Genomic DNA, 57,671 nt, shown 5'->3' with positions numbered 1-57,671 from the left:
CCGTGTTCCTGAGGCGGGACGGGCAAGTGGAAACGAAGATGGAGATTGCCGTTTCCCCGGAAGCCGATGCCGAGGTGCGGCGGATTACTCTGGTTAACCACAGCGAGGAAAAAAAGGTGCTGGAGGTCACCACCTTCATGGAGCTGGCCATGTCCAGCCCGATTGCGGATGATGCCCACCTTGCCTTCAGCAAGCTGTTTGTCCGCACCGCCTATGATGAGGAGTCGGGCTGCCTGGTGGCCGGCAGGCGGCCGCGGACGGTGAAGGATCATTCTCTCTGGTCCGCCCATCTGCTGGCGGCGGACGGGCAGTCTTTAGGCCCGGTGGAGTTTGAAACGGACCGGGCGGCGTTTGTGGGTCGGGGCTATACCCTGGCCGAGCCTCAATGCGCCAAGAGCCGGCTGAAGGCCAAAACCGGCTCGGTGGCGGACCCGGCCTTCATTATGCGGCGCAGGGTAGAGCTTGAGCCCGGCGGCAAGACGGTGCTGTATGCGGTGACGGCGGTGGCGGCGGAGCGCCAGGATGCAGTGGAAACCGCCGCCAGGCTGGCCAGTGCCCAGCAGGCGGACCGGGCCTTCCGGCTGGCCTGGAACCGCAGCCGGATCGAGCTGAAGAGCCTCCAGCTGGACGGCCGGGAGGCGGCTTTGTTCCAGCGGCTGGCAGGGCTTATGCTCTACACCCCGCCGCTTCGCAAGGAACGCCGGGAGGCGATTGCGGCCAATGTGAAAGGCCAGTCCGGCCTCTGGTCCTTCGGCATATCCGGCGACCGCCCGATTATGGTAGTGCAGATCGGCGACAAGAGCCATCTGCCGTTTGTGATCAAGCTTCTGGTCGGCCATGAATATGCCCGGCGGCTGGGGCTGGTTTATGATCTGGTGATCCTGAACCTGTCCCGGGACGGATACCAGCAGGATCTGCAGGAGGCGCTGCAGCGGGCGGCAGAGCATGGCGTGGACCGCTTCGGGCAGGGTCTATCCGGGATTCATGTGATTCCCGTCCACCGCCTGACGGAGGAAGACCGGCGGCTGCTGACGGCTGCGGCACGGGTGAATCTCCACGCCGGCGGCCCCAGCCTGGCCTCCCAGCTGCGCGCTCTGCGGGGCGACGCTCCGGCGCTGGCGCTGGTCTATCCGGCAGGCGACGGTACGAACAGCCAAGGCGGCGCGGCAGATAAGGCGGCAGGCCATCGTTTCCCAGCGGGCGCCGGAGACGCCGCCGGCTGCGGCATGACGCCTCCCCTGGCGATACCGGACCCGAAAGAGCTTCTGTTCTTTAACTGCTGGGGCGGCTTCACCCCCGACGGCCGGGAATACCGGCTTACCATTGCAGACGGACGCCACCTGCCGGGGCCGTGGACCAACGTGCTGGCCAATCCCATCTTCGGAGCCCTGGTTACCGAGTTGGGCACCGGCTACACCTTCTGGCGCAACAGCCGGGAATGCAAGCTCACCCCGTGGTCCAATGACCCGGTGCTGGACCCTCCCGGCGAACAGGGATATTTGAAGGATGAGGATTCGGGAGTGCTGTGGACGCTGACCCCATCGCCAGGCAAACATCCAGAGCCGTATACAGTCGTCCATGGACAAGGCTATTCCATGTTCCGCCATGAGCGGGAGGGCATCCGCCATGAGCTGACCTTGTTTGTGCCGGTGAAGGACCCGGTGAAAATTATGCGCCTGCGTCTGGCCAATACCTCCTCCCGGCAGCGGCGGCTGTCTCTGGCCTATTACGCGGAGTGGGTATTGGGAGTGGGACGGCAGCAGACAGCTTCCCACATCGCCGTCCGCCGGGATGAAGCGGCAGCTATCTTAACCGCACAAAACAAGTACCAGGAGCATTTCCGGGAGGCTACCGCTTTTCTGGGCATTTTTCCGGAGGGGACCCAAACCTGGACTTCGGATCAACTGGAATTTGTCGGCCGCAACGGCCGCCTGGAAGCTCCGGCAGGACTGGCCGGGGAGCGCTTGTCCAACCGGACCGGCATCCAGGCCGCTTCCTGCGGCGCCATCCGGCAGGAGCTGGCCCTTGCTCCCGGTGAAGAACGGGAGATTGTGATTCTCTTGGGCTGCGCCTCTTCGGAAGCGGAAGCGGCGGCACTGGCCCGCCAGTACGCCGGCGGCGCTGGCTGCGATGCTGCGTGGGCGGAGATGGAGCAGCACTGGAACAGCATGCTGCGCCAGGTGCAGGTGTCCACTCCCGCCAGGGAGATGGATCTGCTTCTGAACGGCTGGCTGCTGTACCAGACCCTGGCCTGCCGGATCTGGGCCCGCAGCGGCTTCTTCCAGGCCGGCGGGGCCTTCGGCTTCCGGGACCAGCTTCAGGATACGCTGGCGCTGCTGCATACGGCGCCGGAATTTGCCCGCAGGCAGGTACTGCTGCACGCCGCCCACCAATACGAGGAGGGCGATGTGCAGCACTGGTGGCATGAGGAGACGGAGCGGGGCATTCGTACCCTGTTCTCCGATGATCTCTTATGGCTGCCCTATGTGGCTTCCCGCTACACGGAGCATACGGGAGATCAGACCCTGTGGGAGGAGCATGCTCCTTACCTGATCAGCGAGCCCCTTAAGGAAGGGGAGCATGAGCGTTACGAGCCCACTGTCCTCTCCGGGCGGACAGGCACCGTCTACGAGCACTGCCTTCAGGCTATCGAAAAGGCATTGTCGCGCATCGGCGAGCACGGTCTGCCGCTGATCGGCGTAGGCGACTGGAACGACGGCCTGAATCTGGCCGGAGACAAGGGCCGGGGCGAAAGCGTCTGGCTGGCCTGGTTCCTGGCGGAGATTCTGGAGCGCTTCGAGGGCATCTGCACGGAGCGGGGAGATGCGGAGCGGACCGCCCGCTACCGGGAACAGCGGGAGAGCTTGTTTAAGGCGGCCAATGAGCATGCCTGGGACGGCCAGTGGTACCGGCGGGCCTTCACTGACTCCGGGGCCTGGCTGGGCTCCATCCGCAATGACGAGTGCCGGATCGATGCCATTGCCCAATCCTGGTCGGTCCTCTCCGGAGGCGCCCCCGAGGAGCGGGCCTGGCAGGCCATGCGCTCCTTCGACCGGGAGCTGGTGGACCGGGAGCTGGCCCTGGCGCGGCTCTTAACCCCCGCCTTCGACAAAACGGAGCCCAGCCCCGGCTATATCCAGGGTTATCCCCCGGGCATCCGGGAGAACGGGGCCCAGTATACCCACGGGGTCATCTGGAGCATCGCCGCCTGGAGCAAGCTGGGGCAGGGCAATAAGGCCTTTGAGCTGTTCCATCTGCTCAATCCGGTAAACCACACCCGGACGGACCAGGAGGTCCGGCAGTATACAGGCGAGCCGTATGTGATGGCCGCCGATGTCTACACCTCCGAGCCCCACCGGGGCCACGCGGGTTGGACCTGGTACACCGGCGCCGCGGGATGGATGTACCAGGTGGGGCTGGAGTGGATTCTCGGCATCCGCCGCCGCGGCAACCGGCTGCTGCTGGACCCGTGCGTTCCCGACGGCTGGCCGGGCTTCCAGGCGGACTACCGGTTCGGCGGCACAGTGTATACGCTGGTGTTCACCCGGGAGCAGCCGGGAGAGGGGTTCCGGGACATCCTGACTGCCGGACCCGGCACCTTCCTGGAGCTGGCGGATGACAAGCAGGCCCACAGGATTGCAGTGATCCTGCCCGGAAAGCCGAAGGAAACTGTTTAACGGCATATCAAACAGATAAACGCCTGCTGGCGGCCAACTCCATGCATCATGCATGGGTCGGCTGGCCAGCAGGCGTTTTTTGATGGCGCGGATTGATGGGCAGATGACCTAACAGAAGTGAGTGTACTCTGCAACAACCGGCCTGTTTCACAGCTGTATAGTTCCAGCTTCCCTGCCTTCCCCTTCTCCCTCATCTTGACGCAACAGGTACAGCGCCTCCGCGGCGGCGGACAACCGGCTCTTCAGCAGGATTGCCTCCCGGTAACGCTCCGGGATTCCCGCGTAGCCGTAATAGATGCCGGCCAAACCGCCGGCAATGGCTCCGATGGTGTCGGAATCGCCGCCCAGATTGGCGGCCCGCTGGATGGTTTCCTCGAAGGTGGCAGAATCGAGAAGCAGATACAGCACCCAGCGGAAGGTGTCCGCCACAAACCCGCTGGGGGAACAGATGGGCTCCGCGCCCAGACCCGCCGCATAGTCCGTTCCCGCGGCCGTCTGCCGGATGACCGCATGAAGCTCCTCTCCCTGCAGAAGCCGCCACGCCATCCGGTTATACAGGATGCAGGCTTCGTCGCAGCGCTCATCATAGTGGGTCATCCGCGACTGGATGCGGGAAACCTTCTCCACCCGCTCCCGCGCCCCATACCCCAACGCCGCAGGCAAACAGCGCATCAGGGAGCCGTTGCCGGCGCTTTGCCCCAAATCCAGATGGGCCACAAAAGCCGCCTCATACCAATTGCCCTCGAATCGCTCCAGCACATGCCGGATAATATTGCCCACATCCTTGGGCCCGGCGGCATACCATTCCCGGAACCGGCGGCCGATGGCCTCCATAGGCTCCGCCGGATTCTCCAGAATCCCCTCCGCCACGCAGAGGGTCATCATGGTGTCATCCGTCACCTCGCCGGGGGCCAGCCCCCACACGCCGCCGCCGATAATCTCCGTGAGAAAGCCGTAGGCGTCCTTCACCTGAGAGGCGCCCATAAATTCCGTCGTACCTCCCAGGGCATCCCCGGCGGCAACGCCGAACAGCCCGCCTTTGATTTTGTCCAGCAGCTCTGCGCTCATTTCTCCCGCCTCCACTCTTCCGTGTTCTTCCCCCACTCAGCTGTAAATGGACAGCTGCGGCGTCAAATCCGTAAACCGGTAAAGCTGGGCCGCCCGCTGGGAATAGCGGTTGGAGAAGCGGGGGCGTCCATCCCCGTCCGCAGCTTCCTCGAGAATCCCCCGGCGGCTTTGGGTGGAGGTAATCTTGCGGATGAAATTGGGCTCCGCAAACTCCGGCACCACCGTCTGGATCACCTGGTACAGCTCGCTTAGGGTGAACTCCTCCGGCAGAAATTCCCGGGCGATGGTAGTGGTGAGCATCTTCTCCTTCACCTTGCCAAGAGCATCCTCCAGAATCTGCCGATGGTCAAAAGCCAGCTCCAGCTCCAAGGCCTCCCGGACCGGAATCAGCCGCACATCCTCCGCATCCGAAGCCGCCTGCCGGTTGGCCAGCGCCTCCTCCCGCACCAGCGCGAAGAACGCATGGGAAATCATCCAGCCCCGGGGATCTCTTCCCGGCTTGCTGTACACGTTGAAATATTCCATATGGACATCCGCCACGCCGGTTTCCTCCTGCAGCTCCCGCAGCGCGCATTCGTACATGCTCTCCGTCTCCATGCAAAAGCCCCCGGGCAGCGCCCATTGTCCTTCATACGGCCATTTTTTCCGGCGGATCATCAGCACCTGAAGCTCCCGCACCGGCAGCGCTTTTTTGACCGTCTCCTTTTCTCTGGAGGAAATGGTGAAAATCACAATATCCGCCGGAGCGCCGTCCGGAGTCCGGTAGTTGGCGGAGGTGTAGTTCCGGGCGTTCTCGTCTGCATTCTCCTCTTCGATTCCATCACGCTTGAGGGTATCCATGGCTATTCCATCCTTTTGATATCATAATATTGATATAGTCATTATGACATTATTAATTCCGGAATGTCAACCCCTTCCATACGCAAAAAAACACCGCCCCCTGCCCAAAAGAGCAGGAAGCGGCTTCCAAAGTACGGATAGAGTTAATTATGCCACCGTTATAGCCGCTGGAGTTCTGTATAGACTGCGCCTGATCCATATCCTACCAATACTATCATGTAAAAGTGCAGTTATTTTTAGCCGCGAGCCTCTTTTTCGTTCCCTTCATGCAAAAAGTGCATCTATTTTTCGCTGAAACCTCCAAACGGGTGGAATTGGCGGGAAATAACTGCACTTTTGCATTTTGGCCCCCCGTATAAACGGCTGGTCCCATAAATAAATGCACTTTTGCATTATCGACATACCATATCCCTCCATCCACCCATCCATACTAATTTTTGACCAAAAATGACTGGTATGCTGTCAGCAAATCCTGAAGCGCCGTGCGGATTTCCTCTGCTTGTCCGGCCTCCAGCGCCTTGCTCACGGCAGCCTGTGCGTTCACAATGCCTTCATCCAAGGGGAACACCTTCACCTCAGTTGGAAGGGCCGCAGGTTCCTGTCCCTCTATTGCGCCGCCCGCTATTGCCACGGCCTCCCGAACGTCTACGGTAAACGCCTTCACAACTGCTCCATCCTCAAGGGTTCCCGCTTCCGTGTCCAGCTTCACGGCAGGCATAGCCTGGATAGCAATTTTCACCGGCAGAGTCACATTCCCTGCCTCTTCCCCTTCAGGAGCGGCGGCCATCTGCACCCGGTACATCTGGGGCTTCCACTTTTCCTTGAGTTGCTCCAGAGTTTGGGTCCATTCCTCCACCGTTTCGGGAGCATAGGTTTGGGCCAGCTCCAGCGGATCGGGAATCACGGCCACCGAAGTCCGGAGCGCATTCTGTCCGTCGAAGGCTTCGCCCTCACCTACGGAAATGGTAAAGCCTGCGTCCTGCCCTTCCCCGAAGGACCGGATCACGTGTACACTTTCGGCCGGCGCAGCGCCCGAGTTTCCAATCTCCGCGGAAGCGGTAACGGCGGCTCCCCCGGCGGGGAGGGCGGCGGACAGCAGAGACAGGGACAGCAGGCTTTTGGCTAAAACAATGGGAAATGTCATGGTTGAAACAGCTCCTTATCATGGTTTGTCTTACAGGTTCAGTCTACCGAAGGACCATGGCAGGAGATTGGTGAATTTGTGGAAAAACAATGGCAGAGCGTTTGCCCGCCCCCCGGCTTGTTATAATGGAACCAACCTGCAAAACGGGAGTTGTGATATGAACCGTCCTTTTTTCATCGCTGTTGTGGATGACGATCCCCATATCCGGGAGCTGGTGGAGGCCTGCCTGGCCAAGGAGCAATACCGGACTGCCGGACTGGCTTCGGCGGAGGAGGCTATTGAGCTGTGGCGCAACGACCCGCCGGACCTGTGGGTGCTGGATATTATGCTGCCGGGTATGGACGGCTACGCCTTCTGCCAATTGATCCGCCGGGAAGCGGAGGTGCCCATCATTATGATTTCCGCCCGGGACCATGAGGTGGACAAGGTGCTGGGCCTGGAGCTGGGCAGCGACGATTATTTGACCAAACCCTTCAGTCTCCGGGAGCTCACCGCCCGCATCAAGCGGCTGCTGCACCGTTGGTACCAGGCGCGGGAGAGCGGCGCCGCTTTGCTGCAAGTTCCGGTCCCCTCCGCCTCAGCCCGCCGTTTTGTCTGGGGGGCCCTTCAAGTGCTGCCGGAGGAACGCAGAGTGCTGTGGAATCACCAGGAAGTGGACTTGACCATGAAGGAATTTGAGCTTCTGCAGGTATTCACGCTGCATCCCAACCGGGCTTTTACCCGGGAGGAGCTGCTGTCTTTGGTCTGGGGCGAGGACTATTTCGGCAGTGACCGGGCCGTGGACCATCTGATTAAACGGGTGCGCAAAAAAATGGCGGAGCTGCCCATTGAAGCCGTCTGGGGCCACGGGTACAGACTCCGCGTGAACGAGGGGGCCGAGCAGCTTGAAGCTGGTATACCAGATTAATATTGCCTTTGCCGTATCGCTGATTCTGGTGCTGTCCGTGACCGGAGCCGTTATCCATTTTGTGCTGATGGATCATTTTATCGGGGCCCAGAAGGAGGATCTGAAAAATATGGGGGCCGCTATGACGGCCAGACTGGGAGTAGCTGCCGTGTCCGGAACTGTAGAAGTTCGCGCAGGGGAGGAGACAGGCGGCGAGAATCCGGAAGCTCCCTTCCTTGTCGAAGGAGGCTCCGATGTACCTTCCGTTGGCCAAGCGGAGCCTTCCGCTTCCCCTCTTCCCGCCGCTGACCTTGGGGCCGCAGATCATCTGCTGTCTTTCTCGGCCTTTACGGTTGCCGGCAATGATACCACTGCCAGCGGCGTGCCTATGAGCATCAGCATTCCTTACTCTGAGGTAAGAGCCATTCTAACCGACCGGGAGGGCAAGGTGGTCACAGCCAACTGGGAGGAAGCCGCTGCGCCCTTGACCACCATCGCAACCTCGCCTTCCACCTCGATTCCGCCGGTAAATCTGGAGAAAATCTGGAACGGCACCGATACGGCCTACGTTTCCCGGGTGGAGGCTCTGCCCACGGGGACCCTGACCCTACTGACGCCGGTAAGCCGGATCAAAGCCATTGAGCAGGAGCTGCTTCGCCGGCTTTTGATCATTTTTGCCGCAGGCGGAGTGACGATGGCGGGGCTTAGTCTCGTTTTTACCCGGAAGCTGATCCGCCCTCTTATGCTGCTGAAGCAGGAATTGGAGAAAATTAAGGAGCGGCATTTCGCCCAGGTGCGGCCGGTGGGGGGCAGCGGGGAAATTGGCGCCGTGTCCAAGGCCGTTTATGAAATGGCCGGAGAGCTGAACCGGTTTATCCGGGTGCAAAAGGAGTTTTTCCAGAATGCCTCCCACGAATTGAAGACGCCTCTTATGTCCATTTCCGGGTATGCCGAGGGAATCCGGGAGGGAATTTTTGAGGGGGCGCAGGTAGAACGGGGGCTGGACATCATTGTCAGCGAATGCGCTCGGGTGAAAAAGCTGGTGATGGAGATGACCCTCCTGGCCAAGCTGGACAGCGCGGAGGACATTTTTCGGGTAGCTCCTGTTTCGCTGGCGGAGCTGGTTCAGGAGGTAGTGGAACGGATCAATCCCATGCTGGCCGCCAAAGGGCTGTCCGTCCGCGTAGCGCTGCCGGAGGAGGGGGCTCCTGTTATCCGGGCTGATGGGGAGAAGCTGCTCCAAGCGCTTCTGAACGTGGCCGCCAATGCGGTGCGTTACGCCCAAACAGGCATTTTGATCCGGGTATCCATGGTGCAGGGAGAGGTGCGGCTGTCGGTGTCCGATGACGGCTGCGGATTCCCGGAGGAGCTGCTGCCAGTGCTGTTCCACCGGTTTGTGAAGGGCAAGGATGGGGAATCCGGGCTGGGGCTGGCTATCTCCCGGGCGATTGTGGAGGGCTGCGGGGGTGCGATCACAGCAGGCAACCGGCCGGAAGGAGGGGCGGTCATCTCCATGACTCTGCCTGCCGCCGCGTAGCCATTAACAAGCAAAAAGCGGGGCAAACATGCGCCAATTGCACATGTCGCCCCGCTGCTGTACAGGCTGCAAGATCCGACCTCTATAGAAGCTAGAACATTGGGAACACATACCGGACCAGGAAGTAAAGAATCCCGAAGAAAATAATCAGATACGCCGCGTACTTGATAAAGGTGGACATCACTTCGCTGCTGTCCGTCTTTTTTTCAATGCGCGTTTCCTTGATTTCGCGGTCATTTACGGGCTCCATGGCCATCCGCCTCCTCTTGTTGGGATAGGCTTTTTTACCCGCTTGGGAGAAGATCAAACAAACGCGGACGATCCGGTATTACCGGCCGATCCATTTTTTGCGGTATTGGTAGGGGGTTGTCCCCATATGGGTTTTGAACAATCTGCAAAAATATGACCCGTTCATCAGCCCGATTTCCTCCGCAATCAAAGAAACCGGCTTGTGGGTTGTGGTCAGCAGTTGAACCGCCTGGTGAATCCTGCGGGTTGCAATGTAATCGGAAATGGTGATTCCGGTGGCGGCCTTAAACAAGTGGGCGATATGGTACGGAGACAGATGGAGAGCCTGGGCCATCTCCTCCAGACTGTATGGCGCCGTATAGTTAGCCTCGATCCAGCTTAAAATATGCTCCACCTGATGATTTTTCCGCCTGCTTTCCATATCCGTGTCCATTAGCTTCCGGTTGTCCCATAATTGCTTCAGCTTGCGGAACAGAATCACCAGAAACAATGAGATTTCCTCCGTACGGTCTTTTTCCGGAAGAACAGGCAGCCGCTTCTGCATACTGACGAACAATTGCTCCAGATCATCCCCGTCCTCCACCCCGTAGATGCACGGAAAGGGAAGCTTCCCCAAATGGATAAACTGAAAAAAGCTGTGCAAAACCGGCCATTTCTGAAAATAGCTCTCGAACATCGTCGGCTCAAAGATGATTAGCGAACGTTCAAAGGACTGATGATCCGAATAATCCAGGGTCAAGTGATGCAGCTGGAAGGGCTGGAACATGCAGAACATCCCCGGCTTGATGGGATAGCTGTTGTTGTTGACGATCATGGTTCCCTTCCCCTGGTGAATCCACAGAAGCTCTATGCCCAAATGGGAATGGAAGGTTTCCTTATGCTCATAATTGACACTTTTGCGCTTATAGGCAAACTGCACAGTCTCCCCGCTATAGTTGCCCACTACATACGGCATCCGCATTTCCTCCCCGGGCTTCATCCTAAGCGTTTGTGGAGCAAAACGCCAATTCGCAAGCCGTCGTATCCGGCTATTTATACTATAACACAGGCAGGATGAATGACCGCAATCTGGTGTTATTTTTCCCGCCATTCCGAATCACAATTTGCCTCCGGCTTCCGGTATCCTTAAGTTAATCCAGCCGATGGCTTGGACTTTAGTTTTTCAGGGAGGTTCATCAAAATGATCAAGGTTGCGGTGATCGGGACTGGAGCTATCTCCTCCAGCCATATCGAAGGTTATTTGCAGTTCCCGGACCGGTGCAAAATTGTGGCCCTCTGCGATCTGTATCCGGAAAAAGCCGAAGCGGCAAACCGGAAGTATGGACTCGGGGCCAAAGTCGTAAGGGATTACAAGGAACTGCTTCATGACGGAATAGATCTGGTATCCGTTTGTACGCCTCCTTATGTTCACGCGCCTATTTCCATCGATTTTCTCCATGCAGGCAGTCATGTTCTGGTGGAAAAGCCCATGGCCGCTTCCCTTGCGGAATGCGATGAAATGAACGAAGCGGTGAAGCGCACCGGAAAGCTTCTGTCGGTGGTTGCCCAGAACCGGTTCCGCAATCCCATTATGAAGCTGAAGCAGATCATCGACAGCGGGCTGGCCGGCAGGCTGCTGCATGCCCAGGTGAACTCCTCCTGGTGGCGGGGCCATTGCTATTATGACCTGTGGTGGCGGGGCACCTGGGAAAAGGAGGGCGGCGGCTGTACGCTTAATCATGCGGTTCACCATATCGATGCGTTGCTATGGATGATGGGGCCGCCGGTTCAGGTTCAGGCTTACATGAGCAATGTCGCCCATGACAACGCCGAGGTGGAGGATCTGTCCATGGCCATGCTTCGTTATGCCGACGGCGCGTTGGGCCAGATTACCAGCTCGGTGGTTCATCACGGCGAGGAGCAGCAGTTTGTCTTTCAGGGGCTTGATGCCCGCATCTCCGCTCCGTGGAAGGTATTTGCCTCCACCTCCTTGCCCAACGGATTTCCCCGGGAGAATCAGGAGCTGATGGCAAAAATCCAGCAGGCTTACGATGCCCTGCCCGATCTTCCCTACGAGGGCCACACCGCCCAGATCGACAACGTGTTATGCGCCATTGAAACGGGCTCGCCCCTTCTCATTGACGGAGACAGCGGCCGCAGAACCCTGGATTTGATCATGGGCATCTACAAATCCGCCAGTACCGGGGAAAACGTGCAGCTTCCCCTGCAGCAGGACGATCCTTTTTATACCCAGGAAGGTGTAAGAAAGCAAGTCCCCTATTTTTATCAAAAGAGCGCATCCGTCGAAAACTTCGCTGACTCCAGCATTACGACGGGAAGCGGCTACAAATAATTATCATCCGATCAGGAGGAACTCCATTATGCAAAAGAGTGACGGTATGAATTACGCCCCCAAAGGAAAGCCCAATCCGGTGGTTAAGCCGTGGGAATTTGTGATCGCGGCGGTTGCGTTGGATCACGGCCACATTTATGGAATGGTCAACGGTTTGCTGGAAGCAGGCGCGACCTTGAAATGGGTATATGACCCCAACCCGGCCAAGGCGGAGGCCTTCGCCAAGACCTATCCGCAGGTGCGGATCGCCGCGACGGAGGAAGAGGTTTTGGCCGATCCGGAGGTGCAGTTGGTTGCAGGCGCCGCCATCACGTCGGAACGCGGGCCCCTTGGCTTGCGGGTGATGGATGCGGGCAAGGATTATTTTACGGACAAGGCTCCGTTTACCACCCTGGAGCAGCTGGAAGCCGCCCGGACCAAGGTTCGGGAAACCGGCCGGAAATATATGGTCTACTATAGCGAACGGCTCCACGTGGAATCGGCGGTTTACGCCGGTCAGCTCATTGAGCAGGGCGCCATCGGACGGGTGATTCAGGTTACCGGCTTCGGTCCCCACCGGCTGAATGCCGCCTCGCGGCCGGAATGGTTTTTCAAGAAGGAGCAGTATGGCGGCATTCTCTGCGATATCGGCAGTCATCAGGTGGAGCAGTTCCTGTTCTACGCAGGCTGCAAAAGCGCCCAGGTCCTGCACAGCAAGGTGGCCAATTACAATGCTCCGGATTACCCCGAGCTGGAGGACTTCGGCGACGCTACTCTGTTGGGAGACAACGGCGCCACCCAATATTTCCGGGTGGACTGGCTCACCCCGGATGGTCTGGGCACCTGGGGAGACGGCCGTACCCTGATCCTGGGCACAGAAGGCTACATCGAGCTCCGCAAATATATCGACATCGCCCGGGACAAATCCAGCAACCATGTGTATCTGGTCAACGGGCAGGGCGAGTATCATTTCCATGTGGACGGCCAGGTGGGCTATCCGTTCTTCGGCGAGCTGATCCTGGACTGCCTGCACCGCACCGAAAACGCCATGACCCAGGAGCACGCCTTTATGGCGGCGGAATTGTGCCTGAAGGCGCAGGCGCAAGCTGTGCAGATTGAGGGGTAAGGATATGTATGAAAGCCGCATGACGCTGGGTCATGCGGCTTTTTTGTTGTTTTGGATGTTATCTGGCGCCCCCGTTCATCCCTGCGGACTGACGTTCCGTTATTCCGTGAAAAACGGGGATTTTTCCAATCATACGGACCGTAGATCCGTTATGAGACGCAAAACAGCGGGTTAAAGCACATTCGGAGGTGAATAGCAGATTGTCAGTCCGCGAAATTCGGAAATAGGGCGAAAATGGGAAAATAACGGATCGTCAGTCCTTTTGAGCCGAATCACCAGCATCAACCATAGGCCTGTCTATTCCGCCTGCAGACCGGAGGCTGCTCTGAGTTCGTTGGCCAGATGATGCTGCCAATCCCGCAGCTCCTTCCACGCTTCCGCATCCTTAGTGCGCCCCTCCTGCTCCGCCTTGATGCGTTCCGTTTCACATTCGGCCCAGTGCTTCTTCAAAAAGCTGTCGATGATGTTGGCCGCTACTTCCTTACTCAGCTGCGGCGCAGCCGGTTTGATCGCCATGCCCACTCGCCACCCTCCCGCATCCCCGTTGGACTCGCAGCGGTCAATGCCGATGCCGTTGACGGTGATGTCATTTTCATATTGGTAGATGCTGTTATGCGGAAAAACCTGCCCGCGGCTCCAGGCGTAGGTTTGCATCAGTTTGGACGTTACCCCTCGCTCATACATGGCCCGGCAAACGGCATAAGAGCCGTATACGCCCAACTGGTATCCGTCAATCTCCGCATCAAAAGCCCGCATGTATGCCTCGATGCGGTCATAGTCCGCCGGCGGGGCATCGTAGTCTACCGCAGCATAGATGGCGCTGCCCTCTGGCTGGCCAACCTGCTTGGCGTGGGTGAGTGCTTGCCTGCCGTCCGTCGCTCCCGCGGCGGCGCCTTCCCTGGAACGGTTGGCGGTGCGTTCGTACAGCGAAACGATGTACAACCCCGCGGCGGAAATATCCCTAGCCTCGGCGGCGGATAGCGCCTTCCAGCTGGAGGGGATATCCAGGTACCTGCCGACAAAAAGAAAACCCTGGGCGGCAAACAGCCGGGCTTTCTCCGCGGTTACCCGGGTGGCGGTGTCGAAGCCTTTTGCCATCAGGCCGCACCTCTGTTCTTGCTGTCCAGTTCAGCCCAAGCTTTTTGGACAGCGGCAGTCACATCCTCTGCGGACAGGCCAATCTTGTTCAGGCGCAGCCGGTCCAGTACATACCGCACCGCTTCTGTGAGCTTCTGTTGCCCGTCTTCGCTGGCGTATTGATGCTCCACCCAGGCATATGCCTCGCCGGCCAGCTTATGCAAGAGCTCCCGCTGGGCCGCACTGGTCCTGGCGCTGAGCCAGGCCTCGAGTTTGGCGCGAAGCCTGGCGATCAGGGCCAGAATGAGCATGGCCAGCAAGCCGATAACGGCTGTGGCGATAGCTTCCAAATAAGGCTGTGCGAGTTCGATAATAGTTGTCATCCTAATCCTCCCTTTCTCTGGTTGCATCCAGTCGGTCCAGGCGTTTATGGGCTTGCTTGCTGCTCTCCTCCAGGCGTGTGACTCGCTCGGAAAGCACGTCAATTCGCTGCCCTTGGGATCGTTGCTCAAGCCGGATATCATCCACGCCGCGCTTGATATAATCCATGTCGGAACGAAGTTTAGCATCACTTCCGGCTTGCTGGACCGTATCTTGCTTGGTGCTGCGGGCGCGGCCCATCCACCCCAGCATAACTCCGCTGGCTACGCCAATCATGCCGATCAGCGTAGCAAACGTCCCCCAATTGATTTGCATGCATGTCTCCTCTCCTCCCGCTGGCTCGCAGGTTGCTGATATGAAGTTTTGGAGTCAGGCGTTTGGCCTCCCTTTGTCGCACCGCACATTCACCAGCAGCCGTATCTTGGTCAAAGGAACGGTATCCTTTACCCCGGTAATGGTGACAAAGTTATACGGTAAATGTGTGTTATTATATCCCTCGGGAAAACCATGAGTTGCCCCGTAGGCTATTCCGTGCTCCGGATCTAGCCGCGCCTTTAAGATTCCCGTAGTCATGATCATGTGCCCTCACTGTCGCCTGAGCAACTGCTACACTACTGTCCCCGGCGAGGACGGCTATATTCAACTGCATTTGCAACTGATCCGCCCGCCTGCCCAAGGCATTCCACTCTGTTGCGGGGGCATCTACATCGACCTGCACCTTTTGAGAATCTTCCGTGATACTTTGAAAGTCCTCCCGGATTTCTTTCCCGACGGCAAATTCGCGTATCGGTTGATCATTACTCCGCACTTTCTCCCAGAATCTCCGCTGCCTGTACCGCCGTAATCTTTCCCGCGGTGACAAACACCCGCACCTGTTCCGCCGTGTACCACCCGGCGTCATAGTGATGCTTGACCAATGCGTACCAATCCATGCTTACAGCACCCCCTTGTCTACCAAAGCAAAGAGCAGGTCCGCGTTGGCCTGCTCCATTTGGTCAAATCGTATTTGGTTTTGGGCCAGTTCCAGGGCCATACCGGCGTTCTCCGCTTCCAATTGAGTTATGCGCTCCGCAGCTGTGGGGCCGGGATCAGGGGCGGTGGGCAAGGCTTCATAAGTAATTTCATGCGTCTCCGGATTGATCTTCACCCGTTGATTGGCGGGGATATTTTCTAATTCCGGCGGCAACTCCTCTACGAAGAAATGGGGAAGCTGGACATCATCATCCTCGGTTAAGTAAGCATTCGTGCCGATCAAATACCCAGCCTGATCATAGATAATAGCGATCATGTATTCGTCACCTCACACAATGTCGTAGTAGATACGGAAATTTTTAAAAGCCGATGATCCCCCGGGGGAAGCATTGTTCATGGTCCAAGCAAAAAAGTAAACGGGTACTCCAGCATGAACACTTATTGTTGCTGCAAAAGAGTCATACGTCCCACTGTAGGTAGTTCCTTGGTAAATAACAGCCATGGCAGAACTACCCGCTCCCCCGATCTTTGTTCCGATTGGTGTACGGGTGTCAAAGAAGGGGAGATTCCCCCCTGGTGCATATACAAAATAACTTACTCCATCATTACTGGATCCGAACGGCACTCTGGCTTCAGTGGGCATGTACACCCTCAGCCCTGCCGGATAGTTAATCGTGTTATCTTCCCCATCCCGGTAATTGTGACCTCTGGCTTCAAAAGTAACATTGATTTCTCCGGTAAATCGGGGAATAAACTTATATATCAATGTCCCAAAGGCCGTATTATAGTTCGTGACCATATTAGTATATTCAGTAAGATTTTGGTCTCGAATCGTGTTACTCGCTACATACGTGGCTCCTCCCACAAGTTTCCACTCCCCCCATGTTCCGTTTACCTTCGTTCTTACGTACTGTACTTCATCATAATATGACCATCCAATTTGTTTGCCCCAAAATGGGTCATGGCCAATATGAATAACATAATTCCAGTCCAATGCTGATGGCGCGTTGGCTGCATTATTACCGCGATAAAAGCCCGCCTTGTCTATAGCATTGAAGTCAGATACTAGAGTTGTAGCTGATCCATCAGGACCATACACAATTCGGCTGGAGTCTACGCCATCCAGCGTATCTGCATCCAATCCACTGCCTGCTCCGTCATTATCGGCTGTCCAAAAAAGTGCACCAGCGCCATTCCGTACAGTGCCGTCATCATATAGCCTAACAGTAGCATTGCCTACTTGATTCCACACATAGGCATGGTCAGCATCTTTGCCTATCCTTACATAACCGCCATTTTGGTTAATTGCTAACTGTCCCGTCATCGGCTCACTGCCATCTTTTGGGAGGGCATTGTTCGCTCGCGTCTGCACCGCATTAGCCGTACTCTGTGCCGTGGCTGCAGCCGTCACTCCCGCACTACCCCGATCATAAGCATCCTTTACGGCCTTTGGCGTAGCCGCTAGCGCTTCGGAGGTGCTATTGGTAACACTGGAGAGTTGCACTTTGCCTTTAACGGTAAGGGAGGCGTCCGGAATAGTAGCCCCCGATACAGCCGTATCCACATATCCCTTATTGGCGATATCCCCCGCTGCCAAAGGACCAGACACCTGCGCCCGGCCGTTGGCATCCCGTTTCATCAGGGTGCTGGCTGTACCCGCATTAGTTGCTGCATCCAAAATAGTCTTAATTGCCGCAATGGTCATACCCGGCAAGGTCCGCCATGTGGCTCCCCCCGTAATCGCCTTGATCATGTTGGCCAGCCAACCGAACAGAGTGGTTGGTGCGCCACTGTCGCCTGTAGGTGCGGCGGCATCACTCACCGTGCGGCTGCCAATCACCGTATCCGTGGCAGCCCCTGCCGCCAAGCCGCTGCTCCCAATCTTCGGGCCGTCTCCCGCAGCCCCCGTGTGACCATGGCCAGAGGATGTCCCGAATTTTCCGTCCAGCACATCGCTGTTGCTGTTCAGATCCTCGATGTTGACAACATCCTCGGCGCCCGGTTTTTTCAAACCTAAATTATTGGTTGTCTGCACGTATTTCACTCTCCTCCATAAGTCTTCAGCTGATTCCAGGTCATGGACTTTGCCATCTCCCAGGTCAACCGATAATTCTTCAACGTTTCCCATATAACATAGCGGTACTCAAAGGAGTACGACACATGGGCCGGCTTTATCTGGTTCAGCAGCTTCATAAACTCTGCCAGGTTCGGCGGAATGCCCAAAAAGCCGATGAACCGGATGACAAACCGGTACTCGGCTGGAAACTCCAGCACCTCCACTTCGCCGCCGGAAAAGGCAGCAGCCGTATCCATCAGCATCTGTCTGGTAACCGTTCCGGTGCCCCGAAGCTTGGCCAAAATCTGCTTGCGCCGCCGCTCTGCCGGTTTGCTCGCGTCCACATTCAGAGCCAGCTCCTGCTCCCAACGGCCAAGCCCCCATGTGGCGGAGCTGACAAAATACTGATCCAATACATCGTTTAATCCGTAACGCAGCGCCCCGATCTCTCCAGCTGCCGCCCCTTGCAATACCGCCATAGTCCCGCCGGGCACCCGATAGTATTCCGGCAGATACCGGAGGAGATCCGGAACATAGGGTTCGGTCCCTCCCTGATCTTCAGCGTCCATGCTATAACCCAATACCCCATATTGCGAGCTTCCATAAGCCATTACGCATCACCCCGCAATTGACCCCAGGTAAGCGGCCCCTTTGGCATAACGGTATCAATATCGGCTATTCGTCTCCATGGCAGCCACGTATCCGAATTAAAAAGGGCGTAACGGTAACGTAAAGGGCTATCCTGGTTATAAGGATACAAATATTGCACGGCTGCCATATTGGAGTAGCCTTTTACTGTCATGACAGTGCAGTATTGGACTCCGTCAAAACGGTTTGCAGGACTGTTGCTGAAAAAAACTGTCAGCCCTCGGTCATAGGTGGACGGCAATGCGTCCGCCTGCTTCCAGTTATCGCTCTTCACACTCAAGACGTCATGGGTATGTGCCGATGGAGCAAACGTCCCCGGTTTCCCCGTCACCCCGGCCCACGGAACTGCATCCGCTGTCTCTGCCGCATCCACCTTCCCGTTGTTGTTGGTATCGTAGATGCCCTTCAGCATGTCGCCCGTGCTCTGTGCTGCGACCAGCAGCACATTTCCGGCAGCGGTGCCGATATAGAGCTTGCTGGTATCCGTACAGTAGCCAAGCTCCCCTGCGGCCAACGTACCGATAGAGGACTCCGCGCCGCGCCGGACTTGAATCAATACTTTTCTGGCCATGCCTCCTCCCCCTTTTAGAAAGTCCCTCCGTCAATGACGGCGACCATCAGCCGGTTTCCATTGGCCGTATCATAGACAATGCTATCGGCATCAATGCTCACCTCAATGCCGGCGCTATTCACCACAATCCCTTTGCCTGGCTTTGCGGAAACCGTATCTGCCGCCACCTCAATCCCATTCCCAGCCCCTACGTGCAGCGCCACCGTATCCGCCTGGCCGCCTCCGGTGAGACCATTGCCTGCTGTCACGGTTTGAAGTGTGCCGCCGCTGCGGGCCCATATGGTGCCGTTCCAGGTATATTGTTTGGCCTCGTCATCCACGATGCAGGTCATGCCCACAGTAGGGGCAACAAATGACCATACTGATCCGGACCACTCTGCAATCTGCCCAGCTTTGCCCGCCCACGCCCCAGTAGGGGAAGCCGCCACAATATACCGGTCTCCGGCTGCGGGCGACGCAGGCGGAGATGCCAGATTCTGATCCTTGACGCTGTCCTGGTACTCCTGTCCCGCCCGGGCCAGATTCAGCTCATTCCGGATTTTCTGGGCGCTCCACAAATCCGTGTTGCCTACCCCGCTGTCATTAATTACGCGGTGCTTGGCGGCATCATCCAGATGTGTTTTAATTTCCGCGGCCGTTTTGGTATTGGTGCCGTCAGACACCTTATTCACGTGTCCACCCGTCACATCAGCCTTCAACACTTTTCCATACGTGCTGCCGTCCGCCACATTGTCCAGAGTACCTGTTAAATCGCTAAGCCCAATGGCATTCATCCTGGCCCACTGGGTACCGTCGTCCAGATACAAGTACCCGTTGTTGGCACCGCCGCCTGTAACATAGTAATACCGGCCTGCCACAGCAGCGCTGGGCCGGGAAGCGTAAGGCCCCATCATGACGCGCCCGACAAACAGATTCGCCGTCCCGTCACCGATATACACTTCCTTGGTATCCGTGCAAAATCCCATTTCTCCGGCCAAAAGAGCTCCTCTGGCTATCAGTTCCGCCTTGGTGCCCCGCCGGACTTTAATCGTCTGAGCCATGTATCATTCCCCCTCATAAAATGATCCGCCATCCACAATCCCTTCGGCCATGTACCGGTCCAGCTCCGCCTGTGTGGCCATCACGGCTTCCTGCAGCGCGTTCACATCATCGGCCTCCACTTGATCCCCCGGTGTTTCGTAGCTCACATAAACTACCGGAGCCTCCGCAAAAATGCGAATACGCCTTTGCCAAGGCATCTCCGCAGGAGTGGACAACGTCCAGGACGTAATTTCCAGACCGGTAAGCTTCGGACCCGTAAACACCTTTACCGTGCTGTTTACTGCATTGTCATGGGCCAGCAAGCCTTCATATGCACCATCCGCCAGTTGAACCTGCTCGTCGATGACATACACGCCGCCGTCCTGCTTTTTATTGAGCTTTGCCACAAAAACATCCTTTTGTTCGGGATACACCATCCTGTCCTACACCCCCAGCTCCACAGAGCCTGCCACAGGCACCTGGTTATCCGCCAGCACTACATTGGCCGTGCCGCCGTTTACGGACAGTGCCGTATAATCCAGCACACCGTCGGTGCCCAGAAGCAGCGTGCCGATCTTGGCATAGCTCACATAGGTCGCGGCAAAAGCTACTCCGCGCAAATAATCCGCCAGCGCTGTGTGGAAAGCATCCTGCACCGCCTGCAGGGTGTAGCCTGTGGCCAGCACGATGGTGGCAGCCACATTGACGCTTAGGCCTGTGGCAGATACCACCGTCACCGCCACACAAACCGGGCGGACCGTTTCGATGTAGTCCGCCGCCGCTTCCACCAACGCGGGTGAAGCCGGTTCCCGATCCGTATCCACAATGCTGACCTTAACCGTGCCGGGTCCGTTCCATTGCTCCGTTACCTTGGCTGCGCCCACTCCTGTAACAGAAGTGGCCCATTGGATATAGTGGGAGGCGTTACCGCTGGTGGCGGGCTGCCTGACCTTTTGCAGGATACGCTCCCGCAGTTGCTCATCCTTCTCCCGGTCCTCTCCGGCCAGCAGCACGTCCGTCAATTCGGCTCTGGCCAACCCGGCGACATAGCTGATGGGCAAAAGCTTACCCAAAGCCCGGTTCCCCCCCTCACCGGGAGCCTCGCATTCCAGAGCAAACTGCCCCGCCGAAATCCGGCTTGTCACCACAAAAGTCAGGGAATCGCAGGAATACCTGCTTCCCAGCGGCACATCAAAGGCCTTGCCTGCTGCATCCCAAAACAATCCCTTCCGCTGCGCTTTGGAGGCTTGCTTCCTCTCCACCCCAACCTCGGAGCCCCGCCGGTCCAAATATTCGCCGCTGGACGTATCCCCCAAGCCCAACCGCAAGGCCTCATCCAGGGAAATATAGGCCTGAGCAAGCTCTGCCGCCGCCGGAGCCAAGGCATCATGGATGATGCTGCCCTCCCGCTTATCCTCTGTATCCGGCACCTGGGCCAGCATTCTGGTCAAAATCGCCGAATAAGTCTGATGCTCATACACTCACACTCACCTCCTGCTCGAATGTTCCGGCCGATGTTTCCACCGTGAACCGAACCGTCATTGTGTCTCCCGCATGTTCAAATTGGAAGTCCCGGACGGCCTGAACCCGGGAGTCCTGCAACAACGCCTCGGCAATCCTTCGGTGCAGCTCGGACTGGGCATAAGCGGGGCTCTGTCCCGTCAGATTCCGCAGCTCCACGCCATAGTCGAAGCTGTAGGCCATGTACTCATACCGCTCCGTCTGCAAAATTTTATAAACCGCCTGTTTGACAGCCTCCAAACCGTCAATCTTCCCGGCAATACGCCCGGTCTTCCCATCCAGCCGCCAGGTTCTGGAGGGCTGCTCTGCGATTCTGCCCGGCAATGCGGCAGTCAGTTGTCCACCAGATGGAATCATAACACCGCCACCTTATCCAAAATGAGAAACTGCTGCCCGCCCTGCACCCGCAGCAGAATCACCTTATCCCCCGCCTGCAGGCCCGGACGAATCACCACCGGATCATTCAAGCCTGACCCAGTAGAGCCGTGGGTATGGCTCAGGTCCAATTCCAGCCTGATTAACGATTCCGGCAGAATCAAAAAATCCGCATCCAGGGTAAAACGCTGGTCCACGTTTACCTGCAGCGGATTGCCGGATACAACCTCTCCAAACATGACAGCCGCGGGTTTGCCAGCTTCCATCCCGGTTAACGCCGCTTGCCGTATAGCATTCAACATCATGCCTCACCTGCCTTAAATGACTTTTAACGTTAGCGACATAGTATGGTCATCGCCCTCAAAGCTGTGCTTCGCCTCATCCACCAGCATCGGCAGGTTCAGACCCAGAGAATCGATCACCACGGGAACATACACACCGGCGCGGACCCGGATATCCCCAACCGCATTCAGCTTCAAGGATTTGCTCTCCCGGTTTTTCAACTGGGCCAACTGATCCAGCATCTCCTGGATCTGGGCCTCGTTCTTCTTCTCGTCCACACTTTGGTACAGCTGGAGCACACCCCATTTGGCAATATTGGCGCTGTCCTCCACCATGTGAACCTCCCGCCTGCCGGTATCCTTATTCTCCTTGTACAGCTTGATCCGGTTATAGGTGTCCGAATCAATATCCGCGGAATAATCGTAGCCGGTCATCAGGCTGCCGTCGCCGATATAGAAATCCATCTTGAGATTATCTACCAGCCGCACAGATAGCCCCCCATAATCATCCAAAAACACATAATGGCGCTGTGTAGAAATCAGCGTCAGTGTAAGAGCCTTTTCAATGATGTCCAGCAGGGTTTGCCCGTCCTCCACCATGGATTCGATCTTAAACCCCGTGTCCTCCAACGTTCCCGTCTTTAATTGGAAATCGGCAGCCAGTTGGGTAATAATCTCCGTGGCCGTTTGACCCTTGAAGATATAGTAGGCCTTGGACAACAGGTAACGGACCTGGTCATATGCCTTTACCGATACCTCTCCGTCAGGGTTATGCCCAATAGAGAATACATACCCGTAAAAAATACCTGCACCGTCCTTAAGGACCCGGACAATATCTCCGTTGCGGATGGCAAAGCTGTCGGATTGGTAGAACCCATTCCTCAGCAGGGAAAACTCAATGCTGGCCGGACGGCCCGTCCGGGTGGTGGACCAGGACAGGCCGGAGACGATCTCCGAAAGATCCCACATGTTCCCGTCCTTGTTATCCAGTTGAATGGTAATCATGTAACAACCCCCTCCGGCCCCTTCAGCAAAAATTCATTAGGCAGCTTCAGGATTTGACCGGGGAAGAGATTTTGGGCATCGGCATCGCTCAGGCCATTATGCTCCTTGATCTTCGCATGGTAGTCCGGAGTACCGTATACCCTTTGGCTGATGTCGGACAGCGATTCCTTCTCCTCCTTGACCACATAAAACGGCTGGAAGCTCCGGTAATCCGCTCTGGGCGGCTCACTTTGCTGAACCTGACCATCCACCACAACAGCGCGCCGGGCCGCATAGAACCGGTATTCCTTCAGCCCCAGACTGATCTGGATATCCCCGTTCTCCCCCGCAGTTTCGGACCAATCGAAGCTCTCAATGGAAGCAGGCGTATTGATCTGCAGGCTGGGGCCGGTGTAGACAAACCGGATGGGATGCCGGGTTTGCCGCCATTTCTCGATAAGCTCCACGTAATACCTCGGCTCATAGTAATAGCGGGCAGTAATGAAGGGATACCGATTTTCGACAGCCGGCAAAATGGTCTCAAAGGAATACTCCGCCAGCCCGGGAGATTTGATCACATTAATCTGGCCAAGGCCATACACCTCGTAACCGGAGCCTTCTCCCTTGCCGCTAACCTCGATTTTGCCGGGCAGAATCGGAAACTCAAAAACCTCCTCCTGATTGTTAAACGACAGCCATAAACCATATGCGGAGGTCATGTGCCATACACCCCCTGGGCGCTGCTCACGATCTGCTCCGTAAGCACCTGCTCGATGCGGGCCACAATGGTGTTAATATCGGATTCCTGACGAACATCCCCCGTCTGAACATTCACACTGGGCGTCATCTGTACAAAATTCTGGATATTCTTCATCTCCGCCAGCTCCCGCATCGTCGCCAGATCCTCACCGCTAACCTCGACCGTGTCGTTGATGGAGCCGATTTCATTCACCTTTTTGATGTTATCAATGGGCGGGATGGCACCGTCGTATTTGGAATCCATCTTGAAGGGGTTTTTCATGGAGCTTAATCCGTCCATAAGCGCCTCCCCTTTATCAAAGCCTTTGTCAAACGCATCTCCAAGATTTTCAAACTGCATTTTTTCGTTTGATAGATCAACTACATTCTTGTTTGAAGTGGGCTTTAATTGTTCCAGCCATTCATCCATTTCCACTTCGGGAATCAATGGAACTTTGATACCGATTTTTTCTGCAGCCTTGAGTAAGGAATTTAATTTGCTCACAATTCCATTAATAACACTGCCAAAAAGACCAGCGGCATTTTGAGCTAAATCATAAAGCAGTTTTTTTATCGCATACAGAGGGTCTTTAAAAACATTCATAAGAAACTCTTTTAGAGAAATAAGGATATTCCAAAAATAAACAATGCTATTTTTTATATAAGCAAAGAATGTATAAAACACGCCTGTAATAAAGCCAACAATCTGGCCTGCAGATACTCCCATTTTCTGAAGGATAAAAAGTAAAAGAGCAACAGCGCCAATAATAAGAAAAATAGGCAAATTGGCCATAAGCCATGCTCCGGCTTGTGTTAATATGGGAGGAATCATTGCGAATAGAGGAGGAAGCACGTTCCATAAAGCAACAATCAGCCCACTGGCGATTAGCCCCGTTATAAGCGGAATATTAGCAGCCAGAAAGTCAAGTACGCCCATCAACCCCTCTGCTAGCCAAGTGACCAAAGTAACAATGATATAAAGCCCTTTGCCAAAGAGAGTAAAAAATGGCGTGAATTTGCCGGAATCAAAGGCCTCCGTAATCATAGTAATTAAGGGACCAAACGCCTCCAATCCCATTTGACCGACCAAGCCCAAGTTGAACTTGAAGCTGTTTACGGCCTTCTCCCACTGGGTTGCTGGCGATTTCATCATATCCTCGAATGCCTGTTCCGTCATATTCCGCTTATTCAGCAGTTCATCCATCCCTTTGATAAATCCGTTAATGTCTCCCGCCTTGCCTGCTTTGAGGGCAGCGCTTGCTTCCACGGATGATTCTCCCATGCCGAAATCGCTAACCATGGAGGAGGATTCGCCTTTAAAAAGGTCCATCATGGAAGAAGCGGCACCTTCCAAGCCTTTTTCGGGATTCATCTGCGCTAACCGCATAGCCAGCTTATTCAGTTCGGTCAGCTTGCTTGGGTCCAATGTGGTCTCGGTAAAGGTCATGACACTGGATAAGGCAGCATCTGGATTTTGTCCATATTGTAGAGCCTGTTTGGCAACCTGATCATAAATGGCGCCTCCCAGTTGAGCATTTCCGGAACGGGCAACAAAAGCCCCCTTTATTTTCTGCTGCTTCATGGCAGTGCCCATGGTTAAGGATAAAGCCTTTTTGACGTTATCCATATCTTTAAATTCAGGAAATTTAAGCTTATTGGTGCTGTTTTTTTTCCATGAATCCTTAAGTCTATTTCCGAAGTTTTTAAACTTAGTAGATACAGAGTTAAATAATTCCTTTGGCTTCAATTTACTAAATGCAGTTTCCATTGATTCCTTAATCTTTGTAGCTGCGGATTCAAATATTCCCTTAGGATTTAACTTATTGAATGCTTTTTTCAAATGACCCAAAATCTTCGACTGCAAATCGGTAGCTTTTGATGTCTCCAGCAATAATGGTGCCTCTATTGGTCCTGGAAGTAATGGTATCTCTATTGGTCCCGGAAGTAATAGTTGCTGTGATGCCTCCAACAACGGCTGCCCCTCTACAACCCCATGGACAATGACCCGAGAGTATACATCTTGCTGGTTCTCTTCTCCGAACCGTCCAAACCAGAATGGCTGATCGGAAATGATAAAATGAACGAATACAAAAATGGTGTACACTTCAGGAATAAACGGAATAACCAAACTGCAAATTATTGTGAGCCTTAAAAGCATCTGTGGAACTTTAAGCTTTGTCAACTCACCGGTCATTTTAAGCTTTAGAAATTCCCCCGGTACTTCGAGCTTCGTTAGCTCACCGGCCATCTCAAGCTTCGTAATCCGGTTGAGGGCTTTCGTGACCTCATCAAACCGCTTCGTCAGCTTATCAAACATCTTTAATGCCGAGGTTGTGGTATTCAGGACATTCACCGCCTTTCCGTAGAAAATCAAAGACACTCCCCTTACGAGAGTGTCTTTGGGTTATTTTCTCTTCATCCGCGCCGCTTCCTTCTTCTCCTGCTTGACGCGGATGTCGATCATGGCGTAGATGGCAGCGCGCTCCCGCCGGGACATGGCCATAAGCTCATGGGGCAGGATGCGCAGCTTGTGGAGGGCATAATAGGCGTAGTTGGTTTCGCCGTCGCCCTCCTCGATCAGTTTTTTACTTCTTCCACCAATTCGTTCAAGTCGGTGTCAAAACCGTTCAGCTCCTGGACCTTCTGCACGAGATTGGCGTATTCCCCGGGGAGCAGCATCTTGTGCAGCAGGGCTTCTGCGCCCATCACCCCATAGGATTTTTGCAGCTCGGCATTCTTCAGATCCGGGAAGGTGACGCTGGCGGTGACCAGCTTGGCCAGATATTCAGCGGAGTCCGTCTCCATGGAATATTGCCCGTTTCTCCCCTTCACCCGGCGGGTGGCGGCCTTGCGGATGGATTCATTCTCCTCCTCCGTCATGCTTCTAACCACCCAGGGAATGGGCTTGCCGCCTTTGTTCAAAAAGCGGGGGGATACGATAATTTCTTCCGTTACGGAAGCGGCCACGTTCTGGGCATAAAATGCGCTCAAATCACTCATTCCACATTTCCCCCCTTAATTCCCGCCTGTAATCGGCTGGAACAATTCCTGAACCTCATAATCGTTGAAGGTGAAGGGCATTTCCTCTTCCATCATGTCATCGCTGCTGGCGTCGAATTGGGCGGCGCTGATGCTGTCCAGATTGCAGCCCTTCAGGACCGTGGTTTGGCTGCCGGCGCTGGAATCGGGCTGTTGGTTGACCACCATCAGATCGAACCAGAAATCCTTGCCGGTCTTGACATATTCCCGCATAAGCTGGCGGAACTTGCTGGTCACATAGTAGACGGTGAGGGTGCCGGAGCCGGACCAGCCGGCGGAGCGTTTGGGGGTGTTGGTTTTGCCCAACACAGGCACGTCCACCTTATTTTTTTCAATGGTGGCCTCCAGGCTTTTGGCGTAGAACAATTCCTCCCGCACACCGTCAATGGTGATGTAGGCTTTTGCTTGTTTGCCACTGATGGCGTCGGTTTCCTTAAAATAAGCCATTTTGTCTCATTCCTTTCAGATTAGGATACGGTAATGGTGAGGTAAAGCTTTTCCATGCTGTCCACCGGCTGCACATACAGCTCGGATACTACGGAGTCCAGATCGGCGCCCTCGCTGATGGTCAGATCCTTTTGAGCGTCGAAGTTTTGGATGGCCTCAATACCCTGCAGAGTTTCCAGGTAGGTGGAGTATTCGTTCTTCAGCAAATTGCGGCCGTCGGCATTGTTGCTGATCTTCCCGGTGTAAAAGTCGGCAAAAATTTGCCGGAAGTCGTTGTTGATGCCGTCCAGCACACGGAGCACGCGGTTTTTGGCGAAGGCTTTGCCCTTGTCCGGGCTAAAGCTATGCAGGGTGTTAATATCCTGCTCCACCACAGCCTTGCCGCCGGAGCCGGTGAACAGCAGCTCTCCCGCTTGCAGGGCCGCAATGATCTGGCTGTTGGTGTACTTGGGGGTTACATCCACGGCATCATCATAAGCGGCATAGGTCAGGGACTGGTTCATTTGCGCCCCTGCCGTTGCGCCGGCCACCCATGCCACCACCTGGGCTGCCGTCAATACAGTGCCATCAGTCAAAATGATGCCGTTTTTGACGGAAATAACACCCTCATAGTCGGCGGCCGGGTAATTTTCCACAACCACCTGAATCTTCTTGCCTTCGTCCTCGCGCAGACGCTTGGCGAAGGAAACGAATACCGCCTTGGTGGCCGCATCCGTCACCGGCAGGCCGATGGTGTTGACCTCCAGCACCTCAATGGCGCCAAGATAGTCCAGATACTCCTGGGCAGTCGCCGAGCCGTTGGCTCCGCCAACCAGAGGTGCGCCGGCTGTGGCCTCCAGTGCGCCTGTGCCTGCCCATACCACCCAATCGTTGGGCTGGAGCGCGCCGATGTCGGCTACGGTCTGCTTGTCCATCTCCACTCCTGCCAAAAGGGTGGTGACATCAAACAGGGCCGCATTGTCCACATTCACCGCAATGCGTACAGTAAGATCATTGCCCCGGACACCGCCATACTTGGCGGTAGCGGTCAGGTTGCCGCTTGTCACCGAAGCCTTGGTGCCGGTATTAAGCCGGTACAGCAGCAGGGTTTTGGCCCGCTTCAGGGCTTCCCTTACCAGCAGCAGGGCGGGGTCCGAGATGGGATAACCCAGCTTGACGCTGACATCCTCACCGGCTTCTACGGTCACAACCTGCTTGGCAGGACCCCAGGACAAAATCAGGGGCAGGCTGACAATGCCGCGGTCTCCGGCAGCCCCCAGTGCTTGGGCCGCGCTTTTAATATTGATATAGGCGCCGGGGCGCACCTTGTTTTGGGTCGTCCATGTTCCTCCAGCCATCTATTCCACTCTCCTCTTGGCATATTTCTCGATTTCGGTTCTGGCTTGCGCCAGCGTATATTCCTGCCCCTCGGCCAGAATGGCCTGCAGCACATCCTTCTCCAGGGCAGTGAAGCTCTTCGACGACAAAATCTGCTCCTTGCCAAACGTCAATACCGCGTTGGGAGCCTTTGCTTCCTTGCTCATTTGATCCCCTCCACATGGTCCAGCGTCTGCATGGCCGGGTCATCCGGCGCTTGCGCAGCCACCACAAATTGATACGTTACATAAAACAGCAGCGCACCCTCGGCAATTTCAAAACGCATGTCCCGCCCTGTCAGCGGTTTTCCCGCCAAGCTCACCTGCTGCAGCTCCACGGTCAACCGGTCGGCCATGGTGTACATGTCTTCGTTGGGCAGGGCGCCGCTTGGATCGTACCGGACGACAACGGAATTTTCGCGCCGGAACCGGCGCCCCATTTCCTGCGTATGGGTTCCTTCCGGCAATCGGACATACAAGCGCGGTAGGCTCTGCGCCTCTCCCGGCTCCTCCCCGTACACCGGAAGCTCCGGGAATACGGTCTGGAGAGCGTCCATCACAGCGTTGCGCACATCCAGAAATGTAGCCTGCATCCTCATCACTTCCTGCCATCTGGTTCAAGCTGCGTTCCGCCTTCAGGGCGGAGTCCTTCTCCGCTTCCTGTTCTGCGGCCCGCAGCGGCGGAATGCGGTTGTCCGCTTCCAGCGCTTCTAGCCTCCGCCGCAGCAGCCGGTTGTCCGTTTGCAGTTCTTCAAGCTGTTGCATCAGCGCATTGCGGCTTCTGGAGAGATTGTCCAGGCCTGTTTTCAGTTGTTTTTTCGCTTGCGCCAGCTTGTTGTACTGCATCTTCGGCACAAAATGGTGCGGCAGCTCTTTGCTCGCCTTGCCGACCACCGCATCCGCCTGGGCATCGTTCATGCCCTGCTCTTGCAATAATGCTTGAAGCCATTTCATAACCGCTTCAGCCTCCATAGATGGTTATAGCTGCTCTCCAGCTCAAGGGAGCGGGCCGTGATGCTCCGGCCAACGAGCGTGGAGCTTAGAGCGGAATAGCCGCCTTCCAAAGCCTCCTGCCATTTTAATTCATATCTTCTAATCTCTGGCATGATACTACTATACCACCGATTTTTTTCCCATGGACTACAACATGCACTTGTGTTGGGCCACCTCGTACAAAAACCGTCTGCGCCAACGCCGGTAGGTCTCCGGGCTGGCATCCATGGGGCAGGTTTCATCCATGGTGATGGCCATCACTCCCTTCCGGTACTCCGGCGGAATGGCCGCCAGCGCCTGCTCGATGGCGTCGCAGCGCTGCTGCAGCGCCTCCCGGCGCATAGCCTTTTGCACCGTGGAGTCGCTGATTCCCGAACCCCGGGGCATCCCGTCGGGCGCTCCGGGAGAAGCATGGAGAATGTCCCGCATCTCCTCCTTCAGCCGGTTGTAATCCCGCACCGCATACAAGCATTGCATATACACATTATGGGGCAGCTGGTAGGGGTTCTTTTTCTTGGGCTGGTAGTTTCGCATAACGGCTTTCTCCTTTATTCAAGAATGATATTCCATGCTTCATGCGGTTTCATATATGAAACCTAAATCACAAAAAAATGTGCCTTTGCAGGCGAATGCCTTATGCTGCGGGAATGTATTGCACAATCCACATTTTTGATGACTTGTCCAACGACATTTTTGCTCAAACGCTGTTTCTTTTTAGAAACCATACTCCCATTTTACGCCCAGAAAGTTTCATTGTCAATAACATTTTCGGGTTTATTGTTGCTAATTTGAAACCTATACGGTATAGTTTTTTATATGGAGGCCGGTGTGCGGATTATCCGCGGCACTGCTGCCGGAGGATGAAAGAGTGAGGGATCGCCATGAAAACAACGGGGAAAATCATCAGGGAGTTGCGTCAGGGACGGGGACTTTCGCAGGAGGAGCTGGCGGAGGGGTTGAATCATCGTTTTGGCTCCAGCGTCAATAAGGGAATGGTCTCCAAATGGGAAAACGACATCAGCGAGCCCCGCCTGGATGCCGTGCGGCAGTTATCCGAGTTTTTTCATGTGTCGCTGGATTATCTGATCGGTTCCCTGGGGCAGCCGCCCTCTCCGAACCAGCAGCCCGACATCTCCGAGGACCAGATCCTGACCATTGCCGCGCACCAAGTGGGCCATGAGGGACCGCTCACCCCCGAGCAGATGGACAAAATCAAACTTGCCATGCGGATTGCCCTGGCCAAGGAAGAGAAGTGACGAGGGGTTCATGGCGGCATATGACTCTTTAAAGAAGGAATCTCCCGTCTATATCGACGACCAGTCCGAGCTGCCTGACGGCATCAAGGGGCTTTATATTGAAACCGACCATACCCGGATGATCCTCCTGAACAAAACCCTGCCGCTGCAGACGGAAAAACGCTGTGTGCTGGCTGAAGAATTAGGCCACTATTACACTACCTTCGGCAATATTACCGACCAGACGGATGTGCGAAACCGCAAGCACGAGAAACGTGCGCGGAATTGGGCCTACGAAAAGCTGATTACGATGGACAAGCTGGTGGAGGCCTCCCGCCTGGGCATCCGCAACCGGTACGAGCTGGCAGAGTATTTAGAGGTTACGGAGCCCTTTCTGGAGGAAGCTCTTTTGCATTTCAAGGAAAAATATGGGCTTTACGCCACTTTCGAGAATTTCATCATTTATTTTGAACCCTTGGGCGTATTGGAGCGGTTTGAGTCCTAGAGGAAGGGACCTGTGCGCGCTCCAGCTCCTCCCCGGCAATTGCCGGCAGGCAGCAGGCCTTGAACTTTCTGCCGCTGCCGCAGAAGCACGGATCGTTGCGGCCGGGGAGCTTCAGCCCCGTCTGCGCATACTCCCGTGCCCGCTGCTTGCGCCACTGGAGGGCCAATTGCTCCATCTGCGGGAAGGAGTGGCGGTAGAAGGCCTTGTAGCTGGCGCAGAAATAATCCGGATGCGGCACGCCCCGCCCCTCCGGGTCCGCCCGCTCCCACCGCCGGTTCCGGGGGCAGCCCCCATAGCAGAAGCGTAGAAACTCGCAGCTTTTGCAGGCATCCGGCAGCTCCGGCTTCATCGCGGCAAAGCTCCGGTATACCGGACTTGCCAAAAGCTCCTCCAGCGTATGGGTGCCCACATTGCCCAGCTTATAATCCTCATGAATGTAAAAATCACAGGGATACGCGTCCCCATTGGGCTCAAGCACCAGCGTCCTGCCGCAGGAGGCGTTGTGGGTGCACATCTCTGCCGGCCGCCCCAGATGGACGCTTAGTGTATTATCCATAAACCGTTCGGAGATTACCGGCTGGCCGCCGTTATACCACAGATCGAAAACCTGGCACAGAAACTGTCCGTACTGCTTCGGCGTGATCAGGAAAGAAGGGGGCTTATCCGCCTGCTGGGCCCGGAAATCCATCCCCGGAATAAACTGCACATAGACAAAACCATGCTCCCGGTAGAAGCCCATCAGTTCCTTGGCCTTGTCCACATTGCCCTCATGGATCACCGTCAGAATGTTGAAATCCACCTGCTCCCGCCGCAGATGGGCGATGCCCTGCATCACCCGGTCGTAGCTGCCCGCTCCCGAGGCATACGTCCGCCGGGCGTCATGAATCTCCTTGGGCCCATCCAAGCTGACTCCCACCAGGAAGTTATAGCGCTTGAAAAACTTCGCCCATTCCGGCGTAATCAGAGTGGCGTTGGTCTGCAGCGAATTGCTGATAACCGTACCGGGGGGAGCGTATTGGGCCTGGAGGGATACGACTTCCCGGAAGAAGTCAAGTCCGGCCAGAAGCGGCTCTCCTCCCTGCCAGGCAAAGACGGCCCGGCCGTTGGACCGGGCCATATATTGGCGGATAAATTCCTCCAGCAGAGCCGAATCAATCCGCTTCACAGCTCCCGGCTTGCCGCCGCAGGTGCTGTAATAACAATAGTCGCAGGCGAGATTGCAGGCCTCCGAAACCGTCTTCCACATCACTCCGATATCCTTGGTATGAAGCTCGGCCGAGCAGCTGCCAGCCATCCCGTCGCCCTCCTTTTGGGTTTTGCGAATAAACGCGCTCCCTCTACTTTAAGAGTTCTTTACCGCTGATCATGGCATCCAGCACCAGCTCCGCCAGCAGCATATTGCCAAGCTCCGAGAAATGGCAGCCTTGATTAAACAGATTCACCGGAGACGCGGCGCTTTGGTTATATTCGCGTATATGTTTGAACTGTCTTTTTACATCCACATAAAGATTTCCGTACCGGGAACTCAGCTCTTGAATAACGGCATCATAGGCGTCCAGCAGCATATTCACATTCTCCCGCTGGGGATTGGGGCAGGGCGTGGTGGATAATTGCAGCACCTGAATCCCTTGCTCCTGAAACAGGTCCAGAAGCTTCGTCAGATTGGCGGTGTACTCCGCCACCGTAAAGCCTTGCTGGGCATCATTCTGTCCGATAAACAGCACCACCCAGTCGGGGGTCAGTTTCAATATATCGCGGTGTACCCGATTAAGCAAGTCAACAGCCGTATTTCCTCCTGCTCCTTTATTATAAGCCTCCACTTCAAGCCCGGGATACCGTACAAGCATCTTTTTCAGAAGCACATCCACATAGCTTTCGCAATAATCCAGCGCATACCTCTGGGCAAGCCGGGCTGCATCCTTTATTCCCGATCTGCGTGTAAGGCTGTCTCCAAAAAATACAATTCTCGCATTCTTCTCTATGATCATGGTATGGCCTCCTCTTGCCAACTATCTGTCCGCTTGGCGCAGGGCCAATCGTTCATACTGCTCCTGCGGAGCATCCGTCTCTTGCATCAGCCTCACCATGTGGGATATCATGGCCTGCTCAATCTTCTCATCCGCAATCGGCGACTGCTGATAAGGGTCCTGCCGGAGATCAAACAGCAGGCTGCCGAATGTAAAGGCGGTGCTCCCGGACCTTGCTTTGGTTCTCATCGTCCTGCAGCCCTTGGTAAAAGCAAAAGGCTCCTGCAGCCGGATATCCTGCAGCTCGGAAACATCGAACATCCTGTTCATATGCGCCGGCATCAGGGTGTACTGGTGCAAGGGCTCATTCTCCGGGTTGCCGGGGGCTCTCATGTATACATAACTGCCATCCGTACAGTTCACATGCCCTCCGAAAACCCCGAACAATGCCGCCTCCCGCACCGGCCGGTCATGGCTGATGGTTTCCCTCAGGCACTTGCCCTGCATATCCCGGGGAATGTCCACGCCGAAAAATTCAAGCAGCGTCGGCGCCAAATCAATGGTTTGCACCAGACTGCCGCGGCGTTCCCCCTTTGCCCCGGCGCGCGGGTCCCAGATAAACAGCGGAATATGCGCCACTTCATTGTAGAAGGGCTGGATGTTCTTCCCCCACCAGGAATGCTCGCCCAACAGATATCCGTGGTCCGTATTGACAATGAGCAGCGTATCCTCCCACAGGCCATATTTGTCCAGAGTATCCATGACCTTTCCCAAATAGTGATCGCACATGCTGACCAGCGCCGCATACTCATACCGGCAATGCTCTACCTGCTCCAAGGTCTCCGTCACCGGGCCGTAAACAGGCCAGTCGAAATGCGGCCCCCCGTATTCATGGGGATACAGGTCCTTATATTGCTGCTGTGTGAAGAACGGTTCATGGGGATCAAAGGTTTCAATCTGCAGAAACCAGTTGTCCTCCTTATAGTTAGTCCGGATGAACTCCATTCCCGCTTCGAACGTTCTCGCCTGGGGCTGCTGCTGTTCATCCTTCATATATTTCCGGTTTATCCAGTCCTGGCGGCATAACGCTCCTTCGGCCTTGCCAAGCTGTTCAATCCGCTCCGGATCACCCACCTCTCCCTTCCAGGGATCTCCCTCCTGCCCGCGGCAGCTTTCCCAGGTGTTATAACGGGAATGATAGGTGGCTCCCCCATCCTCCCAGTAGTGGTAGTGATCGCTGACCAGATGGGTATAAACCCCGTTCTGCTTCAGGATTTCCGGCATGGAATCATCGAAGGGCTCCAGAGGCCCCCAGCTTCTGTGAAGAAAATTATACCTGCCCGTATGCAGCTCTCTTCTTGCGGGCATACAGGGCATACTCCCGATGAAGCAATTATCGAAGGCAACCGTCTTCTCCGCCAGCCGCTGAAAGTTTGGCGCATGGACCCAATCACAGCCATAAGGCGGCAGCATATGTCTGTTTAACGTATCGAACATCACCATGATGGCCTTCATGCTTTTCTCCCCCTATTCCAATGTAAAAAACGGTCAAAACAAGCGCCGGGTGAGGGCAAGACAAAGCTCCTCCGTAGAGGCAATCACACTGCCGGCCTGACCCAGCCTGTCCTTCCGGCCAATCCCGATACTCTTCATCCCCGCCAGAGCGGCAGCTTCAATCCCTGCGGCCGAATCCTCGATCACAAGACATTGCTCCGCCGGAACCCCCAGCCGTTGGGCGGCTATATGAAAAACCTGGGGATCAGGCTTTGATCTGGCCACATCAAGACCGGAAACAACCGTGTCAAACAACGGCGATATATTCAGCCTCTCCAGGATGGTATCGGTATTTTTGCTTGCAGAGCAAATAGCCGTTTTGATGCCGCAATGCTTCAGCTCCGAAAGAAAGGCCATCACTCCCGGCAGAATATCACCGGCCGCCATTTGATTTAAAAAGGCTACATAATATCCGTTTTTTCTGTCGGCCAGCTGCTCTAGCTGTTTTTCCGTGTATTCTCTTGTTCTCCTCTCCATTAGAATATTCAGGCTGTCCATTCTGCTGACACCCTTGAGACGTTCATTGATCTCTTCATCAAAATAAATATTCTCTTCCTCCGCAATCCTTTTCCATGCCTGATAGTGATATTTTGCCGTATCCACCACCACGCCGTCCAAATCGAACAACACAGCCCGCAAGCCGGATAAACCCTCGCCCATATCTCCATCCCTCACATCTTCTAATTATCCAGGTTCACCGGCGACTTCCCTGCCGCTTCGATTTCTCCGAGCCAGACCTTCACAGCCGCCCGCTGGGAGACCTCGCAATTGCTGTAGACATTGATATAGTTATGAAGGGACGGCAAGTCGTACAGCTTGTAGGGATCTCCGAATGAAGTGAAGACGACTTTGGGATTTTCCACCCACCAGGAGCCTTTAAACATGTGGAAGGATTCCCCGTATAACCGCACACTTCCGTACCTGGGCGTGTATTTAATATTGATAAAAATAGCGTCATATTGCTCCTTCATTTGGTCGGACAGCTTGCCCTCTCCGGGATTCAGCAGATGGTCCACCTGGAAGCCGCGCTTGCGCAGCTCCTCGTCAATGAATACCAAATCCTTTTCATCCCGCTTATTCCGGTATCCTTCCTCATACTGGGCCGTGACGGTCAATACCTTGGCCCCCGGCTTCAGACCTTTCATCGGAAGCGAGCTGAATACATCTCTGACGATAGTGATGCTGCGGTCGGCAACCCTCTGGGCAATGTCCTTGTTCTTCGCCAGAGTTTCTTCCGGCAGCCCCGGAAACGCTTCTTCCCCATCCAGCAAGCCTACCCTTGCTTTTAATTCAAGCACCCGCCGGACGGCATCATTTACCCGTTCCTCCGTCAGTTTGCCGTTAGCCATAGCTTCCAGCATCAATGGAGTGTCCTGGACGGGATCTGTCCACAGCAGCATATCGCTTCCGGCCTCCAGCAGCCGCCAACCGTATTCCTCCCGGCGAATATGGGCGCCAAACCCGACCATATTCAGGGCATCGGATACGATCAAACCGTCAAAGCCCAATTCTCCCCGCAGAAAATCAAGCTGTATCGCCTTGCTGAGGGTAGCTGGGCGGGGCCCTTTATACCGGAGCGCTTCCTCTTCGTATTGAGGATCAATGAAGGGCAGCGCGATATGCCCGCCCATAATCGCCATGACTCCGGAATCGATCATCTCCCTCCAGATAAGCCCATAGCTCTGCTCCCATTCCTCTCTGCTTAAGCCGTTGATCAGGGTTGTAATGTGGGTATCCCGCTCGTCGGCCCCGTCTCCCGGAAAATGCTTGGCGGTAGCGGCCATCAGTCCTTCCTTTTGGACTGCCTCCACAAAGGCCTTGCTCATCCTGCGCACACGCTGGGTATCGTCTCCGGCAGTCCGAACATGCATCATGGGATTATTCTTCTCCAGGCATAAATCCACTACAGGACCGAAGGTCCAGTGTACGCCATAGGCGCGGCCCTCCTGCGCCGTAATCTCTCCCATCTGTTTCATGGAATCTTCCACATCCGTAGCAGCACATGCCAAATAATGCGGAAACTCCGTAGCCCCGAACATTCTGGACCCTGCGCCATGCACCAAATCCGCACAGATGATAACCGGAACATCGGCGTCCTTGGCCGCGTCGGCAATTTCCCGGAACCGTTCCTTGGTTTGGTTGCCAATGAAAACCGAGCCTACTTTCCACTTTGCTGCCGCTTCCTTAATTTCCTCCGTCGTCCGGAAGCTTCCCATGATGCATTGGACTTGTGAAAGCTTGTCCTGCCAGGTCATTTCAGATATATATCTCGCAATTTTTTCACGTTGCTGTTGTGTAATCGGCTTTAACATAGGGGTTCCTCCAATCATTTTGCAATTCCTTGTTCATGTAGCCGTTTGAACGACAGAGCAGACCCGTTGGGGGCTGCTCCGCCATTCCGGCTATGCGATTGACTGCTACTTACGAATGATATTGTAGATCATCACAGCCGTTTCAGCTCTGTTCAGGATTCCCTGGGGATTCATGTTTTCTCCCGCGCCTGATACGATACCGTCCTTCAGCAGGGCGGCTATGCTGTCAACTGCATATCCATTGATGGCTTCCTTGTCAACAAACTTGCTTAATGTCGTGCTGTCTTCGGACGCCTTCAACAGATTTGCCTTTTGCAGTGCCCTGGCTGTCAGCACCATGGCGTCCTGTCTTGTAATAATCGCTTCAGGCTTAAACAGGTCCTCTTCTACGCCCTGAGCAATTCCGAGAGCCTTGGCTATTCCGATACACCGGGCATTGGCGTCCTGACCATCCACATCCGCGAAGTTTGCCTTCACCTCGGCTGTCATTCCCAGCGTCTTCATAAGACTTGCTATGAACTCCGCTCTTGTGATAGCCGCCTTGGGCGCAAACTGATTGGCCTGCAGGCCTTCCATAATTCCCTTGGAGGCCGTTACCTCAATAGCATGCTTCGCCCAGTCGAGCATTGCCGCGTCCTCAAAGGTCTGTTTGTGGTACATGGCCACATAGGTTCCCGGTTGGTCGGCTGTGAAGACAACTATTCCTTTTTCGCTGTCATACCTGGAGTTCCCTACCGGCGACATGGTGCCGTCGGCCTGTCTCATGAAGGCGGTATAGAAGTCTGTATCCTTCCCCTTCTCCGCCTTATATGGAATCGAAATCCCGACAGGCGCTCCCGCATTGCTCCATGGTTTTGCTTTCCCGTCCAGCAGCAGGACGATTTCCACAGCCGCAGCGTCTCCCGGGACACCGCCGGACGCCAGGTCGGCTTTACTGATCTGTACCTGGATGTCCTTCACATCCACCGCGTCCTTGGCCGACAGCAGATTGCGCGGCAGGGACACGGTGCCCAGAGGGGTTGCAACCTTAATTTTCGTGTCACCCTGAGCCGCTGCAACGTAATCCTTAGGCAATTGTACCGCGTACCCATTGGCATTGACCGTCCCTTTAAGCTCAATGGTTACCGTCCTTTTCCCCTGGGCATCCGGAGCAACCTCTGCGAACTTGCCCTTTAAGTCCTCTGCCCGAATGCTCGCATTGGCGATTCGATTGGCGTCCAACACCGGTTTAACGGCAATGGTTCCAAGACCTGATTGATCAGGGAGACCGGTGCCGAGAACGCCAGTTCCTGTTCCTTGCAGCGGTTCCGGCGTATCCGGTGTATCGGGTGTTTCTGGAGTTCCCGTCGCCGCTGCATTCACCGTAACCTCAACACTTACAGTTAACGGTATATTATTGTCGTTTACCACATTGGCCGGAAGCTGTACTGTGCCGTTTACGGTAAAGGTCTGTTGATCCTTGCGGGCCGGATCATAATTCGCTTGCTCCACATCCCAATATACAGCCGCGCTGACGCTTCCTTCGCTGGTGGTTATCGCTACCGTGTCCGGCAATCCCAAGGCCGCCGCCGTCTTGGCCGTTCCGTTGGCAAGTCCCGTAATGGCTGTCGGCGCCGTGATCCCAAGCAAGCTGTTTTGGATCGGCGCTGTCGTATCCACCAGCGTTGCCGTTCCCCACTTATCCCGGTTCTGGGCGTTTCCTTCTACACCGTTCCAGAAATACTGGGCGATTCTTTTTTCTCCATCCCCATTGTCAAAGCCCACATCAAAACGGAGCTTCCGCCCGGGCGCAACATTTTCCAGTCCGAGTGACTCCAGTGGAATAGCCGCTTCTATGGTATACACTTGATTCTCTTCATCAATCTTGACAGCGGCATCAATGCCGGGCTGCTCAATTTTGTTGTAGTTATACCAGTAGTAAAGGCCTTTGGCGCTGATAATGATTTGTGAATCCTTTTCCCGCAACTGACCTTTGGCTTCCAGTTCTTCCGGACCTATGAACAACTCAAGGGCGTCGCCATTCCAGATCCAATCTATCCCCCGGCTGGCATTGCCTTCAATGGGATAGGGGTTCAAACCCGGCGTATCATCGTTTATGCAGGCATATACATACAGATTGTCGTTATCCCACGCCAAGTCCATGTCTGCCGATACGCTGCCATTGACCAGTCCCGCAATCTGGTGCCTTGCATCCAATCCAAGCGTTCCACCTGCCGGCCATGCCGCATCCTTCTCTCCGTCAATGACAATGGGGGATGCCGCCTTTGCAATATCAACCGTCTGATCCGAAGGCTTATCAGGCGCCGTCGAATAACTGTAAGGCTCCACATTGCCAAGCACCAGATCATAGATTCTGTAGTTGGTGTCCATGACATGGCCCAGCATCGTTTTGTACGGCCGATCCGTTACGTCAATCATGCCTATGCCATAAGCCTCTCCGTTAAATCCTTGCAGATAACGTCCTGTCGCTGCCTGATCCAGGTAGGTGAACCAGTGGGTGCCCACTACAAGTCCTGAAGCCGCTGCTTTCTCCACATAATTTCGGTACGCCTTTCCCTTCTCATCTTCATTGGCAACCACTCTGATTCCGCCGTTCAGTCCATGGGTAGGTTCGCCATAATGAAATTCCGTGAACATGAGCGGCTTACCCGCCAGCTCAGTTATCTCCTGCAATCTTTCCATATCCGGCTCGCCGGTATAGTAGTTGTAGGATAATACGTCCAGGTATTTGCCTGCGACCTTGCTGATCACCCTGCGGATATCCGCATTGTTCATGGGGGCGATCAAGTAACGGTCTCCCACCAGCATATGGTTAGGATTCAGCTTGCGGAATTCCTCATATACGGTAGAGTAGTATTTTTCCAGATATTGCTCCAAAAACGTCAGCATATCCTCATAGGCTTCATTCGTTTTAATTGGATTGCCGGCGTTCCTCATAGTCGTGAAGCTTGCATAATCCGTTTTCCAGCTTGCATTGAGTGCGGCAATATTCCGGTATTTGGCCTCCAGCATGGTCATCAATGCCTGCTTGGTAGCGCTATTGGCGGCATTCGCCGCTGTGACGGCTGTATTAAACTGCTGGTATTTGGATTCATTGCCAAAGAACCACCCAATAACCCACGGATCATTCTTAAGGGTATCAACTTTATAGGCCTTCAGACTGCTGGCAATGACGTCAGCCGCATCATCACGATAGACATCCAGCAGCTTCCAGTCGGCATTGCTTACGTAGTATTTCGTATCCGTCGGCAAATACACAAAACCATATTGCGGGAAGTTGTCCGCGTTCTCTCCCATTTGCGGGTTTCTTGACCACGCGCCTTCACTGGTAAAGCCCCATTTTTTGAAGCGTTCCACACTTTGACTGTAATAATCAGGCTCTGAAAACGGTTTGTTATATTTTTTGATCAAGTTGGCCACATACCATGAAAAGCCGTCGTTATTACGGAACGCCGTGGCATATTTGCCGCCTTCGTCTGTTTTGGCCGGAAGCCATTCATACATATGCTCTCTCGTATCGGTGCGGGTAAAGGTTTCCCCTGTGTTGCCAATGCCGGTGCTGCCCAAGCTGAAGAACAGATTGCCGTCAGGGTCTACCATCACGTATTTGTCATCGATCCTTTGGATGTTGAAAAATCCTTTGGCCTCCAGTCCATGCGCCGCTCCGCTTCCCGGAAGTCCGCCGAAACGATCTCTGGCAGGCGGACTCAACGCGCTGTAATATGCCGCATCTGCCGCCACATCATCCAGCAATTCCTGATCGCTGGTTACCTTGCCTGCAAAGTCGGCGCTCTTCACCTGGCCGTATTTATCCACTTTGATTGCAGCTTGCGAAACATAGCTGAATCTGCGGGTAATGCTCTTTTCCTTGCCGGTTATTTTCGCATATGCATTAATGATGGTATTGCCCACCACCGGAATAGGAGCGGTATATTCGATCTCCTGCGAACTGCCCCCTAATGTATAAAAGATTTTCGCATTTGCAGCAGCTGTGGAGAGGGTGATCCCTGTGGTTTCATCCCCGGAGGCGGTTACGTAAGGCGTACTGAGGTTGACAACAACTCTGGAAATCTGAATGTCCTGATTGTTATACCCCTCCAGAACCGGCGGGAATACCACCTTGATATATCTGGCATTTTCGATAGGCATGCTGTAAGCGCTGTACAAAATCCGTTTCCAGCTGCCTCCATCATCCAATTTGTCCAATGTCACGGGAGAATAATTGATATTATCCGCCGAAACCGAAACCGTTATATCCTTTACCTCTGTGTCAGGCTTATAGAACACTTCCGTGTAAAAAGATTCAATATCGTAATCGGCATGATAAACCACATATCCTTCTTTTCCAGGCTGGAGACCACTTTTCAATATAAGCCGCTTGGTATCCCCTCTAAAGTCCTTCGGGGAGGCGCCGAGAAACGCAACTGCATATTTCGCTTGATTGGCTATGTAGTCAAACATCTGTGAGCTGTCATTCAGTTCATCAATAAACCCGTTGCTCTCCAGCTGTTCCACCACACGCCCGTTCACGGTATCGATGCTCAAATATGGCGGAGTATGATTCCAGCCCCCTCCTCCCCAACCGGTTTGACCCTCTTCAAACCCCGGGTTGGTCAACAGGTTGACTGTGTCGCCTGCCTTTCCCACAAAGAAATCATCCATCAGAAGATTGCATACGTGGGAGCCAAAAACCATAAGACTAAGCCCGTTCGCGCCCACGGCAACAGGCCCCAGCTGATATTGGGTCCACTGATCCGTAGCCGAAAAAACCGAGGAAATATACTGATTTGCGCCGCTGCTGTCCATCAGCCGCACAGTAACGCTTCCCGTTCCCTTCATCCAGAAGGACGCCTGATAGGTGTCTCCGGTGACGGTGCCCGTTATCGCCTGGCTAAACACCTTCCAGGGCGGCGATCCCGTTATCACCATTTTGACGGCGCTGGCCTTCTGATCGGGGTCCGGGCCAGGTCCGGGTCCAGGGTCAGGCTGGGAAACACGTCCATTCTCAGAGTCAATCCATAAAAAAACCGGATCAGTCCAAGTTAAGGCTGCGCCTCCCCATTTGAGAAACCCTTCCTCAAAGCCTGGATTAGCCAAAAGATTTTGTTCGCTTCCCTTTTTGCCCAGGAAGAAATCATCCATCAGAATATCGCTTATATGAGTGCCAAAAACCCAGATGGCAATACCATCTGTCCCCGTCACGGCAACCTCCGGCAATTCATACTTTGTCCAGGTACCGGTTGCCTCCAGCACCTGCTCAGTATACTTCGTGCTGCCTCCGGCATTTTGCATCCGTACCGTAACCTTGCCCGTTCCCTTCATCCAGAAGGACGCCTGAAAGGTTTCGCCGGGAACTGTCGTACTTACCGCCTGAAGGAAAGGCTTCCAGGGTGCAGGAGTTGTTTTTATCTCCATCCTGACAGCGCTGGTTCCTCCCGATTGGGGCGCCGCCAATGCAGGAATTGCCGAAAACAACGTGGTACAGAGCATTGCAAACAGGCAGAGCATGGTCAAGCCTTTTTTCATTGCAACCATCGTTATCCTCCTCTACATCCTTCAATTTCAGCTTCAAAACAGCCTCTTGTCGTCGTCCCGCGGAACAACATCCGAGGTTTTCAAATACCATTCCAATAGCCTGGACTCCAGTTCGGCGCGTATACCGGCATATTCGGCCTGGTTGTACCGGTTCTCCAGCTCCTTCGGGTCCTGCTGCAGATCATAAAGCTCATGTTCGCCCGAAGTGCGTTTTACCAGCTTATGGGTCAAGGTGCGGATCATAACTGTGCGGCAGATACTGTCGGGATGCTCCTGCTGCTGCAGCGCTTTGGGGTAATAGATAAACTCCGGGTCCCGCAGTTGATCCCCTCTGCCGACGAAGCCTTCAAAGCAGTGCGGTTCGTGCAGGTCATATCCCCCCTCGGCAAACACTGCTCTATGAGGGTCGCCTGGCTCACCCCCGAGCTGCGGTGCCGCCGAACGCGCAAAGTGCGTATGGTCTGCTTCCAGTCCCGCCAATTCCATAATCGTGGGCATAACATCGAACAGCTCTACCTGCTCCTCTACCACATGGCCTGCCTTGTTTCCAGGAGACCGGATAATCAGCGGCACACGCACCAGATCATCATCCATGGCGTTGGGCCATTTCTCTACCAAGCCGTAATCGCCTGCCCAGTCCCCATGGTCTGAAGAGACAATGACCGTAGTGTTCTCCGAAAGTCCGGTGCGGTCCAGCGTCTCCAGCAGCTGCCCCAGCATCAGATCGGTATAGCTGTTCATGCCCAGATATACTGCATAGACTTTGGCAAAAAATTCAGGGTCCAATTGATCCAATCTTCTGTACTTGCGGATCAAATCAACAAAGGAGGGTTTCCCGGTTGCCTCGCTGTCCCCTATAATCTCGTCCATCAGCTTGGCGGGATCGCACATGTTGTGGAACTGCTCCAGCGCGTTATAGGGAGGATGCGGCATGGTTGTTGGCAAATAGAGCATAAAGGGCTTGTCGTCCGACCTTCTGCTCTCCAGAAAATCAACAGCCCTTGCAATATTTTCATCCAAGGTGATGCCTTCTCCCTCTTCTTTAATAGGATCATAGAGGAATGAATAATATCTCGGGTCCTCGAAGGAGTACGGATTGCTTCCGCCGTATACCCGTCCCGATCTTCGTGAGGGACCAGCCTTGTAGCCTCCGCGCTTCTCTTCAATATCATCGCAAATTTCGTCCAGATACTCCTGGGAGTACAGATCATTTTTGCCGAACCAGGCAATATCATAGCCGGCCTGCTTCAGATACCTGAACAGGCTGGGTTCATGCGGCCGCAGCAAATGCCACAAGGTCCGATGCCCCATATTGTGCACATACAAGCCAGTCATCAGGCTGCATCTGGAAGGAGAGCAGACCGGATTTTGCACAATGCAGCTTTCAAAGCGCACCCCTTCCTTGGCCAGTCTGTCATAGTTAGGCATCTGCACAGTCTTGTTTCCATAGCAGGATACACTGGAGGCTCTCATTTCATCGGGAAAGAAAAATACGAAATTCATCTTTTTCTGACTCATTGCCGGTTCTCCCTCGTTTTCAAAGAGAACCGTCGGATTTTATCGACGGTTCTCTCCGAATATTACTCCTTCAAGTATTACTTCTTCAAAAAGGCCTCTGCCTGCGCTTTCACTTCCGTAACGATCTTCTCATATCCGGCGCTCTTCAGTTTTTTCAGATAGGTATCCATCATCGTGTCGACGTTATCCACCATGCCTACTCGTAAGGAGTTGCCTTCAAGATCCTCAATCCCTCTGACAGAGGCGATCTCTGTCTTGATCTTGTCGACATTCAGACTCAAGCTGTTCAGCACCGGAGATACTGCTCTGGTGGCATATTCTTTTTCCACATCAATCTTTTGCTGCGGCCATGACGCCATTGGCTTTTTAAAAGCATTGTCAGAGAACCAGAATGCAACCGCGCCTTGCGAATACGGCGAGTTTGCCGCATTAACCCCTTGAGGAAAATCAATTTTGCCCTCTGCGTTCACGACGAAGCTCTTGCCTTCCAGGCCATACTCCAGCATTTCGACGATGGCAGGCTCTTCATAGATATAATCCAAGGCCATCAGAACACGGTCCAAATTCTTGTTGCCCGCCTTGATGGCCACCCCTTGCCCTGCTACCGGCTTCAATACCCGGCCTTTGGCAGATTCCAGCGGATAATACTCCAGTTCAAAGTTGTTGCCCTTGGCTTTTACATAGTTAACGGCAAAGTCCGTCAGGTTCAATCTCGCCACAGCCGATTTTCCTTGGATCTGCGATTCGCCGGAACGAATTTCATTTCCGAAAGGATTTTTCGGGAAATATCCTTTGTCGTACAGCTCCTTCATCTTGACGGCTGTCTTCTTGAAAGCCTCATTATATTTTTGATCCAGTTGGCTGTAAACCTTTCCTGTTTCATCCTCATAAGCGGACTGAATGGAAACCATACCGGGAGCACTAAGCATAAAATCTCCAAAGTATTCGGTGAAGAACAGATCAAACAGTCCTGTGGTGGCCTCCACCTTGCTCAAATTGTAAGGAATCATGCCCTTTTCATTTTTTGCAACCGCTTGCATGTAGGCTTCCAAATCGGCGTTGCTCTTAATGGGACCCAAACCGTACTTTTCTCTCAAATCCTTCCGGATGGCAATTCCTGTCGGGTTGACCGCAGCAGTGGTCGCCGGTATGCTATACAGCTTGCCATTGACCTTCATCGCCTCAAGATTGGCTTTGTCTACCGCCTTCGAATAACGAGGCATCAGCTTTTGCAGCTTCTCTTCGGTAATTTCCTCATACGCGCCCTTGGACACTTCCGGAGCGTAATTGGCCAGCCAGTTCGCGACAAACATAAAGTCATACTGCTCTCCCGAGGCATTCACCATCGGAAGCTTGGTTTTGGCATCACCTGTAGGAATAATTGTCATTTCAATGGTAGTATTGATCTTTTGGGACAATATTTTATTGACTTCCTTCTGCACTTCTTCCCACAGCGGCGGCACACTGCCGGCAATAGTGTACCCTTTCAGCACCAAAGGCTTGGAGGTGTCCGGCATATCACTGGCCGGTTTTCCCGTTGCGGCCGTTTGAGCACTGGCGGTCGGTGCGGGGCTGGAGCTGGTCTTCGGACTCGAGCTGCATCCCGTTACAGCAATTGAAGCCGTCACTGCGCCTGCCAATACGGTAAGCAGCGTCTTTCCTTTCATCTTTTTCATACAAATCCTCCCTTTTATGTTATCCCTATATGTTAAGGCGATTAGCCCTTAACAGCTCCAATGGTAATTCCTGAAACAAAGTATTTCTGCACAAACGGGTACAGCAGCACAATGGGGCCAGTGACCACTACCGTCATGGCAAGCTTGAAGGTTTCTGCCGGAAGCTCTGCCGATGGCATGGACATCATCTGCTCGCTCATGATCATCATCGCTTTAATGTTCTGGAACATTTGATACAGCACATATTGCAGCGAATGGAGCTTATGATCATTGATATAAAGCATGGCAGTGCTCCAGTCGTTCCAATATGTCAATGCGGTAAATAATCCAATGGTCGCCAATGCCGGCTTCAAAAGGGGAAATACCACCCGGATAAAGATGGTGAACTCTCCGGCCCCATCCAATCGGGCTGATTCCGGAAGCGAATCGGGGATGCTGCCTGAGATAAAGCTTCTTAGGATCAAAATATTGAAAACCGTAAACATCGGAACCAGAACCAGCACCTGCAGCGTATCCTTTAAATGCAGGTAGTTCACATTGAATATATAGCTGGACACCAATCCGCCGCTGAACAGGGTTGTAAAATAAACATAGAAGGATAACACATTCCGGTACTTGAATTCTTTCCTGGAAATGACATAAGCGAACATGGAGGAGAGAAAGAGCGAGAAAATCGTTCCCACAACCGTAACCGATACGGTAACGCCATATGCTCTTACAATTCTCTCCCAATTGACCAGAATCATTCCGTAAGCTTCGGTTGAGAACTCTCTGGGCAATATGCTAAAACCATGTCTGATCACCATTGCCTCTGAATTAAAGGAGTTGGATATCACCATCAGGAACGGCAGCAAGCAACCGATGGCAGCAAGGGTGATAAACGTGTAGGACAGGATATTAAATACAATCATATCTTTGGTTCGTTTGATCTCCATTTGATTGGCCCCTCAGAATAAAGTGTTTTCACTCTTAAAATATTTCAGAGTGGAATTTACCGTCACAATGGCGACAAAGCACAATACCGACTGAAGCACCGACGCCGCCGATACCATGCCAAAATCCGAGCTTTGCGTCAAGCTTCTGAACACAAAGGTGTCAATCACATCGGTATGCTCCATCAGCGTCGGCACATTGGAAACCAGATTGTAAAACTCCTCAAAGTTCCCCTTGAACACTCTGCCCAAGGCCAAAAGCATCAGGATCGTATAGGTCGGCATCAAATTGGGAATGGTGATATGAAATATTTTCTGAAATACATTGGCGCCATCAATCTTGGCAGCTTCAAAGCATTCCTGATCCATGCTCATAATGGCGGCGAGATACAGAATACTTCCGTAACCAATCCCTTTCCAGACATTGACGAGGGGCAATATGAGATACCACAGAGATGGTTTGGAGTACACATCCACCGGATCTAAACCGAAATACGCCATCAATGAATTAAACATTCCATATTCATAGTTGAACAGACCGTACATAAACATTCCTACAACAACCCATGAGATAAAATACGGCAGAAACATCATCGTCTGAGTGACTTTCTTGAACATTCTCCCGGATATCTCAGCGATCATAATGGCCGCAGCCATCGAAAATAAAGGGCTTACAATCATAAAAATGAGATTAAAGCTGACCGTATTCCTGATGACTGACCACGCTTTACCGGATGCAAAAAAGAATCGGAAATTTTCAAACCCATTCATTCTCGCCCAAGGGCTAAGGAAAATACCGTCTCTGTAGTTGTACTCCTTGAAAGCAATTATAATCCCAGACATGGGCAAGTAGTGGAAAATGAAAAAATATAAAAGTACCGGCAGTGCCATTAGAAACAATGTCTTATTCTTTTTTAACTCAAATAAGAAGCCCCGCTTTGTTGTTTTTATTTCGGGATTTGTCATTGGACTCCTGTTGCTCCTTTCCGTGATTCTTCTTTATGCTATTCATATTAGCATCAGGAGCAAATATAAAAAGAGGCCATAATTGCGAAAAAGGGTAAAAAATTGTGGTGTTCGATCACAATTCTTTACCCTTAAAAAGCGGTATCCGTACATAACAATGGGTGCCTTCATGAAGGACACTTTGAATTTCAAGCCCAAATTGCTCTCCGTATTGAAGCCTCAGCCTGCTGTCAATATTCTTCAAGCCATACCCGCTGCCGTTGCGGTGGCTTTCATACTGACCGGATTTTACCTCCGCGAGCCTTTCGGGAGTAAAGCCCACTCCGTCATCTATCACCTCAATGCAGATGCAACAGTTATCCATGCTGCCCCTTACAAGGATCATTCCCTGCTCTTCTTTCTTTCTCCTGATTCCATGAAGAATGGCGTTTTCAACCAGAGGCTGCAAAATAATCTTGGGGATCTTGTATTCATACAGCTCCTCCATATTTTCCTCCACAAGCTGAATGGAGTTCTTAAACCGCATATTCTGTATCCGGACGTACGAACGCGCAATTTCCATTTCATCAAAAATAGGGATCATTTCATCGCCTCTGCTCAGACTCAGCTTATAGAACTTGGCCAAGGTCTGAACAATCGCGCTTACAGAGGGAGCCTGATGCTCCATGGCCTTCCAATGGATCAATTCCAGCGTATTATACAGAAAGTGGGGATTAATTTGGGCCTGCAGCGCCCTGAACTCGGAGTTTTTAATCTCCTTCCCCAACCGTTCCTTCTCCTCTATATAACTCTTCATCTGCAGCACCATGTAATTGAAGGTATTGCTCAGCACACCCACTTCATCCTTGCCAAACTCCATGGCATGCACTTGGAGATCGCCGCTCTTTACCCGGTTCATTTGCTTCATCAGCTTCAATATTCTTTTTGTAATGCTGTATGAGATGAAATTGGATATCAGATAGGCAAGAACAACGCACCCGATCAGCAGCATAATCATTTCATTTCTCAGCTTATCCATGATAGTAATAATATCCCGGTAGGGAGACATGGACAGCAGCGTCCAATCGTTGCCCGGTATGCTGGAGGATTGGAGCAAATAGGTCTCTCCGTTCAAGGCTCCTTTCCAGGCATGGGATACTTCCCTCTCCTTGCCCTTGACCGATTCCAGTAAATCCTTTTTTAAGGCGCCTGCATAGAGGGCTTCGAAGCCATCGGTGGAGCTCACGATATCGCCAGCACTGTTCACAATGGCTACCTGGGAGGAGGGGATCACCTTGGCATCGGCCAGAATTTTTCCGATTCGCTGCTCCTCCATATCGATTCTTAGAATACCAATATCTTCTCTGTAGTTTGTCGGGTTTTTCAGTATTCTTACATTGGCTATGAGGCTATCCGACTTTCCATCCTCATCGGTCATGTACGAAGGAGGACACCATAAGGAAACCAGACTGGAATAATGAAGCTTTTGGTACCAAACCGATTTTTGGGCCTTCTCCATATCATAGAAACTCTGATTTTCAGAGGAAAAGAGCAGGCCGTTTTTGATATAGATTCTGATCCTGCTCACATCCTGGCTTTTTTCCAGAGAGATAACCTTATCCTTTAGCTTCAAAAAGTCCCTTATCTGGTCAATGGTCGAATAGGAATCCTGCACCGATCTGTCCAGTACCGCGAGAATCGTTTCGTCCATTATGGTCAATTCCATGGCTCTGTTTATGTTCAGGACATTATAGTTAATAAGCGAAAGCGCTTGTTCGAATGCCCTCTCCTCAGAGTAAACCATCTGTTCTTCCTGTGCGCGGGTGCTTTGATTGTAGCTATACGTAATGTATGCGCCAAAAGGAATGGTCATAAAAATGAAAAATGTGGCAAACAGCTTCTTCCTCATGCTCACATTGTTTACAAATCCAACAAAGGCACGCCTGACATTAGAGGAATACGATAAGAGCTTCATTCTCATCAGTAGTATTTCTCCTTAAACTCGGTGGGAGTACATCCCTCAACCTTCTTGAACAGCTTTACAAAATAGTTGGGATTGCTGTAGCCTACCTTTTTGGAAATTTCATATAGCTTCACCGTTTTATTCTTCAGCAGCTCCTTGGCCTTTTCCATCCTGATTTGGGTGATATAGTTGTTAATTGTTGTCCCGGCCTGTTTCTTGAACATGTAGCATAAGTGGTAATGGCTGTAATTGGCGTATTCGGCAATTGACTTTACCGACAGATTACTGTCGCCGTAATTTTTCTTGATGTATTCCTGGATATCGTACAAAGAGCTTCCAACCTGCTGCTTTTGTTCAATAATGTCAAAAAACAGATTCGTCCGCTCCAAAAGAAAGTCGGAAATTTCCGCAACCGTATCCAGATCCATAAATGCTTTTTCATCATTGCCATCATCGATAACTGTATTTTTTTGCAGGCCTCTTTTATCCATCTCTGTTTCCAGGGTCATAAAAAGCTTGAGGAAGAACACCCGGATTTTCTCAATATCCGCGCTATTGGCCTGCTGCATCGGATAGACGGCCCTTTTTACCACGTTTACCGCCTCGGCCCGATCCCCTTTGTTGAGCCGGTCGGAAAATTCCTCGATCAGAACATAATCGGCCTTGTAGGGGACCGATTCTGCGGTGTATTTCAGAATAAAGCCGTATCCGCTAAAAAAGGTTCTCCGAACGGCATCCATGGCGTGCTTAAACGACATCTGTATTTCCCTTATGGCCGTGACAGGCTTGCCCACTCCGATGGATACTAAAGCCTGATGATCGCCCTCAGTCTCCAAATACTCCCGTATGTTTTCCGCAAGCTCCGCTATTGCAGAGGCACCGCCGCTTTTCAGGGCAGCATGAAGAATAAGAATACCGCCGTTGCTATAACCGGAGAAAACAGGGGACAGCTTATCCGCGGAAAAAATAGCAGACAGCAGCCTTTCAGGGGATAGCTTGTCCGTATCCATTGTTTCCAGATCCGGTTTTAGTTTAAGCCTCACCGCAAAGGTTATATACCGCCATGGAAAAGAAGTGTCAAAGCCTGTCGCCTCAAGCTCGCTCAGAACATTCGCCCCATTGGCTTCAGCCACCAGCTCGGAGCCGATTTTCTGCTTGAGCAGCGGGATTCCCTTGTCCATGCTTTCCCTGGCTTTCCGTTCGTATTCCTTCTTTTCCTTATCGTTCAGACAGGCTTGAACCGCTCTGGCCAGGGTATCTGTCACCTCTTCAATATTAAGCGGCTTTTCCACATAGCCCAGGGCATTCAGGCGAATTGCCGATTTCAGGTATTCCTTGTCTGCAAAACCGCTGATAAACACAATTTTGCATGAAGGAAGCGATTTCACGATTTCCGATGCAAGTTCAATGCCATCCATATTGGGCATCCGAATATCCGTCATCAGGATGTCCGGCGAGAGGCTGCGGGCCAGCTCCAACGCTTCCTCGCCATTGCCTGCAATATTTACTGTAGCAATCCCAATTTTTCCCCATTCGACAAATTTCAACAGGCCCTCTCTGGTTGATAGCTCATCGTCCACCAATAGCAATCTCATCCATTGACCCCCTTTTCTAAACCCTATGCGATGGATGGCCCCGCCCTCATTTCAGGACCATTATAACATATTCTTCAAATGTTTCGCCGCCGTCACCAAAACTTACCCTTTGGGGCGGGGGGAGGGGGGCCGCGGCGTCCCCTATAGCCCCCTGTCCGCGAGATGTAGGTGATGCCTCGCACGTACCGCACCGATAGGCTGTCTTCAGCGTCTGTTTCCAGGATCACATACTGGTGGTCATAGAGATAACGGGTGACTTGGGGAGTGTATCCTTCCACCGAACTCTCCACTAGTAATGAATGAATTGTTGTGAATATCAAAATCATTCTTATTCAAGGTGAGTTGAGTACCGTCCTGAAAGGTTAATTCGAGATGTATTTCTTTAAACCTACCATATGCCGTCAATTGGCCATGAGATATTGTCTTCATTTGAATATTTTTCTGAGCAATGTCGCCAATCTTCCTGACAGTAAATTGAACATCCGGATTGTCGTTAAAAAAATTAACAGTCCCATTTACAATGAAAGATCGATTATGGACAACAAATACTATTGGCTCATTACCATCACGGTCTGTCTTCAGAAATATTGCTTCTTCGTTATATTGGAACTGTTACTTCAAGTAATGATTGTAGTTGTTTTCCACACTCAATAAAAAAGTGATAAGAATTCATAAGAATCATTCCTATATAATTATATTTTCAAGGAAGGTAGAATATGGTTTTTCCATGTCGTACGAACGATTGCCTCTGGTGTTTTCGATTCATCACGATCATAGAAATTCATTGTCATCCTAAGAGATAGTGTATCATTTTGAACTTCACTATAAATAATTTCATTCATTGAGCTATCATTAAAAGAATGTGTTCCATAATGAAAATTAATTGATGGAGATGAATGACTAAACCCACCGATCCACATTTTTAGCCCTGTTTTCAGTTGCCCATCTACATAAAACTTAAACATACATTTCTGCTTACTATCCTCATCAAGAGTAAAGATAAAATTGGGGCTTTGTGTCCGAACATGCTCGAATAATTGAATGAAGAGATCTTTCATCTCTATATAACTCTGCTTAAGATGCTCTTCTTTATCCAGATCAGTGTATTTCTTTAAATTGGACATTTGAATGTCTGCAAACAAAGATTTTGCTGATTGGGCTGGTGCTTGTGGTGTAATTTCATTTAAATCAAATCGCGGAATTTCTCCTAAAGGTGCTTTTTGATAAGGATTAGCTTTATAAATCCGGCGTATCAACTCTTGTAACTTGCTTTCAAATTGATCCTCTTTGGAAAAGTCAATCGCATAGTAGTCCTGCATATGGAAAGGAAATACTCCTTCGTAATTCCCCGAATGTCTCATTATTAAAATAATCTTATCTTTATTTCTACGCAGCGTCGGTAATAGCAACTCAGATTCAAACCCAACTCCACCAGTAAACGCATCCGCTTTAGTAGCATAATTTTCTGTTAGAACAACAATTACATAGTCATAATCACGCATTGCCTGAATCATCATTTGATTTAAATTAACTGTCTTTTCGTACAGTTCAAACTTGTCAATATGAGCATCTATTCCGCCATCAGTACGTAATCGGTTCGTAAGATCAACAACCCATTGTTCATGCTGCGGATTATCCCAACTGTAACTAAAAAAGGCTGTTATTCGCCCTTTCATATAAACCCCTTCTTTCAGATGTTAAGATTATCAGGTTATTATAATAGTCGCACATTGAGACGCCTATAATATTGTCATCTATTATCATGAATAACTGTTGTTAGAGTCATTTTCACTATAACATCCGTCATTCATTGGATCAATACTTCCAATTCTGGTTGCAAAAGATACAGCTCACTGCTTAAAAATAAATACCTTTCGTTCTCTATCATTCTCGAACGAATTAAATGCTCTCTGAGAATCCTAATAAGAGAATTCATTTCGGAGGGAGCAAACAAATACAGGAAATTTCGGACAGGGAGAGGGAAAAATTTTGGATTCCCCTCTTCCTGTTCTTTCATCCATTTTCCGCGCCTTCTTAAATTAACTCAAAAGCTATAATTGAACATATGGCCTGCCATACATCACTTGAAGCTCGGCGTCGAATACATTCCGATATACAACCTGCAAGCGACTGGAGGAGGCGTCAATGACTTTGCCGTTACCGGCATAGATGCCGACATGCGTAATGTCCATAAATCGCCCGTTTGGCTCGTAGCTCCAGAAGATCAAGTCGCCGGCCGTTAGTTCATCAGCAGTAAGTGTCAGACCGTTGTCCACAATAAAACGCGCTTGCTCCGCCGCCGTTCTTGGCAGACCAATCTCCAATTGCTGATACACCCACTGGACGAGATAGCTGCAATCCGTGTAATTCCCCTGTCCTGCCTTTAGCTGGCTGTAAGGATCGCCCAGCCGAGTCAAAACCAATTCAACAGCCTGGCTCCCAAGCACACCAGCTGGCAAATCCGTTCGGATCGCTTCAAGCTCTCCCGATGACAAGCCTGTATGCTGGTCTTTGCCAAGCAGTGCAAGCATCATCGGGCGAAATGCGGCGGACAACAATTCTTCCGTAAGCTCGCGCTGCTCCGCATTGAATTCATAGAGAGCCGCTTGTTGCTCTGCCGTCCGGGCTGTAATCGACAGATACAGGACACGTTCATATACGGTTATCGGCTGCTCCTTGAAGCTTCCATCCTCTTGCTCAACGGCGACCATTTCCGTATGCTCCAGCGTCTCCACATGCGAATCGATCTGATTCATATCCCAATAGACCGTTTGCAGCATCTCGACTCGCTGGCGATCCATCGTTGCCACGTCAAGACCTGCCGTGAACATGGACGTTTTGACCGCAAATACAGCCAATATCTCCGGCCAATTATCAATGCGGCTGTTGTCCGCGCTGCCCGTGTAATGCATTTCCACGCGACCTACCTCGCCAGCCGCCTGACGTTCCTGTTCGAGTCGAGCCATAAATTGTTCATCCAGTTCGTCTACGATCAGGGATAATTTCTGTGTACCCGGCTCTGAATTTTCATCTGCCACGAAGATCGCAAACGGGGAGGAGAGCAGCGCCGCGAACATCATGATGATGCACATCAGAATGATAGCACTACTGCTAACTCCCAGTATCGCAGCTATCCCCTTCACTAACAGCGCTGTGGCTCGAACAAGCATTTTTATCATGCGAAGATTCATCTGGGTGACTGCTCGCGCCGCTTGCATGGAATACCGTGCCTGCATGGCGGCCTGCACCATTCGTTTCTGCGGATGCGCGCTCTTTTCTTCCTTACGTGCCTGACCTTCACCTGATGAGGAAAGAGGAGCCAACTTGATCGCCTGAGCTACTGTATGCAAAGCTCGCTTTTGGCGAATCGTTCCTTTCACCTTGACCGAAACGGGAGAAGCCGCCGTAACGGCAAACCTCCGCCGCGGCGCGTCTCCTTTCCTTTTTCCACTGTGGTCAGCTTTGTTTCTATCCGCTGGATGTCCAACCCTCTTTTTCCCGGCTGGTGACCTTTCGGGCAGGCGTTGAACGACTGTCTGACCCATTAATCGCAGCGACTGCCGTCTGGCTACTTGTGTTTGTTTCCCGTTAGCTGGCAACCGTTGCAAACTGATCGGCACACTTGTCTGCGATTTCTGGTCGGCGGATGGATGCGAATGGTCAGCCGGAACGGTACGGAGCCAGCGCCTTTGGATAGCTGCCAGCTATCGCCGATACACGCACGATACTGCCTATCCCTTGCTGTATTCTCGCATCATTGTTCTCCTGTATCTGCTCTGTAGATGAACGGTGAGGCTCCTGCTCCTTGTGACGCACGGTGTTGTTCCTTCGGATTATACCTCGCCGAAGAATACGAACCTGCTTGTTGATGCGTTTGATCGACTTGACGAACCTTCTCGACTTTAGCTTTCCCAATGCCAATCCCTCCCCGCCTATCGGCTGCGTTCCGCTTTATGCTTGACGGAAGGGAGTTGAAGTCTGCAATATTCGGGATATCGAAGACGAATCGCTTCCATAAAGTAAGGGGCAAAGCCGCAATCGAAGAGCTCGTGCGGAGTGGAGTACCGTTCAGCTCCGGCCTGACTCCAGCCATTCCAGAGATTGAACGCAAGCTGACAAGTACGAACAGAGCTTCCGGTCTGCCACGGAGCGGACAAGCCTTCCGGTTTAATCCCTCTGTTGGAGAAATCGAATACGTCGTGAATGTGCGCGCGGGTATCCTTGGAAATCCCTAATGTGTAAAACAAGGCGCGATGATAGCCGTCAGCGTTCCGACACTCGTTCAGCATCCGGTAATAGAAAGCTTCGTGTTCAGAGTCACGGAAAAAAGCAGGTCTCATGTACATGCTCCTCTCAAGATAGTTGGGATGAACGCAGAAAGGACAAAAACTCCCTCTACTATCCGTTTCATTTTGGAGGGCAAATCGGGTAGTTTTCATTCAATTCATAACGTTATGCTCTACCGACTACACTTGCTGATTGATCCTGCAGCTACTGGAGGTTATATAATGGGGTAAGCGGCCCTTCGGAGGGCTTATGATTTTGCCAACTTTATGTTACTCGCCGCTTTTAGACAAAAAAGAGCTTGCAGCGCATACTACGCTACAAGTCCCGGAAACCTGCCAAAATAAAAACGATCCTTGAAAGACAATATATATTTTTCTTCACGCTCTAGTTACTGCTCTCACTGTAAAATTTGAAAGCGGCCCCCATAAATTTCGATGCGCCTTTCCCATGCTTTTTATCATAGATTTTTATATAGTCCGGGTTGGTTAAATAAAACTCCGCCATAACTCCCCAGTAATTTTCACCCATGTCCATGTTGAGCATTTCATGTTGCTCTTTGGCCAGGTCATCCATTTCTTTTACAATGTTCTGAATCTCTGTTGAACATGGGTCTTTACTTAAGTCAGACGTCAATCTGTTCGTCAATTGATTCATGAAAGATAAATGATCATCTACGTTTTCCTTCATCCTCTGATATCCTTCCATAAGCGATGGCAAATGATGAAGGTTGTTTTTCATGGATTCCGTATAATTTTCGACACTACCGAATTGTTTGACTGCCATTCTCGCCATCTTCAGCTCATTGGATTGCATGTCTTTAAGGATCTCGTTAAACTCATCCACGCTGCCATAATAACGAACAATTTCGTCCGCATGCTCCTGTTTATAGGTTTCCAACAAGCTAAAATATTCGCTCATATCGAATTCCTTAAAACTCATCTCGTTCCCGCCCTTCAGTTTTTTTTCAATGAGAGAGATCAGTCCGTCCAAGCGATCTCTCTTCAACGTAAGCAATTCTTTTTGCTTGCAGAGCGCCTGTACCTTATCGTACTGAGGGCTTGCCAATATTCCCTTCACCTTTTTTAAAGGGATGTCCAATTCTTTAAAAAATAGAATTTGCTGCAAGGTTTCAAGAGCCTGGTCGTCATAAAGCCTGTACTTCGCTTCTGTTACAGCACTTGGTTTTAACAATCCGATTTTATCGTAATGATGCAGCATACGCACACTGATCCCTGTTAAATCTGAAACTTGCTTAATCGTTTTCATATCCTCACCTCCACAACGTTCATATTACACTATGACACAATGTCAGGGTCAACCTGCCTATTTTGATGTAACATAGCCTCCGCCGGCAACGGATTTATTATACAAATCGCTTGCATCGTTTGCCGAATGCACCGAGAAAGTGGCTTCACAAAATAAGCTACTTTATTATCCGCTTCCCCTTTTCATATAAATCGATCAGGCAGAAGATTACTCGCCTGGCAAGCGCAGGATATAAGGTTATTCTTGTTCCCATTGTTTTCATTCGTTATAATAAAACCCTCCATTAAACCACCAAGCTTATGAAATCATGATATCGTGCGGGGGGAGGGGATCAAATTCATGAATACGTATCGAACTGCAGAAATCGCGCACCGTTTTGGCATCCATCCAAACACGGTGCGGCTTTACGAGGAGCTTGGCCTTATCCCCCGACCGGAGCGAAAAGCGAATGGATATCGCGTTTTTACAGATTTCCATGTGGAACAGCTTAAGTTGGCCAGAACGGCTCTGGAAGTCGAGGTTTTGCAAAACGGTCTGCGGAAGCAGGCCATTGCCATTATCAAAGCCTCATCTGCCGGAAATTTCGACAAAGCCATTCATCTAACGGAGCGTTATGGCCAACAAATAAAAACCGAACAAACAAACGCCGAAGAAGCGATTGCGATTGCAGAAAAGTTATTGTCTGGCGAAAACCAGAAACGTAGCAACGCTCGCTTAACCAGAAGAGAAACGGCCGACCTTCTGCAAATCTCCATCGATGCCTTACGAAATTGGGAAATGAACGGTTTGTTGACCGTGAAACGAAAGCAAAATGGATACCGCGTCTATTCCGATCAGGATATAAGGCGGCTGAAAATGATACGTGCTTTACGCTGCGCCAATTATTCCCTTGCAGCCATTTTGCGAATGCTGAATGCGTTATCCCGTGACCCCAAAGCGGACTTACGTGAAACCATTGATACGCCCAAAGAACAGGATGACGTGATCTCCGTCTGCGACAAACTGCTTACTTCCCTACAACGTAAGCGTCAAACTGAGACCACCTTCAAAAGAGTAGAACACCATGAGATACTGAGTGTACTATT

52 protein-coding genes and 1 pseudogene (1 of these 53 running past the window's edge) are annotated in these 57,671 nt (G+C 52.7%); 8 read left to right on the top strand and 45 right to left on the bottom strand.

Annotated features, from left to right (window positions below; translation table 11 throughout):
• On the top strand, positions 1 to 3,677 hold the final stretch of the coding sequence (locus DQG13_RS17770) for a glycoside hydrolase family 94 protein (RefSeq protein WP_113021126.1). The gene continues 4,726 nt to the left of window position 1, outside the view; only the last 3,677 of its 8,403 coding nucleotides appear in the window; its start codon lies beyond the left edge, outside the window; the stop codon is at positions 3,675 to 3,677.
• 147 nt (positions 3,678 to 3,824) lie between these two features.
• On the opposite strand, the gene DQG13_RS17765 is transcribed toward DQG13_RS17770, so the two are convergent.
• From DQG13_RS17765 to DQG13_RS17755, 3 genes are all read right to left on the bottom strand, one after another.
• The gene (locus DQG13_RS17765) at positions 3,825 to 4,745 is read right to left on the bottom strand and encodes an ADP-ribosylglycohydrolase family protein (RefSeq protein WP_113021125.1); all 921 of its coding nucleotides are present in this window, start codon (positions 4,743 to 4,745) and stop codon (positions 3,825 to 3,827) included.
• A gap of 36 nt (positions 4,746 to 4,781) precedes the next feature.
• Positions 4,782 to 5,585 (bottom strand): NUDIX domain-containing protein, encoded by an 804-nt coding sequence (locus tag DQG13_RS17760; protein ID WP_113021124.1) that lies wholly within the window; start codon positions 5,583 to 5,585, stop codon positions 4,782 to 4,784.
• A 430-nt stretch (positions 5,586 to 6,015) separates the two neighbouring features.
• Positions 6,016 to 6,729 carry a hypothetical protein gene (locus DQG13_RS17755; protein ID WP_113021123.1) on the bottom strand — a complete coding sequence of 238 codons (714 nt, stop codon included), beginning with the start codon at positions 6,727 to 6,729 and terminating at the stop codon, positions 6,016 to 6,018.
• Between the two features lie 157 nt (positions 6,730 to 6,886).
• Between DQG13_RS17755 and DQG13_RS17750 the strand changes: the two genes are divergently transcribed.
• Positions 6,887 to 7,636 (top strand): response regulator transcription factor, encoded by a 750-nt coding sequence (locus DQG13_RS17750; protein ID WP_113021164.1) that lies wholly within the window; start codon positions 6,887 to 6,889, stop codon positions 7,634 to 7,636.
• Positions 7,614 to 9,152: a sensor histidine kinase gene (locus DQG13_RS17745; protein ID WP_258525733.1), complete on the top strand. Its 1,539-nt coding sequence runs from the start codon at positions 7,614 to 7,616 to the stop codon at positions 9,150 to 9,152. Before DQG13_RS17750 ends, DQG13_RS17745 begins: the two co-directional genes overlap by 23 nt.
• Before the next feature lie 91 nt (positions 9,153 to 9,243).
• Here DQG13_RS17745 and DQG13_RS30835 read toward each other — a convergent pair whose 3' ends face one another.
• Both DQG13_RS30835 and DQG13_RS17740 read right to left on the bottom strand, forming a co-directional pair.
• The gene (locus DQG13_RS30835) at positions 9,244 to 9,402 is read right to left on the bottom strand and encodes a hypothetical protein (RefSeq protein ID WP_181592825.1); all 159 of its coding nucleotides are present in this window, start codon (positions 9,400 to 9,402) and stop codon (positions 9,244 to 9,246) included.
• Between the two features lie 78 nt (positions 9,403 to 9,480).
• A complete protein-coding gene (locus DQG13_RS17740) occupies positions 9,481 to 10,356 on the bottom strand; it encodes an AraC family transcriptional regulator (protein ID WP_113021122.1) in 876 nt (291 codons plus the stop codon).
• A 225-nt stretch (positions 10,357 to 10,581) separates the two neighbouring features.
• Here DQG13_RS17740 and DQG13_RS17735 point away from each other — a divergent pair, with 225 nt between their 5' ends.
• Entirely contained in the window at positions 10,582 to 11,733 is a 1,152-nt protein-coding gene (locus DQG13_RS17735) for a Gfo/Idh/MocA family protein (RefSeq protein WP_113021121.1), read from the top strand.
• 28 nt (positions 11,734 to 11,761) lie between these two features.
• Positions 11,762 to 12,838, top strand: a complete 1,077-nt coding sequence (locus DQG13_RS17730) for a Gfo/Idh/MocA family protein (RefSeq protein WP_113021120.1) — start codon at positions 11,762 to 11,764, stop codon at positions 12,836 to 12,838.
• 297 nt (positions 12,839 to 13,135) lie between these two features.
• Here DQG13_RS17730 and DQG13_RS17725 read toward each other — a convergent pair whose 3' ends face one another.
• The 24 genes and pseudogenes from DQG13_RS17725 to DQG13_RS17610 form a co-directional block, all read right to left on the bottom strand.
• On the bottom strand, positions 13,136 to 13,936 hold the full coding sequence (locus DQG13_RS17725; RefSeq protein ID WP_113021119.1) for a DUF1906 domain-containing protein: 801 nt from the start codon (positions 13,934 to 13,936) through the stop codon (positions 13,136 to 13,138).
• A complete protein-coding gene (locus DQG13_RS17720) occupies positions 13,936 to 14,298 on the bottom strand; it encodes a phage holin (protein WP_181592824.1) in 363 nt (120 codons plus the stop codon). The genes DQG13_RS17725 and DQG13_RS17720 overlap by 1 nt, the downstream gene beginning before the upstream one ends.
• 1 nt (position 14,299) lies before the next feature.
• Positions 14,300 to 14,611: a hypothetical protein gene (locus DQG13_RS17715; RefSeq protein ID WP_113021117.1), complete on the bottom strand. Its 312-nt coding sequence runs from the start codon at positions 14,609 to 14,611 to the stop codon at positions 14,300 to 14,302.
• Positions 14,612 to 15,093: 482 nt separating this feature from the next.
• On the bottom strand, positions 15,094 to 15,228 hold the full coding sequence (locus DQG13_RS17705) for an XkdX family protein (RefSeq protein ID WP_113021115.1): 135 nt from the start codon (positions 15,226 to 15,228) through the stop codon (positions 15,094 to 15,096).
• 2 nt (positions 15,229 to 15,230) lie between these two features.
• Complete coding sequence (locus DQG13_RS17700; protein ID WP_113021114.1) at positions 15,231 to 15,584, bottom strand: hypothetical protein; 354 nt, start codon at positions 15,582 to 15,584, stop codon at positions 15,231 to 15,233.
• A 12-nt stretch (positions 15,585 to 15,596) separates the two neighbouring features.
• Complete coding sequence (locus DQG13_RS32030) at positions 15,597 to 17,303, bottom strand: pyocin knob domain-containing protein (protein ID WP_258525729.1); 1,707 nt, start codon at positions 17,301 to 17,303, stop codon at positions 15,597 to 15,599.
• A gap of 5 nt (positions 17,304 to 17,308) precedes the next feature.
• Complete coding sequence (locus tag DQG13_RS17690; protein WP_113021113.1) at positions 17,309 to 17,935, bottom strand: putative phage tail protein; 627 nt, start codon at positions 17,933 to 17,935, stop codon at positions 17,309 to 17,311.
• The gene (locus tag DQG13_RS31520; RefSeq protein WP_181592823.1) at positions 17,935 to 18,543 is read right to left on the bottom strand and encodes a hyaluronate lyase N-terminal domain-containing protein; all 609 of its coding nucleotides are present in this window, start codon (positions 18,541 to 18,543) and stop codon (positions 17,935 to 17,937) included. Before DQG13_RS31520 ends, DQG13_RS17690 begins: the two co-directional genes overlap by 1 nt.
• A gap of 14 nt (positions 18,544 to 18,557) precedes the next feature.
• Positions 18,558 to 19,583 carry a DUF2793 domain-containing protein gene (locus DQG13_RS17680; protein ID WP_113021112.1) on the bottom strand — a complete coding sequence of 342 codons (1,026 nt, stop codon included), beginning with the start codon at positions 19,581 to 19,583 and terminating at the stop codon, positions 18,558 to 18,560.
• A gap of 3 nt (positions 19,584 to 19,586) precedes the next feature.
• Positions 19,587 to 19,970: a phosphoglucomutase gene (locus DQG13_RS17675; RefSeq protein ID WP_258525727.1), complete on the bottom strand. Its 384-nt coding sequence runs from the start codon at positions 19,968 to 19,970 to the stop codon at positions 19,587 to 19,589.
• Positions 19,971 to 20,006: 36 nt separating this feature from the next.
• The gene (locus tag DQG13_RS17670) at positions 20,007 to 21,044 is read right to left on the bottom strand and encodes a baseplate J/gp47 family protein (RefSeq protein ID WP_113021110.1); all 1,038 of its coding nucleotides are present in this window, start codon (positions 21,042 to 21,044) and stop codon (positions 20,007 to 20,009) included.
• Complete coding sequence (locus DQG13_RS17665; protein WP_113021109.1) at positions 21,037 to 21,441, bottom strand: DUF2634 domain-containing protein; 405 nt, start codon at positions 21,439 to 21,441, stop codon at positions 21,037 to 21,039. The genes DQG13_RS17670 and DQG13_RS17665 overlap by 8 nt, the downstream gene beginning before the upstream one ends.
• On the bottom strand, positions 21,438 to 21,764 hold the full coding sequence (locus tag DQG13_RS17660) for a DUF2577 domain-containing protein (protein WP_309472242.1): 327 nt from the start codon (positions 21,762 to 21,764) through the stop codon (positions 21,438 to 21,440). The genes DQG13_RS17665 and DQG13_RS17660 overlap by 4 nt, the downstream gene beginning before the upstream one ends.
• Before the next feature lie 12 nt (positions 21,765 to 21,776).
• Positions 21,777 to 22,745, bottom strand: a complete 969-nt coding sequence (locus DQG13_RS17655; RefSeq protein ID WP_113021107.1) for an XkdQ/YqbQ family protein — start codon at positions 22,743 to 22,745, stop codon at positions 21,777 to 21,779.
• Positions 22,742 to 23,443, bottom strand: coding sequence for a LysM peptidoglycan-binding domain-containing protein (locus tag DQG13_RS17650; RefSeq protein ID WP_113021106.1), 702 nt, complete (start codon positions 23,441 to 23,443; stop codon positions 22,742 to 22,744). Before DQG13_RS17650 ends, DQG13_RS17655 begins: the two co-directional genes overlap by 4 nt.
• The gene (locus DQG13_RS17645; RefSeq protein WP_113021105.1) at positions 23,440 to 25,836 is read right to left on the bottom strand and encodes a phage tail protein; all 2,397 of its coding nucleotides are present in this window, start codon (positions 25,834 to 25,836) and stop codon (positions 23,440 to 23,442) included. The genes DQG13_RS17650 and DQG13_RS17645 overlap by 4 nt, the downstream gene beginning before the upstream one ends.
• A 203-nt stretch (positions 25,837 to 26,039) precedes the next feature.
• Positions 26,040 to 26,462 carry a phage tail assembly chaperone gene (locus DQG13_RS17640; protein ID WP_113021104.1) on the bottom strand — a complete coding sequence of 141 codons (423 nt, stop codon included), beginning with the start codon at positions 26,460 to 26,462 and terminating at the stop codon, positions 26,040 to 26,042.
• Between the two features lie 15 nt (positions 26,463 to 26,477).
• Complete coding sequence (locus DQG13_RS17635) at positions 26,478 to 26,948, bottom strand: phage tail tube protein (protein WP_113021103.1); 471 nt, start codon at positions 26,946 to 26,948, stop codon at positions 26,478 to 26,480.
• A gap of 20 nt (positions 26,949 to 26,968) precedes the next feature.
• On the bottom strand, positions 26,969 to 28,285 hold the full coding sequence (locus DQG13_RS17630) for a phage tail sheath family protein (protein ID WP_113021102.1): 1,317 nt from the start codon (positions 28,283 to 28,285) through the stop codon (positions 26,969 to 26,971).
• Positions 28,286 to 28,471: a hypothetical protein gene (locus tag DQG13_RS17625; RefSeq protein WP_113021101.1), complete on the bottom strand. Its 186-nt coding sequence runs from the start codon at positions 28,469 to 28,471 to the stop codon at positions 28,286 to 28,288.
• Positions 28,468 to 28,896 carry a phage tail terminator family protein gene (locus DQG13_RS17620; protein WP_113021100.1) on the bottom strand — a complete coding sequence of 143 codons (429 nt, stop codon included), beginning with the start codon at positions 28,894 to 28,896 and terminating at the stop codon, positions 28,468 to 28,470. The genes DQG13_RS17625 and DQG13_RS17620 overlap by 4 nt, the downstream gene beginning before the upstream one ends.
• Positions 28,897 to 28,993: 97 nt before the next feature.
• Positions 28,994 to 29,221: pseudogene (locus DQG13_RS32025) on the bottom strand (hypothetical protein); the annotation flags it as partial.
• Positions 29,222 to 29,253: 32 nt separating this feature from the next.
• Entirely contained in the window at positions 29,254 to 29,409 is a 156-nt protein-coding gene (locus tag DQG13_RS30825) for a hypothetical protein (protein WP_181592822.1), read from the bottom strand.
• 34 nt (positions 29,410 to 29,443) lie between these two features.
• Positions 29,444 to 29,830, bottom strand: coding sequence for a hypothetical protein (locus DQG13_RS17610; RefSeq protein ID WP_113021098.1), 387 nt, complete (start codon positions 29,828 to 29,830; stop codon positions 29,444 to 29,446).
• Positions 29,831 to 30,177: 347 nt separating this feature from the next.
• On the opposite strand from DQG13_RS17610, the gene DQG13_RS17605 reads away from it, so the two are divergent.
• On the top strand, positions 30,178 to 30,552 hold the full coding sequence (locus DQG13_RS17605; protein ID WP_113021097.1) for a helix-turn-helix domain-containing protein: 375 nt from the start codon (positions 30,178 to 30,180) through the stop codon (positions 30,550 to 30,552).
• 10 nt (positions 30,553 to 30,562) lie between these two features.
• On the top strand, positions 30,563 to 31,036 hold the full coding sequence (locus tag DQG13_RS17600) for an ImmA/IrrE family metallo-endopeptidase (protein WP_113021096.1): 474 nt from the start codon (positions 30,563 to 30,565) through the stop codon (positions 31,034 to 31,036).
• On the opposite strand, the gene DQG13_RS17595 is transcribed toward DQG13_RS17600, so the two are convergent.
• From DQG13_RS17595 to DQG13_RS17505, 16 genes are all read right to left on the bottom strand, one after another.
• Positions 30,990 to 32,330, bottom strand: a complete 1,341-nt coding sequence (locus tag DQG13_RS17595) for an anaerobic sulfatase maturase (RefSeq protein ID WP_113021095.1) — start codon at positions 32,328 to 32,330, stop codon at positions 30,990 to 30,992. The two genes, DQG13_RS17600 and DQG13_RS17595, sit on opposite strands and share 47 nt — an antisense overlap.
• A 43-nt stretch (positions 32,331 to 32,373) precedes the next feature.
• Positions 32,374 to 33,024, bottom strand: a complete 651-nt coding sequence (locus DQG13_RS17590) for an SGNH/GDSL hydrolase family protein (RefSeq protein WP_113021094.1) — start codon at positions 33,022 to 33,024, stop codon at positions 32,374 to 32,376.
• 21 nt (positions 33,025 to 33,045) lie between these two features.
• Positions 33,046 to 34,518: a sulfatase gene (locus tag DQG13_RS17585; protein WP_113021093.1), complete on the bottom strand. Its 1,473-nt coding sequence runs from the start codon at positions 34,516 to 34,518 to the stop codon at positions 33,046 to 33,048.
• A 33-nt stretch (positions 34,519 to 34,551) separates the two neighbouring features.
• Positions 34,552 to 35,217, bottom strand: a complete 666-nt coding sequence (gene pgmB, locus DQG13_RS17580) for a beta-phosphoglucomutase (protein WP_113021092.1) — start codon at positions 35,215 to 35,217, stop codon at positions 34,552 to 34,554.
• A 20-nt stretch (positions 35,218 to 35,237) separates the two neighbouring features.
• A complete protein-coding gene (locus DQG13_RS17575; RefSeq protein WP_181592821.1) occupies positions 35,238 to 36,869 on the bottom strand; it encodes a glycoside hydrolase family 3 protein in 1,632 nt (543 codons plus the stop codon).
• A gap of 105 nt (positions 36,870 to 36,974) precedes the next feature.
• Positions 36,975 to 42,404, bottom strand: a complete 5,430-nt coding sequence (locus tag DQG13_RS17570) for an S-layer homology domain-containing protein (protein ID WP_113021090.1) — start codon at positions 42,402 to 42,404, stop codon at positions 36,975 to 36,977.
• 33 nt (positions 42,405 to 42,437) lie between these two features.
• On the bottom strand, positions 42,438 to 43,922 hold the full coding sequence (locus DQG13_RS17565; RefSeq protein ID WP_113021089.1) for a sulfatase family protein: 1,485 nt from the start codon (positions 43,920 to 43,922) through the stop codon (positions 42,438 to 42,440).
• Positions 43,923 to 43,999: 77 nt separating this feature from the next.
• Complete coding sequence (locus DQG13_RS17560) at positions 44,000 to 45,598, bottom strand: DUF3502 domain-containing protein (RefSeq protein WP_113021088.1); 1,599 nt, start codon at positions 45,596 to 45,598, stop codon at positions 44,000 to 44,002.
• A 41-nt stretch (positions 45,599 to 45,639) separates the two neighbouring features.
• Positions 45,640 to 46,533 carry a carbohydrate ABC transporter permease gene (locus DQG13_RS17555; RefSeq protein WP_181592820.1) on the bottom strand — a complete coding sequence of 298 codons (894 nt, stop codon included), beginning with the start codon at positions 46,531 to 46,533 and terminating at the stop codon, positions 45,640 to 45,642.
• 12 nt (positions 46,534 to 46,545) lie between these two features.
• Positions 46,546 to 47,496: an ABC transporter permease gene (locus tag DQG13_RS17550; RefSeq protein WP_113021087.1), complete on the bottom strand. Its 951-nt coding sequence runs from the start codon at positions 47,494 to 47,496 to the stop codon at positions 46,546 to 46,548.
• 115 nt (positions 47,497 to 47,611) lie between these two features.
• Complete coding sequence (locus tag DQG13_RS17545; RefSeq protein ID WP_113021086.1) at positions 47,612 to 49,456, bottom strand: cache domain-containing sensor histidine kinase; 1,845 nt, start codon at positions 49,454 to 49,456, stop codon at positions 47,612 to 47,614.
• Positions 49,456 to 51,033: a response regulator gene (locus DQG13_RS17540; protein WP_113021085.1), complete on the bottom strand. Its 1,578-nt coding sequence runs from the start codon at positions 51,031 to 51,033 to the stop codon at positions 49,456 to 49,458. Before DQG13_RS17540 ends, DQG13_RS17545 begins: the two co-directional genes overlap by 1 nt.
• Positions 51,034 to 51,725: 692 nt before the next feature.
• Positions 51,726 to 52,709: a toll/interleukin-1 receptor domain-containing protein gene (locus tag DQG13_RS17530; protein ID WP_113021083.1), complete on the bottom strand. Its 984-nt coding sequence runs from the start codon at positions 52,707 to 52,709 to the stop codon at positions 51,726 to 51,728.
• Positions 52,710 to 53,084: 375 nt separating this feature from the next.
• Positions 53,085 to 54,578: a C40 family peptidase gene (locus DQG13_RS17520; RefSeq protein WP_220094402.1), complete on the bottom strand. Its 1,494-nt coding sequence runs from the start codon at positions 54,576 to 54,578 to the stop codon at positions 53,085 to 53,087.
• Between the two features lie 387 nt (positions 54,579 to 54,965).
• The gene (locus DQG13_RS17510; protein ID WP_113021080.1) at positions 54,966 to 55,373 is read right to left on the bottom strand and encodes a DUF6075 family protein; all 408 of its coding nucleotides are present in this window, start codon (positions 55,371 to 55,373) and stop codon (positions 54,966 to 54,968) included.
• A gap of 331 nt (positions 55,374 to 55,704) precedes the next feature.
• Positions 55,705 to 56,586: a MerR family transcriptional regulator gene (locus tag DQG13_RS17505; RefSeq protein WP_113021079.1), complete on the bottom strand. Its 882-nt coding sequence runs from the start codon at positions 56,584 to 56,586 to the stop codon at positions 55,705 to 55,707.
• Positions 56,587 to 56,925: 339 nt separating this feature from the next.
• Between DQG13_RS17505 and DQG13_RS17500 the strand changes: the two genes are divergently transcribed.
• A partial coding sequence (locus DQG13_RS17500) for a MerR family transcriptional regulator (protein ID WP_258525725.1) occupies positions 56,926 to 57,671 on the top strand: 746 nt, incomplete at its 3' end.

The organism is Paenibacillus sp. YN15, from assembly GCF_003285005.1.
Lineage (GTDB): Bacteria > Bacillota > Bacilli > Paenibacillales > NBRC-103111 > Paenibacillus_AR.
Note: the sequence above shows the minus strand (reverse complement) of the source record. Positions and strands in the feature narration are given on the sequence as shown.

Bases quoted from the DNA above. Each gene is read 5' to 3' on its own strand.
- DQG13_RS17765 (WP_113021125.1), bottom strand. From the start codon at position 4,745: ATGAGCGCAGAGCTGCTGGACAAAATCAAAGGCGGGCTGTTCGGCGTT.
- DQG13_RS17760 (WP_113021124.1), bottom strand. From the start codon at position 5,585: ATGGATACCCTCAAGCGTGATGGAATCGAAGAGGAGAATGCAGACGAG.
- DQG13_RS17755 (WP_113021123.1), bottom strand. From the start codon at position 6,729: ATGACATTTCCCATTGTTTTAGCCAAAAGCCTGCTGTCCCTGTCTCTG.
- DQG13_RS17750 (WP_113021164.1), top strand. From the start codon at position 6,887: ATGAACCGTCCTTTTTTCATCGCTGTTGTGGATGACGATCCCCATATC.
- DQG13_RS30835 (WP_181592825.1), bottom strand. From the start codon at position 9,402: ATGGAGCCCGTAAATGACCGCGAAATCAAGGAAACGCGCATTGAAAAA.
- DQG13_RS17740 (WP_113021122.1), bottom strand. From the start codon at position 10,356: ATGCCGTATGTAGTGGGCAACTATAGCGGGGAGACTGTGCAGTTTGCC.
- DQG13_RS17735 (WP_113021121.1), top strand. From the start codon at position 10,582: ATGATCAAGGTTGCGGTGATCGGGACTGGAGCTATCTCCTCCAGCCAT.
- DQG13_RS17730 (WP_113021120.1), top strand. From the start codon at position 11,762: ATGCAAAAGAGTGACGGTATGAATTACGCCCCCAAAGGAAAGCCCAAT.
- DQG13_RS17725 (WP_113021119.1), bottom strand. From the start codon at position 13,936: ATGGCAAAAGGCTTCGACACCGCCACCCGGGTAACCGCGGAGAAAGCC.
- DQG13_RS17720 (WP_181592824.1), bottom strand. From the start codon at position 14,298: ATGACAACTATTATCGAACTCGCACAGCCTTATTTGGAAGCTATCGCC.
- DQG13_RS17715 (WP_113021117.1), bottom strand. From the start codon at position 14,611: ATGCAAATCAATTGGGGGACGTTTGCTACGCTGATCGGCATGATTGGC.
- DQG13_RS17705 (WP_113021115.1), bottom strand. From the start codon at position 15,228: ATGGATTGGTACGCATTGGTCAAGCATCACTATGACGCCGGGTGGTAC.
- DQG13_RS17700 (WP_113021114.1), bottom strand. From the start codon at position 15,584: ATGATCGCTATTATCTATGATCAGGCTGGGTATTTGATCGGCACGAAT.
- DQG13_RS17690 (WP_113021113.1), bottom strand. From the start codon at position 17,935: ATGGCTTATGGAAGCTCGCAATATGGGGTATTGGGTTATAGCATGGAC.
- DQG13_RS31520 (WP_181592823.1), bottom strand. From the start codon at position 18,543: ATGGCCAGAAAAGTATTGATTCAAGTCCGGCGCGGCGCGGAGTCCTCT.
- DQG13_RS17680 (WP_113021112.1), bottom strand. From the start codon at position 19,583: ATGGCTCAGACGATTAAAGTCCGGCGGGGCACCAAGGCGGAACTGATA.
- DQG13_RS17665 (WP_113021109.1), bottom strand. From the start codon at position 21,441: ATGATTCCATCTGGTGGACAACTGACTGCCGCATTGCCGGGCAGAATC.
- DQG13_RS17660 (WP_309472242.1), bottom strand. From the start codon at position 21,764: ATGATGTTGAATGCTATACGGCAAGCGGCGTTAACCGGGATGGAAGCT.
- DQG13_RS17655 (WP_113021107.1), bottom strand. From the start codon at position 22,745: ATGATTACCATTCAACTGGATAACAAGGACGGGAACATGTGGGATCTT.
- DQG13_RS17650 (WP_113021106.1), bottom strand. From the start codon at position 23,443: ATGACCTCCGCATATGGTTTATGGCTGTCGTTTAACAATCAGGAGGAG.
- DQG13_RS17640 (WP_113021104.1), bottom strand. From the start codon at position 26,462: ATGAGTGATTTGAGCGCATTTTATGCCCAGAACGTGGCCGCTTCCGTA.
- DQG13_RS17635 (WP_113021103.1), bottom strand. From the start codon at position 26,948: ATGGCTTATTTTAAGGAAACCGACGCCATCAGTGGCAAACAAGCAAAA.
- DQG13_RS17630 (WP_113021102.1), bottom strand. From the start codon at position 28,285: ATGGCTGGAGGAACATGGACGACCCAAAACAAGGTGCGCCCCGGCGCC.
- DQG13_RS17625 (WP_113021101.1), bottom strand. From the start codon at position 28,471: ATGAGCAAGGAAGCAAAGGCTCCCAACGCGGTATTGACGTTTGGCAAG.
- DQG13_RS17620 (WP_113021100.1), bottom strand. From the start codon at position 28,896: ATGCAGGCTACATTTCTGGATGTGCGCAACGCTGTGATGGACGCTCTC.
- DQG13_RS30825 (WP_181592822.1), bottom strand. From the start codon at position 29,409: ATGCCAGAGATTAGAAGATATGAATTAAAATGGCAGGAGGCTTTGGAA.
- DQG13_RS17610 (WP_113021098.1), bottom strand. From the start codon at position 29,830: ATGCGAAACTACCAGCCCAAGAAAAAGAACCCCTACCAGCTGCCCCAT.
- DQG13_RS17605 (WP_113021097.1), top strand. From the start codon at position 30,178: ATGAAAACAACGGGGAAAATCATCAGGGAGTTGCGTCAGGGACGGGGA.
- DQG13_RS17600 (WP_113021096.1), top strand. From the start codon at position 30,563: ATGGCGGCATATGACTCTTTAAAGAAGGAATCTCCCGTCTATATCGAC.
- DQG13_RS17595 (WP_113021095.1), bottom strand. From the start codon at position 32,330: ATGGCTGGCAGCTGCTCGGCCGAGCTTCATACCAAGGATATCGGAGTG.
- DQG13_RS17590 (WP_113021094.1), bottom strand. From the start codon at position 33,024: ATGATCATAGAGAAGAATGCGAGAATTGTATTTTTTGGAGACAGCCTT.
- DQG13_RS17585 (WP_113021093.1), bottom strand. From the start codon at position 34,518: ATGAAGGCCATCATGGTGATGTTCGATACGTTAAACAGACATATGCTG.
- pgmB (WP_113021092.1), bottom strand. From the start codon at position 35,217: ATGGGCGAGGGTTTATCCGGCTTGCGGGCTGTGTTGTTCGATTTGGAC.
- DQG13_RS17575 (WP_181592821.1), bottom strand. From the start codon at position 36,869: ATGTTAAAGCCGATTACACAACAGCAACGTGAAAAAATTGCGAGATAT.
- DQG13_RS17570 (WP_113021090.1), bottom strand. From the start codon at position 42,404: ATGGTTGCAATGAAAAAAGGCTTGACCATGCTCTGCCTGTTTGCAATG.
- DQG13_RS17565 (WP_113021089.1), bottom strand. From the start codon at position 43,922: ATGAGTCAGAAAAAGATGAATTTCGTATTTTTCTTTCCCGATGAAATG.
- DQG13_RS17560 (WP_113021088.1), bottom strand. From the start codon at position 45,598: ATGAAAAAGATGAAAGGAAAGACGCTGCTTACCGTATTGGCAGGCGCA.
- DQG13_RS17555 (WP_181592820.1), bottom strand. From the start codon at position 46,533: ATGGAGATCAAACGAACCAAAGATATGATTGTATTTAATATCCTGTCC.
- DQG13_RS17550 (WP_113021087.1), bottom strand. From the start codon at position 47,496: ATGACAAATCCCGAAATAAAAACAACAAAGCGGGGCTTCTTATTTGAG.
- DQG13_RS17545 (WP_113021086.1), bottom strand. From the start codon at position 49,456: ATGAGAATGAAGCTCTTATCGTATTCCTCTAATGTCAGGCGTGCCTTT.
- DQG13_RS17540 (WP_113021085.1), bottom strand. From the start codon at position 51,033: ATGAGATTGCTATTGGTGGACGATGAGCTATCAACCAGAGAGGGCCTG.
- DQG13_RS17530 (WP_113021083.1), bottom strand. From the start codon at position 52,709: ATGAAAGGGCGAATAACAGCCTTTTTTAGTTACAGTTGGGATAATCCG.
- DQG13_RS17520 (WP_220094402.1), bottom strand. From the start codon at position 54,578: ATGGGTCAGACAGTCGTTCAACGCCTGCCCGAAAGGTCACCAGCCGGG.
- DQG13_RS17510 (WP_113021080.1), bottom strand. From the start codon at position 55,373: ATGAGACCTGCTTTTTTCCGTGACTCTGAACACGAAGCTTTCTATTAC.
- DQG13_RS17505 (WP_113021079.1), bottom strand. From the start codon at position 56,586: ATGAAAACGATTAAGCAAGTTTCAGATTTAACAGGGATCAGTGTGCGT.